The sequence below is a fragment of the Thiocystis violacea genome (assembly GCF_016583575.1).
Lineage (GTDB): Bacteria > Pseudomonadota > Gammaproteobacteria > Chromatiales > Chromatiaceae > Thiocystis > Thiocystis violacea.
On sequence record NZ_NRRG01000029.1, the window covers coordinates 1 to 56,557 of the forward strand.

General features: G+C 62.7%; 54 protein-coding genes, 1 tRNA gene, 1 other RNA gene and 2 pseudogenes (1 of these 58 cut by a window edge). 46 read left to right on the plus strand and 12 right to left on the minus strand.

Annotation, left to right across the window (positions count from 1 at the left end; genetic code table 11):
• Positions 1–70: 70 nt before the first annotated feature.
• Positions 71–427, minus strand: coding sequence for a transposase (locus tag CKO27_RS14090; protein ID WP_242470919.1), 357 nt, complete (start codon positions 425–427; stop codon positions 71–73).
• A 100-nt stretch (positions 428–527) separates the two neighbouring features.
• Positions 528–962: an IS200/IS605 family transposase gene (tnpA, locus tag CKO27_RS14095; RefSeq protein WP_200375543.1), complete on the minus strand. Its 435-nt coding sequence runs from the start codon at positions 960–962 to the stop codon at positions 528–530.
• Between the two features lie 61 nt (positions 963–1,023).
• Between tnpA and CKO27_RS25305 the strand changes: the two are divergent.
• Together CKO27_RS25305 and CKO27_RS14105 are read left to right on the plus strand one after the other, a co-directional pair.
• Positions 1,024–1,217 (plus strand): annotated as a pseudogene (locus tag CKO27_RS25305) (IS1 family transposase); the annotation flags it as partial.
• A gap of 147 nt (positions 1,218–1,364) precedes the next feature.
• A pseudogene (locus CKO27_RS14105) lies at positions 1,365–1,505 on the plus strand (IS1 family transposase); the annotation flags it as partial.
• Positions 1,506–1,514: 9 nt separating this feature from the next.
• Here the strand turns inward: CKO27_RS14105 and CKO27_RS14110 are convergent.
• Positions 1,515–3,143 carry a methyl-accepting chemotaxis protein gene (locus tag CKO27_RS14110; protein WP_200375544.1) on the minus strand — a complete coding sequence of 543 codons (1,629 nt, stop codon included), beginning with the start codon at positions 3,141–3,143 and terminating at the stop codon, positions 1,515–1,517.
• A 195-nt stretch (positions 3,144–3,338) separates the two neighbouring features.
• Between CKO27_RS14110 and CKO27_RS14115 the strand changes: the two genes are divergently transcribed.
• Both CKO27_RS14115 and CKO27_RS14120 read left to right on the plus strand, forming a co-directional pair.
• Positions 3,339–4,355 carry an OmpA family protein gene (locus CKO27_RS14115; RefSeq protein ID WP_200375545.1) on the plus strand — a complete coding sequence of 339 codons (1,017 nt, stop codon included), beginning with the start codon at positions 3,339–3,341 and terminating at the stop codon, positions 4,353–4,355.
• 45 nt (positions 4,356–4,400) lie between these two features.
• The gene (locus tag CKO27_RS14120) at positions 4,401–4,979 is read left to right on the plus strand and encodes a hypothetical protein (RefSeq protein ID WP_200375546.1); all 579 of its coding nucleotides are present in this window, start codon (positions 4,401–4,403) and stop codon (positions 4,977–4,979) included.
• A gap of 18 nt (positions 4,980–4,997) precedes the next feature.
• On the opposite strand, the gene CKO27_RS14125 is transcribed toward CKO27_RS14120, so the two are convergent.
• Both CKO27_RS14125 and CKO27_RS14130 read right to left on the minus strand, forming a co-directional pair.
• Positions 4,998–5,810 carry an RMD1 family protein gene (locus CKO27_RS14125; RefSeq protein WP_200375547.1) on the minus strand — a complete coding sequence of 271 codons (813 nt, stop codon included), beginning with the start codon at positions 5,808–5,810 and terminating at the stop codon, positions 4,998–5,000.
• A 72-nt stretch (positions 5,811–5,882) separates the two neighbouring features.
• A complete protein-coding gene (locus CKO27_RS14130) occupies positions 5,883–6,638 on the minus strand; it encodes a TSUP family transporter (protein WP_338116045.1) in 756 nt (251 codons plus the stop codon).
• 290 nt (positions 6,639–6,928) lie between these two features.
• Between CKO27_RS14130 and CKO27_RS14135 the strand changes: the two genes are divergently transcribed.
• Positions 6,929–8,272, plus strand: coding sequence for an outer membrane protein transport protein (locus tag CKO27_RS14135; protein ID WP_200375548.1), 1,344 nt, complete (start codon positions 6,929–6,931; stop codon positions 8,270–8,272).
• Positions 8,273–8,408: 136 nt separating this feature from the next.
• Here CKO27_RS14135 and CKO27_RS14140 read toward each other — a convergent pair whose 3' ends face one another.
• On the minus strand, positions 8,409–8,876 hold the full coding sequence (locus CKO27_RS14140; RefSeq protein ID WP_200375549.1) for a hypothetical protein: 468 nt from the start codon (positions 8,874–8,876) through the stop codon (positions 8,409–8,411).
• Between the two features lie 431 nt (positions 8,877–9,307).
• Here CKO27_RS14140 and CKO27_RS14145 point away from each other — a divergent pair, with 431 nt between their 5' ends.
• From CKO27_RS14145 to CKO27_RS14170, 6 genes are all read left to right on the plus strand, one after another.
• Positions 9,308–9,886 carry an LEA/WHy family protein gene (locus tag CKO27_RS14145; RefSeq protein ID WP_200375550.1) on the plus strand — a complete coding sequence of 193 codons (579 nt, stop codon included), beginning with the start codon at positions 9,308–9,310 and terminating at the stop codon, positions 9,884–9,886.
• Between the two features lie 41 nt (positions 9,887–9,927).
• The gene (locus CKO27_RS14150; protein ID WP_200375551.1) at positions 9,928–10,866 is read left to right on the plus strand and encodes an ABC transporter ATP-binding protein; all 939 of its coding nucleotides are present in this window, start codon (positions 9,928–9,930) and stop codon (positions 10,864–10,866) included.
• A gap of 8 nt (positions 10,867–10,874) precedes the next feature.
• Entirely contained in the window at positions 10,875–11,651 is a 777-nt protein-coding gene (locus CKO27_RS14155; protein ID WP_200375552.1) for an ABC transporter permease, read from the plus strand.
• A 220-nt stretch (positions 11,652–11,871) separates the two neighbouring features.
• Positions 11,872–14,295 carry a penicillin-binding protein 1B gene (mrcB, locus tag CKO27_RS14160; RefSeq protein WP_200375553.1) on the plus strand — a complete coding sequence of 808 codons (2,424 nt, stop codon included), beginning with the start codon at positions 11,872–11,874 and terminating at the stop codon, positions 14,293–14,295.
• Positions 14,296–14,343: 48 nt separating this feature from the next.
• The gene (locus CKO27_RS14165) at positions 14,344–15,222 is read left to right on the plus strand and encodes a tetratricopeptide repeat protein (RefSeq protein WP_200375554.1); all 879 of its coding nucleotides are present in this window, start codon (positions 14,344–14,346) and stop codon (positions 15,220–15,222) included.
• Positions 15,223–15,315: 93 nt separating this feature from the next.
• Positions 15,316–17,259, plus strand: a complete 1,944-nt coding sequence (locus CKO27_RS14170; protein WP_200375555.1) for a DNA repair helicase YoaA — start codon at positions 15,316–15,318, stop codon at positions 17,257–17,259.
• 34 nt (positions 17,260–17,293) lie between these two features.
• On the opposite strand, the gene CKO27_RS14175 is transcribed toward CKO27_RS14170, so the two are convergent.
• Together CKO27_RS14175 and CKO27_RS14180 are read right to left on the minus strand one after the other, a co-directional pair.
• The gene (locus tag CKO27_RS14175) at positions 17,294–17,767 is read right to left on the minus strand and encodes a MerR family transcriptional regulator (protein ID WP_200375556.1); all 474 of its coding nucleotides are present in this window, start codon (positions 17,765–17,767) and stop codon (positions 17,294–17,296) included.
• Positions 17,768–17,773: 6 nt separating this feature from the next.
• The gene (locus CKO27_RS14180; RefSeq protein WP_200375557.1) at positions 17,774–17,995 is read right to left on the minus strand and encodes an ATP-binding protein; all 222 of its coding nucleotides are present in this window, start codon (positions 17,993–17,995) and stop codon (positions 17,774–17,776) included.
• Between the two features lie 145 nt (positions 17,996–18,140).
• Between CKO27_RS14180 and CKO27_RS14185 the strand changes: the two genes are divergently transcribed.
• The 16 genes from CKO27_RS14185 (at position 18,141) to CKO27_RS14260 (ending at position 34,889) form a co-directional block, all read left to right on the plus strand.
• Complete coding sequence (locus CKO27_RS14185) at positions 18,141–18,860, plus strand: VWA domain-containing protein (protein ID WP_200375603.1); 720 nt, start codon at positions 18,141–18,143, stop codon at positions 18,858–18,860.
• A 4-nt stretch (positions 18,861–18,864) separates the two neighbouring features.
• The gene (locus CKO27_RS14190; RefSeq protein ID WP_207280822.1) at positions 18,865–19,623 is read left to right on the plus strand and encodes a J domain-containing protein; all 759 of its coding nucleotides are present in this window, start codon (positions 18,865–18,867) and stop codon (positions 19,621–19,623) included.
• Positions 19,624–19,629: 6 nt separating this feature from the next.
• Positions 19,630–20,088, plus strand: a complete 459-nt coding sequence (locus CKO27_RS14195) for an SRPBCC family protein (RefSeq protein ID WP_200375558.1) — start codon at positions 19,630–19,632, stop codon at positions 20,086–20,088.
• 20 nt (positions 20,089–20,108) lie between these two features.
• Entirely contained in the window at positions 20,109–21,479 is a 1,371-nt protein-coding gene (gene radA / locus CKO27_RS14200) for a DNA repair protein RadA (RefSeq protein WP_200375559.1), read from the plus strand.
• Positions 21,480–21,630: 151 nt separating this feature from the next.
• A complete protein-coding gene (locus CKO27_RS14205) occupies positions 21,631–24,753 on the plus strand; it encodes an anti-phage-associated DUF499 domain-containing protein (RefSeq protein ID WP_338116046.1) in 3,123 nt (1,040 codons plus the stop codon).
• Between the two features lie 23 nt (positions 24,754–24,776).
• Positions 24,777–25,373: an anti-phage-associated DUF3780 domain-containing protein gene (locus CKO27_RS14210; RefSeq protein ID WP_200375561.1), complete on the plus strand. Its 597-nt coding sequence runs from the start codon at positions 24,777–24,779 to the stop codon at positions 25,371–25,373.
• Between the two features lie 98 nt (positions 25,374–25,471).
• Complete coding sequence (locus CKO27_RS14215) at positions 25,472–25,756, plus strand: FitA-like ribbon-helix-helix domain-containing protein (RefSeq protein WP_200375562.1); 285 nt, start codon at positions 25,472–25,474, stop codon at positions 25,754–25,756.
• Positions 25,753–26,178 carry a PIN domain-containing protein gene (locus CKO27_RS14220; protein WP_200375563.1) on the plus strand — a complete coding sequence of 142 codons (426 nt, stop codon included), beginning with the start codon at positions 25,753–25,755 and terminating at the stop codon, positions 26,176–26,178. Before CKO27_RS14215 ends, CKO27_RS14220 begins: the two co-directional genes overlap by 4 nt.
• Positions 26,179–26,208: 30 nt before the next feature.
• Complete coding sequence (locus tag CKO27_RS14225; protein ID WP_200375564.1) at positions 26,209–27,360, plus strand: AAA family ATPase; 1,152 nt, start codon at positions 26,209–26,211, stop codon at positions 27,358–27,360.
• Complete coding sequence (locus CKO27_RS14230; RefSeq protein WP_200375565.1) at positions 27,360–27,968, plus strand: hypothetical protein; 609 nt, start codon at positions 27,360–27,362, stop codon at positions 27,966–27,968. Before CKO27_RS14225 ends, CKO27_RS14230 begins: the two co-directional genes overlap by 1 nt.
• Positions 27,969–28,026: 58 nt before the next feature.
• Entirely contained in the window at positions 28,027–31,056 is a 3,030-nt protein-coding gene (locus tag CKO27_RS14235; protein ID WP_200375566.1) for an anti-phage-associated DUF1156 domain-containing protein, read from the plus strand.
• 46 nt (positions 31,057–31,102) lie between these two features.
• Complete coding sequence (locus CKO27_RS14240; protein WP_200375567.1) at positions 31,103–31,354, plus strand: UPF0175 family protein; 252 nt, start codon at positions 31,103–31,105, stop codon at positions 31,352–31,354.
• Positions 31,355–31,457: 103 nt separating this feature from the next.
• Entirely contained in the window at positions 31,458–31,673 is a 216-nt protein-coding gene (locus CKO27_RS14245) for a hypothetical protein (protein ID WP_200375568.1), read from the plus strand.
• Positions 31,670–31,942 (plus strand): DUF4258 domain-containing protein, encoded by a 273-nt coding sequence (locus CKO27_RS14250; RefSeq protein WP_200375569.1) that lies wholly within the window; start codon positions 31,670–31,672, stop codon positions 31,940–31,942. Before CKO27_RS14245 ends, CKO27_RS14250 begins: the two co-directional genes overlap by 4 nt.
• On the plus strand, positions 31,939–32,139 hold the full coding sequence (locus CKO27_RS14255; RefSeq protein ID WP_200375570.1) for a DUF2283 domain-containing protein: 201 nt from the start codon (positions 31,939–31,941) through the stop codon (positions 32,137–32,139). The genes CKO27_RS14250 and CKO27_RS14255 overlap by 4 nt, the downstream gene beginning before the upstream one ends.
• Before the next feature lie 14 nt (positions 32,140–32,153).
• Complete coding sequence (locus CKO27_RS14260; protein WP_200375571.1) at positions 32,154–34,889, plus strand: phospholipase D-like domain-containing anti-phage protein; 2,736 nt, start codon at positions 32,154–32,156, stop codon at positions 34,887–34,889.
• A 352-nt stretch (positions 34,890–35,241) separates the two neighbouring features.
• Here CKO27_RS14260 and ssrA read toward each other — a convergent pair.
• Together ssrA and smpB are read right to left on the minus strand one after the other, a co-directional pair.
• Positions 35,242–35,597: a transfer-messenger RNA gene (gene ssrA, locus CKO27_RS14265) on the minus strand.
• A gap of 46 nt (positions 35,598–35,643) precedes the next feature.
• The gene (gene smpB, locus CKO27_RS14270) at positions 35,644–36,123 is read right to left on the minus strand and encodes an SsrA-binding protein SmpB (RefSeq protein WP_200375572.1); all 480 of its coding nucleotides are present in this window, start codon (positions 36,121–36,123) and stop codon (positions 35,644–35,646) included.
• Between the two features lie 145 nt (positions 36,124–36,268).
• Here smpB and tpiA point away from each other — a divergent pair, with 145 nt between their 5' ends.
• The 19 genes from tpiA (at position 36,269) to bamC (ending at position 55,114) form a co-directional block, all read left to right on the plus strand.
• Positions 36,269–37,033 carry a triose-phosphate isomerase gene (gene tpiA / locus CKO27_RS14275; RefSeq protein ID WP_200375573.1) on the plus strand — a complete coding sequence of 255 codons (765 nt, stop codon included), beginning with the start codon at positions 36,269–36,271 and terminating at the stop codon, positions 37,031–37,033.
• A 21-nt stretch (positions 37,034–37,054) separates the two neighbouring features.
• On the plus strand, positions 37,055–37,552 hold the full coding sequence (secG, locus tag CKO27_RS14280) for a preprotein translocase subunit SecG (RefSeq protein ID WP_200375574.1): 498 nt from the start codon (positions 37,055–37,057) through the stop codon (positions 37,550–37,552).
• A 20-nt stretch (positions 37,553–37,572) separates the two neighbouring features.
• Positions 37,573–37,657 (plus strand) — tRNA-Leu (locus tag CKO27_RS14285).
• A gap of 172 nt (positions 37,658–37,829) precedes the next feature.
• Positions 37,830–38,186, plus strand: a complete 357-nt coding sequence (locus CKO27_RS14290; RefSeq protein ID WP_200375575.1) for an NADH-quinone oxidoreductase subunit A — start codon at positions 37,830–37,832, stop codon at positions 38,184–38,186.
• On the plus strand, positions 38,177–38,653 hold the full coding sequence (locus CKO27_RS14295) for a NuoB/complex I 20 kDa subunit family protein (RefSeq protein ID WP_200375576.1): 477 nt from the start codon (positions 38,177–38,179) through the stop codon (positions 38,651–38,653). The genes CKO27_RS14290 and CKO27_RS14295 overlap by 10 nt, the downstream gene beginning before the upstream one ends.
• Positions 38,654–38,670: 17 nt before the next feature.
• Complete coding sequence (locus CKO27_RS14300) at positions 38,671–39,384, plus strand: NADH-quinone oxidoreductase subunit C (RefSeq protein WP_200375577.1); 714 nt, start codon at positions 38,671–38,673, stop codon at positions 39,382–39,384.
• A complete protein-coding gene (locus tag CKO27_RS14305; protein ID WP_200375578.1) occupies positions 39,377–40,633 on the plus strand; it encodes an NADH-quinone oxidoreductase subunit D in 1,257 nt (418 codons plus the stop codon). The genes CKO27_RS14300 and CKO27_RS14305 overlap by 8 nt, the downstream gene beginning before the upstream one ends.
• Entirely contained in the window at positions 40,633–41,160 is a 528-nt protein-coding gene (gene nuoE, locus CKO27_RS14310; RefSeq protein WP_200375579.1) for an NADH-quinone oxidoreductase subunit NuoE, read from the plus strand. The genes CKO27_RS14305 and nuoE overlap by 1 nt, the downstream gene beginning before the upstream one ends.
• A gap of 40 nt (positions 41,161–41,200) precedes the next feature.
• Entirely contained in the window at positions 41,201–42,448 is a 1,248-nt protein-coding gene (nuoF, locus tag CKO27_RS14315; protein WP_200375605.1) for an NADH-quinone oxidoreductase subunit NuoF, read from the plus strand.
• Positions 42,449–42,627: 179 nt separating this feature from the next.
• Entirely contained in the window at positions 42,628–45,030 is a 2,403-nt protein-coding gene (gene nuoG / locus CKO27_RS14320) for an NADH-quinone oxidoreductase subunit NuoG (RefSeq protein ID WP_200375580.1), read from the plus strand.
• Positions 45,031–45,040: 10 nt separating this feature from the next.
• Positions 45,041–46,075 carry an NADH-quinone oxidoreductase subunit NuoH gene (gene nuoH, locus CKO27_RS14325; RefSeq protein WP_200375606.1) on the plus strand — a complete coding sequence of 345 codons (1,035 nt, stop codon included), beginning with the start codon at positions 45,041–45,043 and terminating at the stop codon, positions 46,073–46,075.
• Between the two features lie 14 nt (positions 46,076–46,089).
• Entirely contained in the window at positions 46,090–46,581 is a 492-nt protein-coding gene (gene nuoI, locus CKO27_RS14330) for an NADH-quinone oxidoreductase subunit NuoI (protein WP_200375581.1), read from the plus strand.
• Positions 46,582–46,593: 12 nt separating this feature from the next.
• On the plus strand, positions 46,594–47,247 hold the full coding sequence (locus tag CKO27_RS14335) for an NADH-quinone oxidoreductase subunit J (protein WP_200375582.1): 654 nt from the start codon (positions 46,594–46,596) through the stop codon (positions 47,245–47,247).
• Positions 47,244–47,549, plus strand: a complete 306-nt coding sequence (nuoK, locus tag CKO27_RS14340) for an NADH-quinone oxidoreductase subunit NuoK (protein WP_200375583.1) — start codon at positions 47,244–47,246, stop codon at positions 47,547–47,549. Before CKO27_RS14335 ends, nuoK begins: the two co-directional genes overlap by 4 nt.
• A gap of 138 nt (positions 47,550–47,687) precedes the next feature.
• Positions 47,688–49,694 carry an NADH-quinone oxidoreductase subunit L gene (nuoL, locus tag CKO27_RS14345; protein ID WP_200375584.1) on the plus strand — a complete coding sequence of 669 codons (2,007 nt, stop codon included), beginning with the start codon at positions 47,688–47,690 and terminating at the stop codon, positions 49,692–49,694.
• Between the two features lie 23 nt (positions 49,695–49,717).
• Complete coding sequence (locus CKO27_RS14350) at positions 49,718–51,289, plus strand: NADH-quinone oxidoreductase subunit M (RefSeq protein ID WP_200375585.1); 1,572 nt, start codon at positions 49,718–49,720, stop codon at positions 51,287–51,289.
• A 25-nt stretch (positions 51,290–51,314) separates the two neighbouring features.
• On the plus strand, positions 51,315–52,754 hold the full coding sequence (gene nuoN / locus CKO27_RS14355) for an NADH-quinone oxidoreductase subunit NuoN (RefSeq protein ID WP_200375586.1): 1,440 nt from the start codon (positions 51,315–51,317) through the stop codon (positions 52,752–52,754).
• 236 nt (positions 52,755–52,990) lie between these two features.
• Positions 52,991–53,866, plus strand: coding sequence for a 4-hydroxy-tetrahydrodipicolinate synthase (gene dapA, locus CKO27_RS14360; RefSeq protein ID WP_200375587.1), 876 nt, complete (start codon positions 52,991–52,993; stop codon positions 53,864–53,866).
• A 27-nt stretch (positions 53,867–53,893) separates the two neighbouring features.
• Positions 53,894–55,114, plus strand: a complete 1,221-nt coding sequence (gene bamC, locus CKO27_RS14365; protein ID WP_200375588.1) for an outer membrane protein assembly factor BamC — start codon at positions 53,894–53,896, stop codon at positions 55,112–55,114.
• Here bamC and CKO27_RS14370 read toward each other — a convergent pair.
• On the minus strand, positions 55,111–55,806 hold the full coding sequence (locus tag CKO27_RS14370) for a LutC/YkgG family protein (RefSeq protein WP_200375589.1): 696 nt from the start codon (positions 55,804–55,806) through the stop codon (positions 55,111–55,113). The two genes, bamC and CKO27_RS14370, sit on opposite strands and share 4 nt — an antisense overlap.
• Positions 55,799–56,557: the 3' portion of a LutB/LldF family L-lactate oxidation iron-sulfur protein gene (locus CKO27_RS14375; protein ID WP_200375590.1), read on the minus strand. Its footprint extends 639 nt past the window's final position; only the last 759 of its 1,398 coding nucleotides appear in the window; the start codon falls outside the window, past its right edge; the stop codon is at positions 55,799–55,801. Before CKO27_RS14375 ends, CKO27_RS14370 begins: the two co-directional genes overlap by 8 nt.

Here is a 56,557-nt window from a genome sequence, read left to right on the forward strand (position 1 = left end):
TGGCGTTTTCGGCCCTTGACGAGTTACCCCCCGTCGAACCCCGACTCCTCCGAGGACTCTTGGGTACCCTTCACGCTTTGACTATCAATGATGGCTCCCGTCGGGTTTGGCGCGCGGTCTTTTTTTTGCGCAAACGCTGACGAAGCGCGGCGTTGACTTGTTCAAGCATCCAATTGTCAGTCCACTTGTTATAATAATAATTAACGATATGATAAGAAAGAAAGTCTTTCGGTAGATAGCGCCAGGAACAACCGGTTTTATTGAGATAGAAAATCGCATTGAGAATTTCGCGAAGGTCATATGTTCGCGGGCGCCCAGTCTTATAAGGTTCAAGTTCGTCAAAGATTGGCCGAAGGACTTCCCATTCTTTATCGGAAAGGTCGCTCGGATATCTCAAAGGCCATTTTTCCAGGTCTGAAGTCATCATAATCCGCGAATTAGAATCCGCATTTCGTATAGATTTGGCGGATTTTATGGCGCCAGGCTATTTGAAATCAACAGTTTAGTTTTTAGACAGCCTCTGAAAGTCATTCCACCACGAACTCGTCGTCATTGTGATTCGGGTGTTGACCATGATTTTCCAAATACTCCTGTATCATCTCATCCGTCACATGACCCGAACTAAAAGAGGCATACCCAATCCCCCAGAAATGTTTGCCCCAATAGATTTTCCCAAGCTGCGGAAATTCTTTTTGTATTTTCCTTGATGATCGACCCTTACATAATCGAACAATATCGCTTACCGACAGTTTTGGAGGATAGGATATGTATAAGTAGACATGATCTTTACTGACTCGGCCTTTGATAATTTGAATATCGTTTTGGTCGCAGACTTGACGAATCAGATCCCGAATACGCAAACCAATATCTTTCGTCAATACTTTGTATCGGTATTTTGTAATCCAAATCAGGTGGACTTTCAAGTCATGAACAGCGTGCGATGCTTTTCTGTAAGACCTCATAAATGAGAGTATACTAAAAGTCTTGCACTAAAGTGCATAGTTTTTACTAACGAATTGATGCAATAAAAAGCATCCACGCTGGTTATGGTATGCGATTGATCACCAGACGGGTACTGTCCTGGCCTATGTGTTCGGTCAGCGCAAAGATGCGGTGTTCCTCTCACTGAAGGCGCTTCTTGAGCCATTTAAGCCATTTGGCCATTTGGTATTACACGGTTTTATACGGACGCTTGGGGCGCTTATCAGCGCCATTTATAGTCATCTTGTTGATTATGCGCACATGATCAATTACTAAAAAATAAAAATTACAAATAAAAACAAATACTTGCGCATTAATAATTATTTCGGTGTCTGCGTATCATATTAGTTGGCTATACCAGCGCAACAACAAGTCGTTGGTAAATCGAACGCCAACATCTCACTCTGCGGACGCGGATCAAACGACTGGCACGGAAGATTATTTGTTTCTCTAAGCTCGAAACGAGGCACGATATTGTCATCGGATTGTTTATCAATCGATATGATTTTGGGCGCTCCGTGTAGGCGCCATGTCTAGAGCGCTACCCCGGCATCGAACCGATACGAGGCCATCTCCTCATTGAATGCCGCGACTAGGGTGATGAGTTCGGCGCAGGCTTGATTGGTTTGCGAGACGCCGCTGGCTGTTTCATCGACGGATCGCCGGATCGCGCTGGCGCCGCGGTCGATGTCGCGGGAGACCTGGCTCTGTTGCTCGGCGGCGGTCGCGATCTGAATCATGAGGTCGCTGATGGTCACCACCGCGTGGCCGATCGCCTTGAGCGCGGCGTCCACCTGGCCGATCTGGTCCAGCGTGAGCGTGGCTTGATCGCGATCGGTCCGCATCGTTTCCGTGACCGCCTGCGAGCCGCTCTGGATCCGTTCGATCATGTCCTGGATTTCCTGGGTCGACTGCTGGGTTCGCGAGGCCAGCGTCCGGACCTCGGCGGCGACCACGGCGAAGCCGCGACCCTGCTCGCCGGCCCTGGCCGCCTCGATGGCGGCATTGAGCGCGAGCAGGTTGGTCTGATCGGCGATGCCGCGGATCACTCCGACCACGGAGCCGATCCGCTCGATGTCCGAGTCGAGACGGACCATGGCCTCGGCGCCCTGCACGACTCCGTCGGCCAGACGATGGATGGATTCGATGGCGGTACGCATCACCGTCGCGCTCTGGTTGACGTCGAGCTTGGCGTCGGAGGCGGCATCCGAAACGGTGGCGCTGTTACGGGCGATGTCCTGCACCGTCGAGGCCATCTGGGTGATGGCGGTCACCACCTGGGCGATCTCATGCTGCTCCCTGGTGATGCTTTCGAGACTCTCGGAGGCGACCGAGCGCAAACGTTCCGCGATCCCGTGGATCTGGCGCGCGTCGCCGACCGTGCGGCCGAAGGTCTTCGACAGACTGCCTTGCAGGCGGATGAAGGCTCGGCTGAGTCTGGCGATCTCCGTATCGCCGCGCACGATCAGGGCCTCACCGCGAAAATCGTTGTTGGCCATGCGGTTCGACAGGGTTTCGACCGCGCCGATGGGCTTGAGCAGGCGTTGCAGGGCGAACTGGCCGCCGATCAGGCCGAGCGCCACCAGCAGGGTGGCGGTCAGGCTCGCATAGATGGCCCAATCCAGGCGCGCTTCCAGTTGCCCCTGGGCCTCGTCCTTCGCGGTTCGCGCCTGATCGAGCAGCGCCATCACGCTGTCGCCGATCGTTTCCGCCGTGGTGTCGAAGACGCCCATCAAGTCATTGCCCTGCTCTGGCCCCTGCTCGACGTACAGCCGTGCCATGCGGTTGCCGGTATCGTAATAATCCTTCAGTGCTCGGCGCAGATCCTCGGGCGCGAGGGCGAGATCATCCCTTTGCTCGGCCAACTGATCGATGTTGGCTTGCGCCCGTTCGTAATAGGCCCGAGCCTTGTCGAAACCGTCATCCAGTCCGTCCAGGCCGCGGGTCGCGCTGATATCGGTCAGCCATTGCTGGATCTGGATGACATTGATCTTGAAATCCAGGGCGGTCTGGCGCGCGCGATCCTGGTGCACGACGATGTCCTCGACCGCTCCCTTGATCCGCTCCGCCACCACGACCGCGCCGACGCTGGTCAGGATGGCGAGGCCGCCGACGAGTGCGAAAAGAAGGCGAGTTCTCGCCAGGATGCCGAGCTTGACCATGGATCAATACCGAAATAGTGAGTGTGGCGCGGACGCGCGGGGTGCCTGTCGACCGCGAGCAAGCCTAGTCGATCCTGGTCGCCTCTGTCCGAATCTCGCGCGAAGCTGTGATCGATCCGGCAAAATGGCGCCGGATCGGCGCGGTTCGGTGTCGATCATCGTCAGCGCACGCCAAACTCACCAGGGAGACGCCTCATGCCGACTCGACGCCAGCTTTTCTTTTTTCATCCGGCCTGGATCCTCGTGGTCTTCATGGGGGGCGTCCAGGCACGCGATCTCGGGCGCGACCTGGAGGGCGCGGCCGATATTCCCGGCATCCCCCGGTTCGAGGCGTCCGTCATCATCGGCTATCGGGCGAGTCAGTTCGACGAAACCCTGATCCCGACCGGACCTTGGGACGCTGGTTCCGGCGCCTGGAAGGATTCGCTCAAGGTGGCCGGTCGGCGTACCCGTCTGATGTATCTGGCGCCCCGTGACGCCAGCTCACTTGAGGTGATCCGTAACTACCAGCAGGCGTTGGAGGGCCAGGGGTACCAGGCGCTCTATCAGTGCTCGGGGTTCGATGAGTGCGGGGCGAAGGTCGATCGCTTCTACGGCGATGAATCCCACGAGAAACAGTTCACCGATAGTCATCTGCTCAAGTACGTCTTCTCGGATACCTCGGTGCGGGAACCACGTCTCCACAGCGCGCGTCGCAAGACGGCCGAGGGTGATTCGCACGTCTTCGTTTTCGCCGCCCAGCAGGACAATTTCGCCGATTCCGAGGCCGGCGACCGGGTCGCCATCTTCGTCGAGGAGGTGCTCTCTAAGCCGATGGCGGACCGCATGGTGCTGGTGGCGGCCAAGGAGATGACGCAAAGCCTCGCGGAAACCGGTCGGGTCGCGATCCACGGCATTCTTTTCGATTTCGACCAGGCGACCATCAAGCCGGAATCCCGGCCTCAGCTCGATGAGATGGCCCGGATGCTCGGCGAGCAGCCGGAGCTGGCGCTCTACATCGTCGGCCATACCGACAACCAGGGAGATCTCGACTACAACATGGATCTCTCGCGGCGGCGCGCCGGGGAGGTCGTCCAGACCCTGATCCAGAGCTACGGGATTCTCGGGGAGCGCCTCACGCCCATGGGGGTCGGGAGTCTCGCGCCCATGGCGACTAACGCGACGGAGGACGGGCGCGCGCTGAACCGTCGGGTCGAGATGGTCGCCAAGTGATCTGGGTCGACAAACGAGAAACGAGGCCGAGGATGGAATGCCGCGATGAACACCGATCTCAAGCTTCCAAAGACCTATAAGAGCCTGTTGATGCTGGCTTTGGTGGTCGGCCCCTTCGTCTGGCTGGCCTTTGCCGAGGATGGTCAGCGGCGCACCGACCTGGCCCTGATGTTCGTTCTCGGCAAGCCGGAGTTCAACGCGGCACTGGACGCCTTTGACAGCGAACTGACCGAGTCGAGGCTGCGCGAGACCTTCCCGAAGCTGAGTTTCCAGTGCGTGGCGGGCGAGAATCCGTTCGGCAACCGTCTCTGCGGGGCGGAAATCGGAACCTTCAATCAGATCCCCGCGTCCTCTGTAACCCTGTTCCTGCTCGATGACCGGCTGCGCGCCGCCAAGGTCGTCTACAAGCGCGCCTATCACGAGACGCTTCGGGATTGGCTCGATCAGCGCCTGGCCGCCCGCAAGCCGAATGCCATCGCCGCGCCCATGCCGGACGCGCGGGCCGGAGTCCTCGCCCGGCCGGTCCAGGACGGGGTGCTCCTGATGCGCGAGGGCGAACTGTCGAGGGAGGACGAGCCGGCCCTGCTCTGGCTCTCCCAGGCCGCCATCAACGCGCGGCGCTGAACCGGCCGGGCAGGGCGCTCAATGTCCCCCGGCGCGGAAGAACAGCTCGTAGAGCGTGAGCACGATCTCGACCACGATCAGGATCACGATGTACCACTCTACCCGCAGGCTGCGCTTGCTCCGTAGCAGATCCAGGAGGGTTCCGGCGGTGTCGTTGATCAGGGTCAGCTTGCGCTCCAGGGCGAGCTGACGCTCGCGGATCTCGTACTCGGCCTCCAGGTTGAGGAAGAGCCGTTCCAGATCGGGGCGTTCCCAGATCACCTCCGGTTTGTCGCCGATCTCGCCGCGTCCCACCATGTCCCGCTGAATCGCCAGGGCCTCGCCGATGTGGCGGATGAGGGCGCCGGCGTTGCTGACCCCGCGTCCGTGGCGTTGCAGCCGGTCGGCCAGGGGCTCGATGCGATCGAAAGCGCGCGCGACGCGCGATTCCTGCTCGGCAAGCAGGACGCTTTTGCCCAGGATGTCCGCGACGACTTGCAGGCGCGCCAGATCGGTATCCATCAGGACCAGACGATCGCGCTCCACGCCCTCGGTATGTCCGGGGTCGATGACCAGACGCAGATCCTCGCGCTCCGAGCGCTTCATCCCGTCCTTCACTAGAGGTTGCAGTTGCCTGATGAAGGTCGACTCGGCCGCCGGGTCGACTTCGAAGAAGACGACCGCCCCGGAACGAAACAGCACCGCGCGCCCACCCTCGGGCACGGCGACGACGAGTGGATTGGTGGCGAGCGGCTCGAATTGGTCGAGTCGACGCAGATCCAGATAGCGCCCGAGCAGAAGGGCGCGGGCAATGAGCGAATCAGTTCCAGGGGAGGGCGTCACGGCGGACACGGGGATGGCTCCTGAGAGAGGCGGTTCCTGGATTATCGCCGATCGGTGGTCTGTTCAGGCGTGACGGTTTGGTTACGTTCCCCAGAGGAGCTTTCCCGAGATGAGGAGGCAGGCGACCACCAGCACCGGCCGCACCAGGGCCGCGCCGTGGCGCAGCACCAGATGCGAGCCGATCCAGGCGCCGATCATCTGGCCGACGGCCATGGCGAGCGCGAGCGGCCAGAGGATGTGCCCGCCCTGGAGGAACAACAGCAGGGCCGCTAGGTTGCTAGTAAAGTTGAGCGCTTTGCTATGGGCGGTCGCGCGACGCAGGTTATGGCCGAGTAGGGCGATATAGCCCATGGCGAGGAAGGTTCCGGTCCCGGGGCCGAAGAAGCCGTCGTAGAAACCGACGCCGAATCCGATCGACAGGGCAAAGGCGACATCGCCGATGCGCCGGTGCGAGTCCAGATCCGAGACCCGAGGCGAGAGCCAGAAATAGAGGGCGAAGGCGATCAGCAGGATCGGGATCAGACGTTCGAGAAGGGCGCTGTCGATCCGTTGCACCAGCACCGCGCCGAGCGCGGAGCCGACGAAGGCGCAGAGCAGGGTCAAGGCGATCGCGCGAAGATCCACCAGGCCCTTGCGGACGAACTGAAACGTGGCCATGCCGCTGCCGAAGACCGCCTGCGCCTTGTTGGTCGCCAGGGTTTCCAGCGGCGTCAATCCGGCCCAGAGCAGCGCCGGGATGGAGAGCAGTCCGCCTCCGCCCGCGATGGCGTCGACGCCTCCGGCCACCAAGGCGACGGCGGACAGCCGCAAGGCAAGCTCGATGAATTCCATGGCCATCCAGTGTCGTTCATTAGCGGCTGGCGCGAGCCAGCTATCCGGGCGCGATCTTGACCGGGATCCGCGGGCTGTCAAGCCTGGTGTCCGCGCTCACGCCCCGAGCATCGGCTGACGCCGGCTTCGTGATGAAGTTCACGGATTTCTAATATTCTGCGCGTGCTGGCTTGGAGCTACAATGCATGGCCCCTCGGGCGGGGGGCGGTCAGCCGTTTCTCATGGCATCCAGGATTCGCTTGTGTGTCATTCGGAAATCTTGAAACGAATGGCCTAATCATTCGAGGTTCATATTAATGAAAGCCAGCGTTTTTTCCTCCGTTTTATGTGTCGGAAGCTTGGCGATAATTGTCACGGGATCCGCTCAGGCCACTAATGGCATGGCACTTCCGGGTTACGGCGCGACCGCCGACGGGCTGGGAGGCGCCTCCCAGGCTTACGACAGTGGTAATTATGGCGCGATTAACAATGTCGCCACGCTCGCCCTGATGCCGGAAGGCGGTCGGCTTGACGTCGGTGCCGCGCTCATGCATATCAGCGCGGAGACATGGACCAATGGGGTTTCCCGTGTCGAGTCCGACGCGGATTGGTTTCTGATGCCCAACATGAGTTACATGATCAAGAGGGATCGATTCTCTTATGGAGTCGGCGTCTTCAGCCAGGGAGGCATGGGCGCGGATTATGGGAAGACCAGCTTCTTATCCGTCGATCCCAATTCCGGCATGCTGACGGGTCTGCGTGATGAAAGCCAGGTGATGATTGGTCGGCTGATTCTTCCGCTCGCCTTTCAAGCGACCGACCAGTTGAGTATTGGCGCGAGCGTCGATCTTGTCTATGGCCGGATGACCATGCAGCAGGCCATGCCGCGACAGGCGCTCATGGACATGATGACACCTGGACAGCAGACGCTTGGGACCGCCCAGGCGGATCCGAATACCGCCATTGGTCTCGGGGGCGCGAACTACGCGCATTTCGATTTCACGAATCTGGATAATTGGGGCTTCGGCGCCCAAGTGGGCATGACCTTCAAGGCGACCGACGCGCTCACGCTTGGTGCCAGTTATCAATTCGAGACCTACATGGGTGACCTGGAGGGGGACGGTAGCATCCAGGCGGGCGTTGGCAACGTTTATCAGACCATGAACGGCAAGGCCAAGATCGTCGATTTCCAATGGCCGGCAACCTTTAAGCTCGGCCTCGCGTTTCAGGCGAACGAGGCCCTATTGCTGGTCGCGGACGTCAAACACTATGACTGGTCGAGCGTGATGGACGCGCTCGAAATCCGCTTCAAATCCGACGCGGGCGGCTATGTGAATGTCGAGATGTATCAGGAATGGGACGATCAGTTGGTTCTGTCCGTCGGCGCCGAATATCGGCTCAATCCCGCCGTCAAACTACGCGCGGGCTTCAATTACGCGGCCGATCCCGTGCCGGAGCAGTATTTGCAGCACTTGGGCGAGGCGATCACCGAGACTCATCTCTCGCTCGGATTGGGTTATAGCATCGACGAGCGCAGCCAAGTGGATGTCGCTTACGTCCATGCCTTCGAGAATTCGGAAACCAACAGCAATGAGCTGGTTGGTCTGAGCAGCTCGCTCGCGCAGGATTCGTTCAGCGTTAGCTATAATTATCGCTTTTAGACCGGCGGCCAATGGAATTGGGCTGGAAGCCGGAGCGTTGACAGGAAGCGCTTCGGCGACCAGCCCTTGGCGAAACCGCGCGTAGAGACAGGCCGCGCGATTCGGACGGGATTCCGATATCGAGCTGGAGGTGCGCTCAACGCATCATGTTTTGCATGAAGTCCATCGGGTTCGTGAAGGAGTTGATTCCCCGGTTCATGTCGCCCCCCATACGCGACATGATGGGTCCCATGATCGCAACCGATGGAGCCATGATCGAGACCGATTTGGCGAGTGTATCCAGATCCTCGGCCATCAAGGAATACATCCCGGACATATGCTCATCGATCTCGGTGATCTCTTTCGTGATCGTGCCCATTGAGGAAATGTTGTCTCCCATTCGCGTCATGCTTCCGTCCATGTGAGCGATATCCACCCGCATTCCCTTCATGTCGCCTGACATGGCGACCATGCTTCCGCGCATGGTCGATATGGATTGATTCATTTCCACCATGGCCCCACGCATGGCACGCATGGATAGCATCATGTCATACATGATGCCCATCATCATGCCACCCCCGAGGATGCCGGCAACGATCAATAAGGGTTTGGCAAGTCGACTCATGGCTCTATTTCTCTATATTTGGTGGACGCTCGCTTAGGCGCCGGGATCCTGTGCTTCCACGGGCAATGGCGCGTTTCATTCGATGCGCGCGCCTGGGCCGATTCATGCCCAGGAAAGGATGGTGGATGATTCCGCCGGCAGTGTAAACGGCCACGGTGGACTCTTGGTGTGAAGCTGGCTCCAGGATGAGCGACGGCCTTTCCGGTCAATCTGGTCGCTTTGAGAACGGCAGGGCGTCCGGATTGCTGTTAAAGTTAAGCGCTTTGATTTTGGCTCTGGCAGGGCGCGGATCAGGCCTGCGAGGATCCACCCAATCACATAGAGGGCGTATCCGCACCCCCGCCATGGCGCCGACGTCCTGTGACTGGTTGATTCGTCGGGGTCTTGGTGGGCTCCGGTCGGATAAACGGGGGGTGGATGCGCTGGCGTCGATGCATCCGACCACCAAGACGGCCGCCGACAACAGGAGCGCAAGCGCGATCAATCCCAAGGCAACGAATCCTGTTTCAACTTGGCTGGTGGTTCGGATGATCATGCTGGCGCTCGCCGTCTCTCTCGGCGGGTGCGCCGGGCTTTCCGAGTCCTGGCGAACGCCCGAGGTGGAACTGGTCGGAATCCAGCCCAAGGAGATCAGCTTCACGCGACAACTGTTCGTGGTCACGCTGGCGGTCGGGAATCCGAACGAACGGGCGCTGCCGATCCAGGCCATGACCTACAGCCTGGCCCTGGAGGGCCAGGAGGTCGCCCAGGGCGCTAGTCGGCTGGAGCGTCTGATTCCGGCCCATGGAGAAGAGACCGTCGAAGTCGAGGTGGTTGGCGATCTGCTCGATCTGGTGTCGCGGCTGCCCATGCTGACACACATGAACCGCCCGCTCGAATGGATGCTCTCCGGATCCCTGACCCTGTCCGGCGGACTGGTCCGCCTGCCCTATCGCTATTCGGGCAAACTGGATGCGCGACAATGGATCAATGGCCAGAACCAGGGACGCGGCCACCGCGCTCACCCCTGACAACCGACAACTGAAAACCGACAACTTCCCCCCGGACCCGCATGTTCGCACTCGACGCTCAACAACTCACCAAGGTCTACAAAGGCGGGCTCCAGGCCCTCAAGGGCGTGGATCTCCAGGTCGAGGAGGGTGATTTCTTCGCGCTGCTCGGACCCAACGGGGCCGGCAAGTCGACCTTCATCGGGATCATCTCCTCGCTGGTGAACAAGACCTCCGGGCGGGTCGAGGTGTTCGGGCGCGATCTGGATCGCGACCCGCAAGGCGTCAAGTCCTGCATCGGCCTGGTGCCCCAGGAGTTCAACTTCAATCTCTTTCTCCCGGTGTTCGAGGTCGTCATCAATCAGGCGGGTTATTACGGCATCCCGCGCCGTGAGGCCAAGGCGCGCGCCGAGCGCTACCTGCGTCAACTGGATCTCTGGGACCGGCGCGAGACCGAGATGCGCCGTCTCTCCGGCGGGCTCAAGCGGCGGCTCATGATCGCCCGCGCCCTGGTCCATGAGCCCCGGCTGCTGATCCTCGATGAGCCCACGGCCGGGGTCGACATCGAGATCCGCCGCTCCATGTGGTCCTTTCTGCGCGAGCTGAACGCCGGGGGCACGACCATCATCCTCACCACGCACTATCTGCTGGAGGAGGCCGAAAGCCTCTGTCGCAACATCGCCATCATCAACCGGGGCGAGATCGCCGAGCGCACCAGCGTCACGGCCCTGCTCAACAAGCTCAGCACCGAGACCTTCGTGCTCAATCTCCGGGGACGGCTCTCCGAGCTGCCGGAGCTGGGCGGCTTCGTGCTCCAGGCGCTGGACGATTGCACCCTGGAGGTCGAGATGAATCGGGATCACACCATCAACGGTCTCTTCGACGCCCTGTCGCGCAACGGGATCGAGGTGATCAGTCTGCGCAACAAACAGAATCGGCTGGAGCGACTCTTCCTGGAGATGGTCGACCGGCGCGCGGCGGCCTCGGAGGTGGGCGCGTGAGAGCACGGATGAGCGATTGGCAACGCTACTGGGTCACCTTCGAGACCATCCTGACCAAGGAGATCCTGCGTTTCGCGCGCATCTGGGTGCAGACCATCCTGCCCTCGGTCATCACCACCACGCTCTATTTCGTCATCTTCGGTCGACTGATCGGCGATCGCATCGGGACCATGGGCGGGTTCGATTATCTGGATTTCATCGTCCCCGGCCTGGTGCTCATGGGGGTGATCACCAACTCCTATTCCAATGTGGTCTCGTCCTTCTACAGCAGCAAATTCTCGCGCTATATCGAGGAACTGCTCATCTCGCCCGCGCCCAACTGGGTGATCCTCGCCGGCTATGTCGCGGGGGGGGCGGCGCGCGGCCTAGTGGTCGGCGCGGCGGTCATGGCGGTCGCTCTGCTGTTCACCGAGATCCAGGTGCACAGCCCGGCCGTGATGTTGTTGATCTGTCTGATGACCGCCGTGCTCTTCTCGCTCGGCGGCTTCATCAACGCTATCTATGCCAACAGCTTCGACGATATCTCGATCGTCCCGACCTTCGTGCTGACACCGCTGACCTATCTGGGCGGGGTCTTCTATTCGATCGAGCTGCTGCCCGGTTTCTGGCAGGGGCTCTCGCTGGCCAATCCGGTGCTCTACATGGTGAACGCCTTCCGCTACGGCCTGCTCGGGGTCAGCGACATCCCACTGGGGGTCGCCTTCGGCATGACCCTCATCTTCATCGTCGGGCTGACCGTCTATAGCTTGAGCCTGCTGCGCCGGGGCGTGGGGATCAAGACCTGACCGAAACGGATGCGCCGACCGGTATCCGCAATCAGGGATCAATCGTGCAACGATGCGCGCGCGTGTGGCACGGGTTGTAACCCGCTGTGGCACATGGGAACATAAGCGACTGAAACGACGCTGAAAGACCGTCCGCCCGTCTCGATGTGCGATAATCGCCACCCCGCTTCACGCTTAACCGAGGGTCTGCCGCGCCAAGTCGCGGAGGCAGTAATCATCCGTGGCTTCAAATACCCGTCGAACCGCCTCATCGAGTCGGAGTCGTCCGTCCCGGCGTAGGCGTTTTCGCCTCGGCCGCTTTCTGTTGGGCTGGGCCTTGGTCCTGGGGATCGGGGCCGCGCTGGCCGTTGGCTTCTACGGCGTTCATCTCGACCGGGTGGTGCGCGGCAAGTTCGAGGGTCAGCGCTGGGCCTTGCCGGCGCGGGTCTTCGCGCGTCCGCTCGAGCTCTACACCGGCAAGCGACTGACCCCGGATCAGTTCGAGGCCGAACTCACGCGTCTCAATTACCACGCCGCCGCCCAGCCGGCGAGTCCAGGCTATTACCAGCGCGAGGCCGACCGCTTCCTGGTCTGGACCCGCGCCTTCCGGTTCTGGGATGGCCAGGAGTCCGCCCGGCATCTGGGTGTCCAGTTCGCCGACGGCCAGGTTTCGGCCCTGACGGACGCGGACGGTGGCCAGGATCCGGCCCTGGTGCGTCTGGACGCCATGCTGATCGCCAGCATCTACCCGACTCACAACGAGGATCGGGTACTGTTGCGCCGCAAGGAGATTCCGGAGCTGTTCGTCAAGACCCTGATGGCGGTGGAGGATCGTAACTACTATCGCCATTTCGGCATCGATCCCAAGGGCATCCTGCGCGCGGCGGTGAGCAACTTCCAGGCGGGCGCGGTGGTCGAGGGGGCCAGTACCCTGACCCAGCAACTGGTCAAGAATTTCTATTTGAACGCCGACCGCACCTTCGAGCGCAAGATCAAGGAAGCCTACATGGCCTTCCTGCTCGAACGCCGCTACGACAAGGACGAAATCCTGGAAGCCTACGCCAACGAGATCTATCTCGGTCAGGATGGCAGCCGGGCCATCCATGGCTTCGGTCTGGCGAGCCAGTTCTATTTCAACCTGCCGCTCGGTGAACTCGATGCCGCCAGGACGGCCCTGCTGGTCGGCCTCGTGCAGGCGCCCTCCAGCCTGGATCCGCGGCGCAAGCCCGAGGTGGCCGAGAAGCGCCGGAATCTGGTCCTGGATCTCATGGTCCGCGATGGCGTCATCACTCCCGAGGTCGCCGAGCAGGCCAAGAAGGCGCCGCTCGGCATCCAGGAGGGCGGCGGGCGTCCGGTCGGGAAGTACCCGGATTTCATCACCCTGGTGCGGCGCCAACTGCAACGCGACTATCGCGACGAGGATCTGCGCTCCGAGGGACTGAATATCTTCACCACTCTCGATCCCATGGCGCAGGCCGCGGTCGAAAAGTCCCTGCCCGCGCGTCTGGCCGAGTTGGAGAAACAGCGCCGGATGAAGCCTGGAACCCTGGAAACCGCCGCCGTGGTGACCTCGGTCGCGCAGGGCGAGGTTCTGGCGATCGCCGGAGGGCGCGAGGCCGGATACGCCGGTTTCAATCGCGCGCTGGATTCGGTCCGCTCGATCGGCTCGCTGGTCAAGCCGGCGGTCTATCTGACCGCCCTGTCCAATCCCGAGCGCTATACCCTGACCACCAGCATTTCGGATCGCCCCGTCAGTCTGCCCGACGGCGCCAAGCGCTGGGAGCCGAAGAACTACGACCACAGCGTCAACGGTTCGGTGCAACTGTATAGCGCGCTCGCCCGCTCGCTCAATCTGGCGACCGTCAATCTGGGTCTGAGCGTCGGCGTCAAGAAGGTCGCGGACACCCTTTACAGCCTGGGCGTGCAGCGGCGCATCCGGGTCGTGCCCTCGCTGCTGTTGGGCTCGGTCTCCATGTCGCCGCTGGAGGTGGCCCAGATGTACCAGACCATCGGGGCGGGCGGCTATCGCGCGCCCCTGCGGGCGATCCGCGAGGTGGTGGATGCCCAAGGCCGGCCGCTCAACCGCTATCCGCTGGCGGTCGAGGCGGTGGTCGATCCCAAGGCGGCCTATCTCACGACCTGGGCGATGGAGCGGGTGGTTACCCAGGGCACGGCCAAATGGCTCGGCGATAAGCTGCCGAAGGGCTTGACCATGGCCGGCAAGACCGGCACCACCGACGACATGCGCGACAGTTGGTTCGCCGGCTTTTCGGGCGATAAGGTCGCCGTGGTCTGGGTCGGTCGCGACGACTACCAACCCATGGGGCTCGCCGGTGGAACCGGCGCGCTGCGGGTCTGGGGCGATTTCATGCTGGCCATGGACAATGAGCCCCTATCCGAATTTCCGCCCGAGGGCGTGGTGCTGGCGAATGCCTGCGGTCGCTCGAACGTGCCCTATATCGGTAGCAGCGCCAAGGGGGGCGCGAGCTGCGGTGGCGAGGGCGGTAGCACCAAAAAGGTCGCGAAATCGTCCGGAGCGGAGAAGCCGGTGGCTCAGGCGTCCAAGGCCGATCCGGCCGAGGCGCCCGAGGAGCGGCCAGCCCCCAAGCCGAAGCCACCCGCTAAGGCCGAAAATCCGTTCATGAGTGATTTTTATAATCGATGATCCCGCGAGCCCGACCGGGCTCGCCTTCCGCGCCGACCGAGCAGACACATGGAACGATCGATCAAATTTCTGACTACCCTGGTGACCCTGACTGGTTTGAGCGCCTGCGCCATGGGGCCACGCGAGGGACCACCGGCGCCCATCGTCCAGGTGACCCCGCGCGAGGCGCCGCCCACGTCCGCGCCCGCGCCCGTCCGCGCGCCGGAGAGCGTTCCCGAGAAAAAACCCGCCAAGCCGGTGAAGCGGGGGACCAAGGTCTACGCTTACCAGGATCCCAACGCCCCGCCGGAGCCCAAGCCCGTCGCGCCCTCGGTACCGGAGCCGGTCGCGCCAGCGCCGCCTGGGCAGGCATCGCCGTCCGAAACGGCCCAGCAAACGCCGGCGCGCCCGCCGGTCGCGACGCCAGGAGGAACCCCCGGACCGCAAGAGCCGCGAACCCCGCCGCAACGCCCTGACGGACAGCAAGTGGCCAAGGCCGACCCTAAGGTTCAATTGCCCGCGACCGCGCCGCCCAAGACCGGATCCCCGGCGCCGCCGCCGGCGCCTCCGGCGCCTCCCCCCGCTCCGGTCGCGCCGCTACCGCCATCCAGGGTGGCCGCTCCCAACCTGCCGCCGGCCGCCGATTCGCTCGCCACCCAGGCCGAGCAACAGCGCCAGAGCGGAGATTTCACCGGAGCGGCGGCCTCGCTCGAACGGTCCTTGCGGATCGCCCCGCGCGAGTCCTATCTCTGGAATCGGCTCGCGCGCGTGCGCATGGAGCAGGGGCAATCGGCCCAGGCCGGCAACCTGGCCGCGCGCTCGAACGACCTGGCGGGAGACAAGGCCGACCTCAAGAAGGACAACTGGCGCATCATCGCCGAGTCCAAGCGTCGTGCCGGCGATGTCGCGGGCGCGGGCGAGGCCGACAAGCGCGCCGGTAGCGATTGAGCGGGGTTCGCTTGTTTTGCGCGAGAAGGCGTCAGCGCCGATGAGCCTGAAGGACAAGTCCGCCAGGATCCATGCGCGGGCGGCTCCGCCCACGTGAGCGATCTCTCCCACGTCCTGGGCCCCGAGGGCCTGCTCGCCGGCAAGATTCCGGGCTTTTCCTACCGTGCCCAGCAGCAGGCCATGGCCGAGCGCATCGCCTCCATCATGGCGGCCGGTGGGGTGCTCATCTGCGAGGCCGGCACCGGCACCGGCAAGACCTTCGCCTATCTGGTTCCGGCGCTGCTCTCGGGGCGCAAGGTCATCGTCTCGACCGGCACCCGCAATCTCCAGGATCAGCTCTTCCATCGCGATCTGCCGCTGATCCGCCAGGCGCTCGGCGCGCCCGTGAGCGCCGCGCTCCTCAAGGGTCGGGCCAACTATCTCTGCCTCCATCGCCTCAAGCTGGCCCTGGAGGATCCGGCCTACCTGGATGCCGAACAGCGCGGCCATCTCAAGCGAATCCGGGACTGGTCCAAGGGCACGCGACGGGGCGATATCGCCGAGCTGCCGATCCCCGAGGATGCCTCGGTCTGGCCGCTGGTGACCTCCACCACCGATAACTGTCTCGGCCAGGACTGTCCGGATTGGCAGGACTGTCATCTGGTCGCCGCGCGTCGGGAGGCCCAGTCGGCCGATCTGGTGGTCGTCAATCACCATCTCTTCTGCGCCGATCTGGCGCTCAAGGACGAGGGTTTCGGCGAGATCCTGCCCGGCGCCGATTGCTTCGTCCTCGACGAGGCGCATCAGCTTCCGGAGACCGCCTCCAATTTTTTCGGCATCGGCGTCAGCAGCCGCCAACTCTCCGACCTGGCGCGGGACACGGAGCTGGAGGCGGGACGCGAGGCCAAGGATGTTCCAGAGTTGCCCGAGCGCGCCGCGCGGCTGCGACGCGCCTATCAGGATCTGCGTCTGACGCTCGGTGAGTCGGAGCGGCGCGGACCCTGGCGCGAACTGGACGCCGACGAGGCGTTTCAGCGGGCGCTTGAGGTTCTGGCGCGTCGTCTCGAATCGCTCGCCGAGGCCCTGGCTACCCAGACCGGACGCGGTAAGGGACTGGACGCCTGTCTGGAGCGCTCGGAGGATCTGCTGGAGCGGCTGGGTCTGCTCACCGCGCCCGAATCCTCCGACGCCGTGCGCTGGTTCGAGACCCTGGGGCGCGGCTTCCGCTTTCATCAGACCCCGCTGGAGGTCGCCGATCTCTTCCGCGCGCAGGTCGGGCGCGCGGGCAGCGCCTGGATTCTGACCTCCGCGACCCTCGCGGTCGCCGACGGCTTCGACCATTTCGCCCGCCAGCTCGGGATCGACGCCGCCGAGACGGCGCGCTGGGACAGCCCCTTCGACTATGCCCGTCAGGCGCTCTGGTTCGTGCCGCGCGGGCTGCCTCAGCCCTCGGATCCCGATTACAACCGCCAGGTGCTGGAACTGGCGCGCGAGGTGATCGGCCATACCCGAGGCCGCGCCTTCCTGCTCTTCACCAGCCACCGCGCGCTGCGTGAAACCGCCGCCGGTCTGGAGGGTCGGATCCCCTATCCGCTGCTGGTCCAGGGCACGGCCCCGCGCGCCGAGCTGGTCGAGCGTTTTCGCCAGCTCGGCAACGCCGTCCTGCTCGGCACCTCCAGCTTCTGGGAGGGTGTCGACGTGCGCGGCGAGGCCCTGTCCTGCGTGCTGATCGACCGGCTGCCCTTCGCCTCGCCGGGCGATCCGGTACTCGCCGCGCGGATCGACGCCCTGCGCAAGGCCGGCGGCAATCCCTTCCGGGATCATCAGTTGCCGCGCGCCGTGATCGCGCTCAAGCAGGGCGCCGGGCGGCTGATTCGCGGCGCGGAGGACCGGGGGGTGCTGGTGGTCTGCGATCCCAGGCTGTTATCGCGCTCCTATGGCTATACTTTTCTGGATAGCCTGCCGCCCATGGCCCGGACCCGGAATATCGAGGAGGTAAGGAGCTTTTTCGGGACGGATTCAGGCTCATCCGACGGGGCCGACAGCCATCCGGGATGACCGCCGGTCGGCTGGGCTAGAGCGGTGGTCGGATTCAGGAGGCGACATCCCACACCAGGTTGAGCAAGCGGATCTCACTCAGCTTGCCGATGACCTGACAGTTCGGGCAGCCCGGGGTGCTTGGGTGATTCCCGCAGTCGCCACAGGTGGCGATCACGCTCTTAGCGGACAGTATTTCATCGCGCAACTGTTCAAGCGCCTGGATGTGTGCGTCGAGGTCGGAAACCCGGTCCTGGAGCAGGGCTGAGAGACGCTGGCTGCTTTCCCGCCCGGTCAGGCACTGTCCGCGCAAACGACTGATCTGACGAATGGTTTCGATCGAGAAGCCGTTACGCGCCAGTTCCAGGATAGCGCTTAGTCTCCGGATGTGCGCCTCTGCGTACCAACGGGTGCCGCCCTCGGTGCGCAGCGGTCTGATCAGGCTTTCCTCCTCGTAGTAGCGGATCGTTCTGACGGAGGTGGCAAGCCGGCTTGCCACCTCTCCGATCTTGTAGCCTTTGACCTCCATGGAAGCTCAGAGCCCGACCAGGTTGGCCCGGTATCCCTTGGCGCGCACCAAGCCAAGCAGGGCGGCGGCCGTTGTTCGATCCGGATCATAGGCCACGAGACACAACCGGGGTTTGTTGAAACGTGGCGCGATCACCCCATCCAGCGCCCTGACCTCGCTTTCGATTGCCCGCCGCTGGTCTGGCTCCAGTGGATCCTGGAAATGCATCATGATGTCCGAGACGTGCATGGATGACTCCTGATCTTACGTTAACGGAAGAAATAGAATCTTCCGTTAACGTAAGGCTGTCAAGCGCGAGCGGATTACCCTTGGCCCTATGCCAATCGCTCAACATCGGTTGATCCATCCGCCCAACCCAAATACCCTGACGACCATGAGCGCCGAACGTAAAGATCTGGACCAACCCTCCAGCCAGACCGCCGTAAACGCCTTTCTCCATCGGGTCGCCGCCACGCCCCGTCGCGCCTCGGGCGAGTCGGGCGGGCGTCTGATCTTCGCGATGGACGCCACCGCCAGTCGCGAGCCGACCTGGGACCGTGCCGCCGAGATCCAGTCCAGCATGTTCCTGGAAACCCGCGACCTGGGCGGACTGGCCGTTCAGCTCTGCCATTACGGTGGCTTTCATGCGTTCGAGGCGTCCGCCTGGCTCCAGGATTCCGAATCCCTGCTGAAGTGCATGAATCGCGTGCATTGCGAGGCCGGCTTGACCCAGATCGGTCGACTGCTCCAGCACGCCATCGACGAGAGCGCGCGGGGACGGGTCAATGCCCTGGTCTTCGTCGGCGACTGCATGGAGGAAGACCGCGACCGCCTGGCCGGGCTGGCGGGTCGGCTCGGATTGCTCGGCGTCCCGGTCTTCGTCTTCCAGGAGGGGCGCGATCCCGCGGCAGAGCCCGCCCTGCGCGACATCGCGCGACTGAGCGGCGGCGCCTGGTGTCCCTTCGACATGAACAGCCCGCGCCTGCTGCGCGATCTGCTGAGCGCGGTGGCCGTCTATGCCGCCGGCGGGCGCCAGGCGCTTGAGCGCTATGGTCGCGAGCGCGGCGGGGCCATTCTGCAACTGACTCACCAGATCGTCGGCAAGGGACGCTAAGCGCATGATCGTCCGTGTTGTTCTTCTGATCGCCCTAGTGGCGGCGGTCCTCTGGCTGCTCCACTGGTTTCGCTCGACGCCACCGGAGCGGGTCAGCCGCGTCCTGCGCAAGACGGCCTTCTGGGGTTTGATCGGCGTGCTGGCGATCGCGGTGCTCACCGGGCGGCTGAATCCGATTCTGGCCGCCATGGGCGCGGCGATTCCGCTGGTCTTGCGTGCCGCTCAACTGCTACGCCTCTTCCCTGTGCTGCGACAACTGCTGCGCTCGCTTGGTTTGGATGATGTCATCGGCTCGGCCAAGGCCGGACAACCCGGTCAGGCCTCGGCCATTCGTACCCGCTACCTGGCCATGCGGCTCGACCACGTCACCGGCGCGCTGGGCGGTACCGTGCTGGACGGCCCCTTCAAGGGCCGCGAACTGAGTACGCTCAAGCTCGATGAGCTGCTGCGCCTGCACGAGTTCTATCGCGACAGCGAGGCCCAATCGCTCGCCCTGCTGGAGGCCTATCTCGACCGCGAGCACGGCGAGGAATGGCGGGAGGGGGTCGACCCCAAGGCCAACGCCGGTCATGCCTCACCGAAGTCGGCCGGTCTCGACGAGACCGAGGCCCGGTCGATCCTTGGGGTTGGAGCGGAGGCCGACGCCGAGGCCATCCGCGCCGCGCATCGGCGGCTCATGCAACGGCTGCACCCGGACCGGGGTGGCTCCGATTATCTGGCGGCCAAGATCAACGAGGCCAAGCGCCGACTTTTGGGAGACTGATGAACGATGGTGACAGCCGAGGCGCGGACCCTGATCGCGCGTCCAACAGAGCAAGTCTTCGTCTTCGTGGCGGTGGACTTCGTCCGCAACTACCCGCGCTGGTCGCGCGAGGTGGAGCGCATGGAGGCCCTCAGTCAGGGGCCGCTCCAGGTCGGCTGGATGGGACGTCAGGTGCGCGTCGATAAGGGTCGTCGCACCCAGAGCACCTTTCGCGTCGTCACCTTCGACAGCGGACGCCAGTTGACCTTTCATGGAACCGACGACCCCTTCAAGATCGACTACCGTTTCGATGCGCTCGGAGACCGGACGCACCTCAGCTTCAACTTCGAGCTGGGCTACCTGAATCCCGGCCTGCGCCCCTTCGTCGGCCTGGTGCGCCGGGTGATCCAGGAAAGCGCCGACCGCATGATGCTTGAGCTCAAAGCACTCATCGAGCACGAGATCGCGCCGACAACCGATAACTGACAGCTGACAACCGAGAAATCATGGCGGCCAACAAAGCGCGCACGGTCTATATCTGCAACGCCTGTGGAGGTCGGTTCCCGAAATGGGCCGGTCAGTGCAGCGACTGCGGGGCCTGGAACAGCCTCTCGGAAGTCGCTGAACCCCGCCAGCGTCCGCAAGAGCGGGGCGTCGGCTATGCCGGCATCGCGGACCCGACCAAGGTCGAGACCCTGGCCGAGGTCAGCGCCGAGGAACGACGCCGCATCCAAAGCGGCATCGGTGAGCTGGATCGGGTGCTCGGCGGGGGGCTGGTCACCGGCTCGGTGGTGCTGATCGGCGGCGATCCGGGCATCGGCAAATCGACCCTGCTGCTCCAGGCCTGCGCCGCCCTGGCGACTTCCCAGCCGGTGCTCTATGTCAGCGGCGAGGAGTCGCCCCAGCAGATCGGTCTGCGCGCCCATCGACTGGGGCTGTCCGGCGGCGGCATCCGGCTGCTCGCCGAGACCTGCGTCGAACTCATCCTGGCGCACGCCGCCCAGGAGCGGCCTCGGATCATGGTGATCGACTCCATTCAGACCCTCTTCACCGAGACCCTGCAATCCGCCCCCGGCTCGGTCTCCCAGGTGCGCGACGCCGCCGCGCAACTGGTCCGCTTCGCCAAGCAGCAGGATACGGTCGTCTTTCTGGTCGGTCACGTCACCAAGGACGGCTCGCTCGCCGGCCCGCGCGTGCTGGAGCACATGGTCGACACCGTGCTTTATTTCGAGGGCGAGCACGGCGGACCCTTCCGTATCGTGCGCTCCATCAAGAACCGCTTCGGCGCGGTCAACGAGCTGGGCGTTTTCGCCATGGGCGACCACGGCCTGCGCGAGGTCAAGAACCCCTCCGCCATCTTTCTCTCGCGCCACGACGAGCCGGTGTCCGGCAGTCTGGTGATGGTCACCCGCGAGGGCACCCGGCCCCTCTTGGTCGAGGTTCAAGCCTTGGTCGACGAGAGCCCGCTCGCCAACCCGCGCCGGGTCGCCCTGGGGCTGGACCAGAACCGGCTGTCCATGCTGCTGGCCGTCCTGCATCGTCACGGCGGGGTCGGCATGTTCAACCAGGACGTCTTCGTCAACGTCGTCGGCGGCGTGCGCATCGCCGAGACCGCCGCCGACCTGCCGGTCATCATGGCCGTGCTCTCAAGCTACCGCGACCGCCCCTTGCCGCTCGACCTCGCCGTCTTCGGCGAGGTCGGCCTGTCCGGCGAGGTCCGCCCGGTCCCCAACGGTCCGGACCGGCTGCGCGAAGCCGCCAAGCACGGCATCCATCGCGCCATCGTCCCCAAGGGAAACGCGCCCAAGGAAGGGGTGGAGGGCTTGGAGATCACAGCCGTGCGGACCCTGGCGGAGGCGCTGGAGGCGGCGTCCTGAGGGTGCCGGCCTGGTTCAGGTGGCAGCGGTTGTCGCCAAGCCGGGGACTTGCCGAGAGAGACGTGCGAGGCGGTGCCATCCGAACGATCGGAGATACCCGAAGTCTTGGCATCACGGCATGGTGATATGACTGGAACTCAAGGAGGTCGATGTGCTTGGAACCGTTCGTGACGCTTGCAGGATTCATCCGATGGTCCACGACTACCGGATGACAGAGGCGATCGAGAATCTCTCGGACCTGATCAACGGCGAAGGCGATGGCCGGGAGTTTTTCGCCCGCAACTACATCACGCAGGGCATGGACGTCCTGTTTCGCGAGGGTTTGCTGCGACTGGCGGGGTTTTCCGACCAGGCCGCCTTCGAGCTGGCCCAGGCCATGGGCGGCGGGAAAACCCATCTGATGGTGGCCCTTGGTCTTCTCGCGAAACATCCTCGCCTGCGTTCCAGCGTGCTGCCCGCTGACCTGGCCGAGCGTCTGGACTTCGGCCCCGCACGCATCGCCGCCTTCAACGGCCGCAACGATCCAGAACACTATATCTGGGGCGAGATCGGCGAACAGTTGGGCAAGGCCGACCTGGTGCGATCCCACTGGATCGACGGCCCCAAACCCATCGACGAGAAAAAATGGGTGGAGATCATCGGCGACGAGCCGACGCTCATTCTGCTCGACGAGTTACCGCCCTATCTGCTCAATGCCAACGCCCGCCCCATCGGCAACGGGACGCTGGCGGACCTGGTGACCTACAGCATCGGCAACCTCCTTACGGCGGCGATGAAACTGCCCCGTTGCTGCGTGGTCATCGCCAACCTGTCGGGGAGCTACGAGGCCCAGACCAGGGATCTGGCGCGGGTCATGTCCAACCTTCAGCAGGAATCCCGACGCCAGGCGGAGACCATCACCCCGGTACAGCTTGCCGGCAACGAAATCTACGAGATCCTGAAAAAACGCCTGTTCATCGAGTTACCCGGAGACGCGCTGATCGACTCCGTGGCGGAAGCCTTCGCCGAGCAGGTCAAGGCGGCCGAGGACGGTGGTTACATCACCGCCAGGACCATGGAACAGGTCGCCGAGGAAGTGCGGACGACCTATCCCTTTCACCCCTCGTTCAAGAACCTGGTGGCCCTGTTCAAGGAGAACGAGGGCTTTCGTCAGACGCGCGGCCTCATGCAGTTCACGGCCCGCTTGCTGCGCAGCGTCTGGAACCGCGAGACCAATGATGTCTTCCTGATCGGCACCCAACATCTGGACCTCAACGACCCGGCGGTGCGTGACGAGGTCCAGCGCGTGAACCCAGCGCTACACCCGGCAGTGGTCAACGACATCGCCGACGATGGCAACGCCCGCGCCGAGAAGATCGACGACACACTGGGTCACGATGCCGCCACCCAGGTGGCCAGGCTCCTGCTCTCCGCGTCGCTGTCCCGCGCCGTGGGCGCCCACACCGGTCTGACCCAGGCCGAACTCATCGAATACCTCACCGCTCCCTATCGCAAGGCCGATGAATTTCTGGTCGCCCTGGAAGAGTTGCGCAAGGGCGCCCACAAAGCCTGGTATCTGCATCATGAAGGGGATGCCTTCTACTTCAAGGAGACCGAGAACCTGGGGCGGCGCATCGAGCATGATGCCAGACAGATCCCCGCGCCCAAGCTGGAGCAGGCCCTGATCAACCGTTTGACCGGGCTGTTCCAGGTCCAGAGCAAAACCAGGGCGGCGTATCAGGAAGTCCAGATCATGCCGCGTCTGGACGATGTGCGGCTGTCCGGTGCCCGCATCCTCTTGGTGGTGCAGCCGGATGGGCGCACCCCACCGGAGGCCATTCGTGATTTCTTCGTGTTCCAGCAGGAGAAGAACAATCTCCTGGTCCTGTCGGGGCACGACAGCCATTTCGCCAACGAGGTCGAGGCACGGCTGCGGGAGCTGTACGCGGTCGAGAAAATCCAGGCCAAGCTCAACTCGGGCGACACCCTCTACGACGAGGCCCGCGACAAGCTCGAAGAGTTGTCCGAACGCTTCACCAAGGCGGTCTCGGGCGCCTACAACCGGCTGTTTTTTCCCGGCGGCGATGGCGAACTGGTCATGGCCACCATCGATAACGGTCTGAGCTTTGGCGCGGGCGAACATTCCGCCGAGTCACAGATCGAGAAACTTCTGGCCAGTGCCCGCTGCGACAACAAGCTCGCCCTGGACATGCTCGACGAACTGCCGAACTACTGGGCGATGGCCGAGACCTACCTCTGGCCGGGTAAGGACCGCCGTGTCCCCTGGCGGGATCTGGTCATGCGCGCCAAGACCGACCCCACCTGGCCCTGGATGCCCGGCGCACGGGGCCTGGAGCTGCTGCGCGACGAGGCGCTCAAGCAAGGCCGTTGGCGCCAGACGCCGGAGGGGCACATCGAGAAGGGGCCTTTCCCCGTCGAAAAGACCTCGGTGAACGTCACGCCGCTTGGAACGAACCGCGAGTCTGGCGAGACCAGCCTGTCGCTCACCCCACGCAACGCCGGCGACAGCCCTCGAATCCATGTCGCCCGGACCGCCGCAGTATCGGATCGGGACCAGCAGATCCAGGATCTGGAAGACTATCGCACCACAGAGGCGACCCTGTATTTTCTCGCGGTCGACCCCACCGGCAAGTACCAGATCGGAGAGCCGACCCGCTGGACGGCGGACCTCACCGTCCGCCATGAGATCCACCGGATCGCCGACAGCCGCAAGGTGGAACTGCGCTGCACCCCCGCCGCCGAACTGCGCTACACCCTCGACGGCACCAACGCCAGGGAGGGGACACGCTACAGCCAACCCTTTGCGGTCCCGGCCAAGGGCTGTACGATCTTGATCGCGGCGCAGGCCGGGGAGGTGGAAAAAAGCGCCAGGATCCAGATCCCGTCGGACGGTGATGACCGCGTCATCATCGACCCGCGCAAGCCGGCGCGGCTCGCGGAGAGCAAGCGGATCTCGATTGACACCACGGACAAGGCGTTCAGCTTCATTCAACGCTTCAAGGATCGCCCCGATACCCTGCTGCGCGGGGTTCAGATTCTGCTGGGCGAGGGCGAAAACGCCGTTCAGATCCGTTTCAACGAGCGTGCCTTGACCGCCGCCGCCATCGAGATGGCCATCATCGGTATCCGTCAGGCCCTCGGCGAGGAACAGGCCGCAGTCCAGGTGCTGATCAGGGGCGGTATCAGCTTCGGCGATGGCTTCGCGCTCCAGGAGTTTTCCGAGCTGGCCGGCGTCGAACTCCTGTCTGGCGACGTGATTCAGGAAACCGATTAGCTGGCCACGGCCAGACTCATGCCATGTCCAAAACCAAGCCGAGACAGACCGCTTACGCCCATCGCACCCTGGGCTTCGGCGTCCCCGCGACCTCCGATCCGCATCATTTCGTGGTGCGGATTCCGCGCGGCAACGCCTCGGCGGTGCTGATCCTTGAGCATCTCGGTATGGGCTCCGAGAGCGCCCGCGAGCAGGTCATCGACCGTATGTTGTTGGAGCGTCACCGCTGGACCGCGATCCGCGCGGAGGTACAGCGCGCCTTCAATGCCCGGCTCAAGGAGCACAACCTGGCGACCGGCACCTGGAAGGTCGGCGATACACCGCTGGATCGCCTGCTGGGCAAGGAGTTATGCGTGCTGGCCTGGGCCATCGAGCATCTCGAACCAGACAAGATCGGCGTGGCCGTGCGCAGCTGGCTCGCGCTGCGCCCGGAGGAACGCTGGTGGCTGTTTGGCATGACTGCCATCGCCACCGGTGGTATTCAGGATGGCGACAAGGGCTGGCGGGTCGCGCTGCGTTATGCGCTCGGCGACGTGGCCCAGAACGCCTTGCTGAAGACTCGGAGTCTCCCGGACATGGGCGCACCATGGGGCCAGACGCTGCCTTTATTCAAGGAGTGAATGGGGGAGCGGTCTTCCAGGGGCACGGAACAGAATTGACTTGTTTCCCGACCGCAACCAAAATGGTTGCACATCCGTGCATCCACCAGAGCCGCCCGATGCCATCACTCACCTTGAAGGATATCCCGCCCCCTTTGATGGAGCGGTTGCGCACCCGTGCTGCCCAGGACCAGCGCAGCCTGAACCGGGAGGCGATCTGGTTACTGGAACAGGCACTGGAATCCTTCAGTGATCCCGCGACCCAGCTCAGGCAGGAGACCGCCGCCCAGCTTGGTGCCTGGCAAGCGCTGGCTGGACGCTGGCAGGGGAGCGATCAGGAGACGGATGACTTGGTGGCGGACATCTACCAATCCCGCACCCAGGGACGGGAATTCTCGCTGTGAAGCTCTTGGATACGGATGTCTGTATCGAGATCCTGCGCGGCAATCCGCGGGTGCTGGAACAGCGCCGAGCCACCCTGGACCACGTCGTCACAACCTGGATCACCGCCTGCGAGCTGGCTTACGGCGCCGCCAACTCACGCGCGCCGGAACAGAACCAGATCCTGGTGACCGAGTTCCTCTCCACCTTGCCGATCCTTGATTTCAATCTCCCCAGTGCCCTGCTGTTCGGGCGCCATAAGGCGCGGCTGCGGGGGTTGGGCAAGACGGTCGCCGACGCCGACCTGATGATCGCGGCGATGGCGCTTGCACAAGGGGCAACCCTGGTGACAGGCAACACCCGGCACTATGAGCGGTTCGACGATCTGCGGCTGGAAGATTGGATACGCCAGTCCGACGCCAGCAACCCTGGCATCGCGGGATGAACGGATCTTTGTGGGGGCGATAACAACACCATGAGAATCGATCATATCCGCCTCAAGAACTGGCTCAATTTCCGCAAAGTCGATGCGACGCTTTCCGAAACCACCTATTTGATCGGCCCCAATGCCTCGGGTAAGTCAAACCTGTTGGATGTCTTCCGCTTCCTGCGCACCTTAGCGGATACCGCCGGCGGCGGCTTGCAGAAGGCCGTCGCGGAACGGGGCGGAATCAAGAAGCTGCGGTGTCTCCAGGCCCGGCAGGACAATGAGGTACGGATCGAGGTTCAGTTGTCCGAGGGGGTGGGGGAAGATCGCGACGAGTGGCGCTATGTAATAGGTTTCAAGAGCGAGGGGACGGGTCTTCAGCGGCCCGTGGTGCATGAGGAAAGGGTCGAGCACAATGGCTCCTGCCTCTTGAGTCGCCCCGACGCGGCTGATATCGGAGACAAGGAGCGCCTGACCCAGAGCCATCTTGAGCAAGTCAATGCGAATCTCGAATTTCGGGTGCTCGCCAACTTTTTTCGCGCCACCACCTATCTGCATCTCGTCCCGCAACTCCTCAAATTCGCCGATCGCCTCGGCAGCAATCGATTGGAAGAGGATCCCTTCGGCCAAGGCTTTCTCGACGGACTGGCGCGTACCCTCAAGACCACACGGGATGCCCGACTGCGCAAGATCCAGCAGGTCTTGACCAAGGCGGTGCCCCAGTTCAAGGAGCTGCGCTTCGTTCGAGACGAGATCACTGGCCTTCCGCATCTGGAGGCGCGTTACGCCCATTGGCGCCCGCAAGGGGCCTGGCACCGGGAGGATCAGCTCTCCGACGGCACCCTGCGACTCATCGCGCTCCTCTGGTCGCTGTTGGACGGAGACTCCTTGCTCTTACTGGAAGAACCGGAACTGTCGTTGAACGATGAGATCGTAAGACAGATTCCGCTCATGATCGACCGGATCAAACGTCAGGCGAAATACCGGCGACAGATCTTGATCACGACCCACAGCGAGGCGATGCTCAACAACCCCATTGATGGGCGCGCCATCCTGTTGGTGATACCCACCGACGACGGATCCGAGATTCGCGGCGCCACCGAGGACGAACTGTCTCTGCTGGCGAATGGGATTTCACCTGCCGAGGTTCTTCTGCCCAAGGCGCGTCCTCAGGGCGCGGAGCAGCTTGGACTCTTCTGATGATCCGATTCGCGGTCGCCACGGAAGACGCACTCAGCGAAGCCGTAGCCGAAACCCTGCTGCGGCAAGTCGGAGATCATTCCGTCGACATGCGACTGCGCAAGGACGGTTTTGGATACCTGAAGGGACGGATTCGCGATTTCAACCGCATCGCCATGAACGTCATGCCCGTCTTGCTCTTGACCGACCTGGACCGAATGCGCTGTGCGCCCGAGCTACGCGCCGCCTGGCTGCTTGACGGCCCGCACCCACGCCTCCTGTTTCGAGTCGCTGTCCGGGAGACGGAGTCTTGGTTGCTTGCGGACCGTTTAGCCTTCGCCGAATTTCTTGGCATCGCGATCGCCAGGATCCCTGATCGGCCGGACGATCTAACCGACCCCAAGGCCGCTTTGCTCAACCTGGTCCGTCGGTCCAGGCGCAGAAACCTGAAACAAGAGATCCTCCCGGCACCAGGTGTCTCCTTCCCGGTCGGGCTCGGATACGACGAGCAGTTGAGCGGTTTCGTGCGTGACCAGTGGGACTGTCGCCGAGCCGCCAAGACATCCCCTTCGCTCGCCCGTGCAGTGGCTTGCGTCGAGCGATGCCATCCCATCATGGCCGAGTCATGAGACATTCTGTCTCGACGACGACAATTTGAACGGCAGATCGACGAGGGTTGAAGCATCCATGGAAACGAGAGACGGGCAAACGCGGCTCCAACCCTTCGCCTTGCGCGATGCCCCGGCGCTGATCGAAGCGGTGTTTCCGGCGCAGAAGGTTTCCTTCGAGGCGCAGCGCGAGCGCAAGGCCGGGGCAGGGCAGACGCTGACGGCCCTGGGTTCCTACTGGAAGGGTCGCAAGCCGCTGATCCTGGTACGGGCGATCATCTTGGGCAGCCTGCTGCCGCAGACCGATGATTCCGAGCAGGATCTGGAGATCTTTGAGAGGCTGATGGCCTTCGACACGGACAGTCTGGCGCGGCGAGCACTTGAGAACAACGCCTTCAAGCCAAGCCAGATTGCCCGAACCCTTGAGCTGCAAGATCCGTGGCGGTACTTCACCTACAAGGTCAAGGCCATGGGGCTGACGGCTGGAGAGGCGAGCCATTGGACTTTTCCGCTCGATTCCGATCAGGAAGGCATAGGGATCAAGTGGCGCAAGACGACCACGGACGACATGAAGCTGGAACTCTACGCCAAGATGCTTGAGCGTCTGGGTTCCTACGAGGAACGCGCCGGTCTGTGCAAGCGTCCGGAGGAAATGGATCCCGTCGCCCTCTACGCCCCGATTTGGCCCGCCGTGAATGACCATCTGAGCCAGTTCGGCATCGCGGCGTACTCCCATCAGGAACTGGTCGAGCAACTCGGCATCCTGCGCTTCGGCCATCGTCCCAAGGTTGGCGACACCTTTTGCGGCGGCGGATCCATCCCCTTCGAGGCGGCGCGGTTGGGCTGCGATGTCTATGCCTCGGACCTCAACCCCATCGCCTGCATGCTGACCTGGGGGGCGCTCAACATCATCGCTGCCGCGCCCGAGCAGCGTGCCGAGATCGAGCGGACGCAACGTGCGGTAGCCGAAACGGTGGATCGCATCATCACGAAACTTGGCATCGAGCACGACAGTCAGGGCAACCGGGCCAAGGTGTATCTCTATTGTCTGGAGACCCGCTGTCCGGAGACTGGCTGGATGGTGCCGATGGCGCCGAGTTGGGTCATCTCGAAGAAACATCGCGTCGTCGCCAAACTGATCCCCGATTATGTGAGCAAGCGCTTCGATATCCGAATCGTCACGGCTGCGTCGACCGCCGATATGAAGGAAGCCGAGAAGGGCACCGTGCGTGACGGCAACTTGGCCTACGAACTAGATGGAAAGACACACCTCACCCCAATCAAAACGCTGCGAGGGGATTATCGTGACGCGGGCAGTAACACGGCCAACAAGCTCAGATGTTGGGAGAAACAGGACTTCAAGCCGCGTCCCGATGACATCTTTCAGGAGCGTTTGTACTGTATCCAGTGGGTCACCCGTGCATCACTTATTCAGTCCAGAAAGGGAACCTTCTTTACTACAGTGACCGAGGACGATCTTGAGCGCGAGCGCCAGGTCGAAACTATCGTTGCCGAGAACCTAGGTCATTGGCAGCGTGCGGGAATAATTCCTGACATGGCGATCGAGCCTGGTGAAAAGACCGATGAGCTGATTCGCACACGCGGCTGGATGTATTGGCACCAATTGTTTAGTCCGAGGGAACTTCACTATCTGGGTTTGGTGAACGAAAAGATCAGCGTGGAGAATCGGGTCTTGTTCCCGAAGTCTTTGGACTTTTGTTCCAAGCTGGTTCAGTGGATTATGCGAAGCCCAGAATCTGTTGGAGGAACCGATTTCCTTGGGCACGTTTTTTATAACCAGGCATTTAATACCTTTTATAATTGGGGACACCATTCTTTCGCTGATTTAGATATCGAGTTTTCGACAAAAGCTATCGAGATGGAAGAAACAAGGAAAACCATTCTGTGCTTGTCTGGAAACGAGTGTGTAGAGCAGAACGATCTCTGGATCACCGACCCACCTTACGCCGACGCGGTGATGTATCACGAAATCACAGAATACTTTATCGCCTGGCTACGCAAGAATCCGCCGCCGCCCTTCGACCAATGGACCTGGGACTCCCGTCGCGACCTCGCCATCAAGGGCTCCGGTGACGACTTCCGACGCGGCATGGTCGACGCTTATAAAGCCATGACCGACCACATGCCCGACAACGGCATGCAGTGCGTGATGTTCACCCATCAGGACACCGGCGTCTGGTCCGACATGGTGGCGATCTTCTGGGCCGCTGGTCTACAAGTGGTCGGGGCCTGGTACATCGCCACCGAGACGACCTCGGAACTCAAGAAGGGCGGCTATGTGCAGGGCACAGTGATCCTGATGCTGCGCAAGCGTGAGGCCGGAGAGCGCCCCGGCTTCAAACAGCGCCTCCTCCCTGAAGTCAAACGCGAGGTGGATGCCCAGATCAAGCAGATGCTGCATCTGAACACCGAGACCGAGGCCCGCATGGGTGCGCCGGTCTTCAACGACTCGGACTTGCAGATGGCCGGCTACGCGGCGGCGCTCAAGGTGCTGACCGGCTATACCAGCATCGGCGGTGAGGACGTGACCGCCTTTGCCCTGCGCCCGCGCCGCAAGGGCGAGACCACCGTGGTCGACGAGATCGTCGAACAGGCCGCGGAGACCGCCAACAGCCTGCTGGTCCCCGCTGGACTCGACCGTGAGACCTGGGCGGCCCTCTCCGGCATCCAGCGCTTCTATCTGCGCATGCTGGACATGGAGACGACCGGTGCGTCCAAGCTCGACCACTACCAAAACTTCGCCAAGGCGTTCCGGGTGGCCGACTATGCCGCCGTGATGGCGGACATCAAGCCCAACGCCGCGCGCCTGAAGTCCGTCACCGAATTCCAGCCGCGCGATCTCACCGACCGCACCGAGATCGGCCCGACCGCGCTCGGGGCGCTGATCGTCGCCATCCAGGCATTCCTGGCCGAGCAGGAGCCCGGCATGGTCATGGCGAACCTGCAAGAGGCCGTGCCGGATTATCTGCACCGCCGCCCGCTGCTGGTCGACATGACCGACTTCATTGCCGCCAAGGCCCATCATCCAGACATCCGCCGCGCGGCCGAGGCCATCGCCAGTCGGATGCGTAATCAGCGGTTGCAGTAATCACGGGTTCTCCAGTCACACTATAAGCATCGTCATGGAGTAAGGCATGAGGCAACTGGTCATCGAATACCCGGATGCACTTCCGGATGTACTGAGGGTGAGCCGCAACGAGTTCGAGCAGGATGCCCGAATGGCGATGGCGGTCAAACTCTTCGAGTTAGGTCGCCTGACCAGCGGTCAGGCGGCACACTTGGCAGATGTACCCCTTGTGTCATTTCTGCTTGATTTGCATCGGTACGGCGTCTCGCCGATCCAGCTCACACCGGATGAGCTGACGGAAGACTTGTCCAATGCCTGAAGCGGATCGTCGGATCATGTTGGATACCTCGCCACTGCTTGCCTTATGCGCAGCCTGCGGCGGTAGCAGTTGAAGCCGCCCACCACCAACCCGGAGGACTCGCATGCGAGCCATCGAACTTGAAGCCACGGTCGAGCACCACACCATCCGTTTGCTGGAGACAATCCCGGACGGAACCCATCTTCGTGTTCTGTTGTTGATGGATGATCTACCCAGGTCTGCCAACAATGGCGGGGATCTGAAGGGTCTGTTGGCGGGGTTGACGGAGGGCCTCACAGCCGAGGATCTGGACCGTTCAAAGGACTTTTCGCTGCGATGAGCGATGTCTTCGAGAGTGCGCGGTTTGGCAAGAAAGTCTGGTTGACCAATCATGCCATCGAGTCGATGGCGAAGCGAAATGTGACGCTGCCAGAAGTCAAACGACTGATCGAGGAAGGGAGCTACCGAGCACAACATGAACCCCATGGCTGGATCTTCCACCACTTCGAGTCGCGTTCGGACAATCTCGTTTGCGCGGCCGTGTCGACGGAGCAAGCGATCATCGTGAAGACGGTCATGGTCAACTGGCAACAGCGGGAGGAATCATGAGAATTGTCTATTACGAAGAGGATGACATCCTGTTCATCGAGATTTCCAAGGGCGCCATCCTGCGCGATGAGTCGGTGAGCTGGAATGTGAACATTGGTTACACTGCCGATGGCATCGGTGAAATGACGATCCTTGATGCGCAGAAAAGCGGGATTTACCCACTACAAATCGAACGGGTCGTCTCCGAGGCCGCCTGACGGCCTCCTGTGCGATGGCGATTCGTCGGTTTTCATCTCGCGTTCAACGTCTGGATCAAAGCTTCCTCGCCGAACAGCTCCAAGGCGCACGCAGCTACCGGCGGATCGCCGGCTACTTCACCAGCTCGCTGTTCGAGATTGCGCATGAGTGGCTGGAGTCGATTCCCGACGTGCGCATCGTCTGCAACGTGGATCTGTCGCCCGAGGATCTGAAGGTCGCCCAACTCCGCGAGGCACGGATGCTCGGGCGTTGGAATGAGCGCTCCATCGAGGCCGAGTCCCTACTCAACCGCGAGCGCTATCAGCGCCTGGATGCCTTCCTCGCCCAGCGCGGCCAGGTGATCCGGGTGGCGCCGGACAGCCTCTGCGGTTTCCTGCACGGCAAGGCTGGCGTGATCGAGCGGAGCGACGGGCGCAAGCTCGGTTTCATTGGCTCCATGAACGAGACCCGCCACGGCTGGCAGCGCCACTACGAGATTCTGTGGGAGGACGACTCGCCCGAAGGGGTGGCCTGGATCGAGGCCGAATTCGCGTTCCTATGGAACGCGGCCAAACCCCTGCCGGAGGCGGTCTGCCGCGAGGTGCGGCGTCGTGGTCGGCGCTTCGAGGTGGTGCTGCCAGACATCGCGGACGAGGAGACGCTGGCACCGGCCGCCCTGATCGAGTCTCCGCTGTACCGCGAGGGCATGGCGCTGCAACCTTGGCAGCAGGGATTCGTGGCGGAATGTCTGCGCCATTACAACGATCATGGACAGGTGCGTCTGTTGCTGGCCGATGAGGTGGGCCTGGGCAAAACCCTGTCGTTGGGCACCGCGGCCCTGACCCTGTGCCTCTTGTCCGAGAAGACCCGCCGCCGGCGCAAGCCCATCGTCATCTTCGCCCCGGCGACGCTCTGCGAACAGTGGCAGACCGAGATGATCGACAAACTCGGCATCCCCTGTGCGCGCTGGCATTCCAACCGCAAGGTCTGGCTCGATCCGGAGGAACGGGCGATTTCGCCCAGTGGGCCGGAACAGATCGCACGCTGTCCGCTGCGCATCGGCATCGTTTCCACTGGACTGATGGTGCGCAAATCGACGGAGAAAGAATGCCTGATCAGCCTGAGCTTCGATCTGGTCATCCTGGACGAGGCTCATAAAGCGCGATCCAGCCAGGGCTATGGCCAGACGGCCGGTGAGCCAAACGAGTTGCTGGCCTTCATGCTGACCGTCGCCAATCGTGCCGACCATGTCTTGCTGGGCACCGCCACGCCGATCCAGACCCAGCAGGAAGACCTGTGGGATCTGATGCGCGTGCTGCATCGTGGCAGCAGCGGTTTCGTGCTGGGCAACGAGTTGGCCACCTGGCATAAGCCAGCGTCTGTCCTGCCCATCCTGACCGGAGAGGAGCGGATTCTGGATCTCAACGACGGCTGGCGGTTATTGCGCTCGCCGCTGCCGACGATGGAATCCACGAACGAACCCAATGCACGGCGGCTGTTCCGCAATCTGCGCGAGGATCTTGGGTTGAGTCGCACCGAGCATCTGGCCGGCGCCCTCGCGTTACTCTCGTCCGATCTGCGCGCCGATCTGGAGACCGAATTGGAGCGGGTCATCGACGGGGCCTCCTTCTTCCAACGCGAGAATCCCTTCGTGCGCCATGTCATCCTGCGCAAGCGCGCCACCTTGGAGACCCGTGGTCTGCTCGACAGGATCGCCGTCAATGTCCATCCCGAGGAAGGTCTGGTCAAGGACCCGCACCGCTTCAATGCCCTGTTCCAAGAGAGCGCCTTGCGCACCACATCGGATTTCGATCGGGCCTATGCGGAAGCCCGCGCGTTTGGCAGGATGCTCGCCAAACGCGGGAAGGGTGGTGGCTTCATGAAAAATCTAATGGAGCAACGTGTCTGTTCCAGCGTGGTGGCCGGCCTCAACACCGCCACGACACTGCTCGCGGGGCATCGGATTCAGGAGGACTCCGAGGATGACGAAGTCGAGTTGGAGGTCCGGACGGACGCGGAGCGAGCCGCGCTCGAGCGTCTGATCGCCGCCTTGGAAGGCATGCGCGACGACCCAAAGCTCCAGGCGATCCGCTACTACCTGCAAGACGAGGGCTGGCTGGAACTTGGCTGCATCATCTTCAGCCAGTACCACGACACCGCCCGCTGGGTGGCCGATTCCCTGGCGGCGGAGTTGTCGGGCGAGGTCATTGGACTCTATGCCGGCGCGGATCGCAGTCGCCTGTATCGCGATAGTCAGGCGGTGGGCATTGCCCGCGAATCACTCAAGCGCATGGTCGCGGATCATGACATCCGGATCATGGTCGCGACTGACGCGGCGTGCGAGGGCCTGAATCTGCAAACCCTGGGCACCCTGATCAACGTCGATCTGCCCTGGAATCCGACCCGCCTGGAGCAGCGCATCGGACGCATCAAACGCTTTGGTCAGGCCCGGTCGGCGGTGGATATGCTGAACCTGGTGCATCAAGGGACCGTGGATGAAAAGGTTTACGCGCGTCTCTCCGAGCGAATGCGCAACCGCTACGATCTGTTTGGTGGTCTCCCGGATACCATCAAGGACGACTGGATCGACGAGATCGAGACCCTGGGCGAAAAAATGGACCAATACATCGAAACGCGCCGTCAGGCCACCGGTTTCGATCTACGCTACAACGACAGCATCAAGCCCAGTGAGGGCGCCTGGCGGGATTGCGCGACCGTGCTCGCGCGGCGGGATCTCGACAATCTGATGCGCCGGGGGTGGGGAGGATGAGCGCCGCTGATTCCGTCAGTACTGGGAGAGGTCAAGGGTGGCGAAAAACTTAGGAGATTCCTTGGTGTGCGTCGGGATGGACTAGCAGACCCGCCACACCTTTACGACGATGTGGCGTAGGCTGGATCCAAATCCGTTCGGGGTGTCCCCGCGGCTCGGATACTTCGCGCTCAAGAACGCGTTAGCGTTAGAGGTCTATGCGAAGAGTTGGAGCGGGGATACATGGGCCAGGAGGTGGGCGAATCGCAAGCCCTGATCGAGACGACGAATCCGCTCGGGCATCGGATGGATTCGCTGGAATGATCCAAAAATGCCGAGCGGTGAGTTCTAGTGTTTTGTTTTATAAATTAATTGGTGGAGGCGGCGGGAATCGAACCCGCGTCCGCAAGCCCTCTGCCATTGGCCCTACATGCTTAGCCCGTTCTATTGTTTTAGCCTTCCACCGCCCGAAGGGCAGGGCGATCAGTCGGCGATTCCGTTAGGTTTTAGCGGATCAGGTCCGGACGCCCGTCTCCACGATCCCATGTGATTTTACCCCTGGAACCCGTCGCCCATAGGCAAGTGACGGTCAGAGGCCCGCTGGGTTAAGCAGCGAGAGCGTAGTTGTCGTCGTTGGCAACTATAAGTTTGCGGTTGGATTTACGAGGTAACCCGCACCTCGGCATGCACCTCAGGTTTTGCGACCCACGTCGAAGCCATGTCGCCCCCAGGTAATCGTTGGTCACTATAGGCGCGCTTTGGTTCCGCGACAAGTTCAACCGACCTTGAAGAGCCGTTCTTTGTCGCGCTGCCAGTCGCGGTCTTTCTCGGTCGCGCGTTTGTCGTGCTGCTTCTTGCCCTTGGCGAGTCCGATCTCGAGCTTGGCTCGGCCGCGCTTCCAGTACAGCGCGGTCGGGATCAGGGTGTAGCCGGCGCGCTCGGTGAGGCCGATCAGGCGGTTGAGCTCGGGGCGCTTGAGCAACAGCTTGCGGGATCGGGTCGGATCGGGATTGACGTGGGTCGAGGCGCTCTGCAGGGCCGAGATGTGGCAGCCGATCAGAAAGGCCTCGGCGTGCAGGATCTTGACGTAGCTCTCCTTGAGCTGGACGCGCCCGGCCCGCAGGCTCTTGACCTCCCAGCCTTCGAGCACCAGCCCGGCCTCGATCCTCTGCTCGATGAAATAGTCGTGCCCCGACTTTTTGTTGAGCGCGATGGTCGAGCCGGCGTTGGACTTGTTCTTGCTGCTTTTAGCCATTGCGGCAGTGTAACGGAAAGAGGCGTCGGGATTAAACGCCTTGCTTCGGCTCGCGGCGGCCCCTGTTCCCGATCGGATTCATACCCGCGCTTGAAATCTGGAAAAAAATGGTTAAGATTGCCGGCTCGCTTCACGGAGTATCTCCATGCGCCAGCCTCTCATCGCAGGAAACTGGAAGTTGAACGGCACTAAGGTCAGCGCCAAGGCGTTGATGACCGCTGTGCTCGAAGGTGCGAAAGAGATCGGAAAGGCTGAAATCGCCGTCTGTCCTCCATTCGCGTTCTTGGATCTCGGCGAGCGTCTGCTGTCGGGCGGCCGGGTTCGGCTCGGTGCGCAGAACGTTTGCACCGAAGCGGGCGGCGCCTACACGGGTGAGGTCTCCGCAGCCATGCTGGCCGAGTTTGGGTGTCGCTATGTTATTTGCGGTCACTCGGAGCGTCGCGAATATTATGGCGAGACCGATGCGATCGTCGCGAGGAAGCTGGCTGTCGTCGTGTCGAACAGAATGACGCCGATCCTCTGTGTTGGCGAAACGCTCGAACAGCGCGAGCAGGGTCGCATGCAAGAGGTGATCGCTTCGCAGATCGATGCGATCATCGAGCATAATGGGATCGCCTCCTTCGGTCAGCTTGAGATCGCCTACGAGCCGGTCTGGGCGATCGGAACCGGAAAGACGGCATCACCCGAGCAGGCGCAGGAAGTGCATGATTTCATTCGGCATCGGATCGCCGGTCATGACGCGACCATCGCGGCGAAGGTCCGGATTCTTTACGGTGGCAGCATGAAACCCGGGAATGCTGGCGAGCTCATGTCCCAGGCGGATATCGACGGCGGCCTGATCGGTGGTGCCGCGCTGGTTGCCGAGGATTTTCTGGCGATCTGTCGGGCCGGAGACGCTGCGGCGTCCTGAATGCCCTTCTGTGAGTAACGCATGCAAACGATTTTGACGGTTCTCCAAGTCTTCTTGTCGCTCGGCCTGATCGGGCTGGTGCTGATTCAGCATGGCAAGGGCGCGGATGCCGGCGCGGCCTTCGGTAGCGGCGCCTCGGCAACGGTATTTGGCGCGCAAGGCTCGGGCTCGTTTTTGACGCGTTTCACTGCTATCATGGCGGGGTTGTTTTTCCTGACGAGCATCGCCCTGGCTTATTTCGCTACCCAGGGTAGCGAGCCTGCCGGCTTGATGGATGGCGTCGGAGACACGGCGGTCATTCCGGCCATGCCGCGCGAAGGGGCGCCCAGACCGGCGGTGACCTCGGACATCCCGGCCATACCCGGCGCGGCGCCCGGGATCGATGGCGGTTCATCCGACGTGCCAGCGCCTCCAGCCGAGAGCGCGCCGGAAGCGGTCCTGGAGCCTGGGGTTGGCTCCGAGGAAAAATCGAGTTCAGAGGTGAAGGCGTCGGAAGCGGCTCCCGAGCCCGCCGAGTAAGTTTTGGAAGTATGGTTTTAGCCGACGTGGTGAAATTGGTAGACACGCTATCTTGAGGGGGTAGTGGCGCAAGCCGTGCCAGTTCGAGTCTGGCCGTCGGCACCAATAGCAAACGGCATGCCGCTTTAATGGCATGCCGTTTTTTTTTGTCGGATCGTTATTTAAGGGCTTGAAAAATCAAATAATTTGGATTGATGTTTGAGTTGACACCGCCGCGATGGCTGCACTAGACTCGTGCTCCGGTTGCTAATATTAGAAAAAGATAGAGAGGGGACCAGTGCTCGACAACTATCTGCCAATCCTGATTTTTATCATTGTCGGGATCCTGGTCGGGGTTGGCCCGCTCGTGCTTGGCTACCTGCTCGGTCCGCGTCGGCCAGACAGCGAGAAGGATTCGCCCTACGAATGCGGCTTCGAGGCGTTCGAGACCGCCCGTCTGAAATTCGACGTTCGGTATTACCTCGTCGCGATTCTGTTCATCATCTTCGACCTGGAGATCGCCTTTCTCTTTCCCTGGGCCGTCGCGCTCAAGGAACTCGGGATCTTCGCCTTCTGGGCCATGGTCGTGTTTCTCGGGATTCTGGTCGTCGGGTTTGTCTACGAGTGGAAGAAGGGGGCTTTGGAATGGGAATAGAAGGCCTCCTTGAGGAAGGCGTCGTCACCACGACGGCCGACAAACTCATCAACTGGGCGCGCACGGGTTCGCTCTGGCCGATGACCTTCGGTCTCGCCTGCTGCGCCATCGAGATGATGCATGCCGGCGCCGCGCGCTACGACCTGGATCGCTTCGGCATCATCTTTCGTCCAAGCCCGCGCCAATCCGACGTGATGATCGTCGCCGGAACCCTGGTCAATAAGATGGCTCCGGCGCTGCGCAAGGTCTATGACCAGATGGCCGAGCCGAGATGGGTCATTTCCATGGGTTCCTGCGCCAATGGTGGCGGCTATTATCACTACTCCTACGCGGTTGTCAGGGGCTGTGATCGCATCGTGCCGGTGGACGTCTACGTCCCCGGTTGTCCACCGACGGCGGAGGCGCTGCTCTACGGCATCTTGCAGCTCCAGAATAAAATCCGCCGAACCAATACCATCGCCCGCTGAGTCGTATTTCAGAGAACATGGTGAAACATATCCTGACCCGCAACGCCAGGGTGGACGCGCTCGCCGCCGCGATCGGCGGACACTTCGCCGAACCTGGGTACGAGCTGATCGACGCCTTCGATGAGTTGACCCTGGTCGCGCCGGCCGAGCGTTTGCTCGATGTGGCCTCGACGCTGCGCGATCACGCGGATTTCCGCTTCGAGCAGTTGATCGATCTGTGCGGCGTGGATTACGCGGCCTACGGGCAATCCGAATGGGAGACCGAGGAGGCGTCCTTCACCGGCTTCGGGCGCGGCGTGGATCGTGACCTCAAGGTCGCGGTCGAGGATCCCAGGCGGTTCGCCGTGGTCGTGCATTTGCTGTCGCTGGCGCACAACCGGCGGTTGAGGGTGCGCGTGCATGTCGGCGCCAGTCAACCGATGGTCGACTCGCTGATTCCCGTTTGGGCCGCCGCGAACTGGTTCGAGCGCGAGGCCTTCGATCTCTATGGCATCCTCTTTCGCGGACACCCGGATCTGCGCCGGATCCTGACCGACTACGGTTTCGTGGGACATCCCTTCCGCAAGGATTTCCCGCTCAGCGGTCAGGTCGAGATGCGTTATGACCCGGAGCAGGGGCGCGTCGTTTACGAGCCGGTCTCCATCGAGCCCCGCGTGCTGGTGCCCAGGGTGATCCGCGAGGACAGCCGTTACCTCGGAACCGGTAAGGGTACGGAGACGACCGATGCCTGAAATCCGCAATTACACCCTGAATTTCGGGCCTCAGCATCCCTCCGCGCATGGCGTGCTGCGCCTGGTACTGGAGATGGATGGCGAGGTGATCGAACGGGCCGATCCGCATATCGGACTGCTGCATCGGGGAACCGAAAAGCTCGCCGAGTATAAACCGTACAACCAGAGCATCGGTTACATGGACCGCTTGGACTATGTGTCCATGATGTGCAACGAGCACGGCTATGTAAGGTCCATCGAGAAACTGCTCGGGGTCGAGGCGCCTGAGCGCGCCCAGTACATTCGCACCATGTTCGACGAGATCACGCGGATCCTGAACCATCTGATGTGGCTCGGCGCGCACGCGCTCGATATCGGCGCCATGAGCGTCTTCCTCTATTGCTTCCGCGAGCGCGAGGATCTGCTCGACTGCTACGAGGCGGTCTCGGGCGCCCGCATGCATGCCACCTATTATCGACCGGGTGGCGTCCATCGCGATCTGCCGGACCGCATGCCCAGATACGAGGGAAGTTCCAAGTGGCACAGCGAGCGTTCGATCGCGAAACGTAATCAGGCGCGAGACGGCTCATTGCTGGATTTCATCGAGGACTTCACCGACCGCTTCCCCGGTCATGTCGACGAATACGAAACGCTGCTGACGGACAACCGCATTTGGAAACAGCGCACGGTCGATATCGGCGTGGTCACTCCGGAACGCGCCAGGCAGCTTGGATTCACTGGACCCATGCTGCGCGGTTCCGGAATCGAGTGGGATCTGCGTAAGAAGCAGCCCTATGCCGCCTATCACAGGGTCGATTTCGATATCCCGGTGGGCGTGAACGGCGATTGCTACGACCGTTATCTGGTGCGCATGGAGGAGATGCGTCAATCCAATCGGATCATCCGCCAGTGCGTCCAATGGTTGCGAACCAATCCCGGCCCCGTTTCAATCGAGGACCACAAGGTCGTTCCGCCCAAGCGCGAGACGATGAAGGGCGACATGGAAGCCCTGATCCATCATTTCAAACTCTTTACCGAGGGTTATTGCCCCCCGCCGGGCGAGGTCTACGCGGCGGTCGAGGCGCCGAAGGGCGAATTCGGCTGTTACATCGTTTCCGATGGCGCCAACAAACCCTATCGTCTGAAGGTTCGCGCGCCCGGTTTCCCGCATCTGGCCGCGCTGGACGAGATGTCGCGTGGACATATGCTGGCCGATGTCGTGTCGATCATCGGTACCCTTGATGTCGTGTTCGGGGAGATCGACCGCTGATGAGCTTTCGCAACCTACCCCTGGCCGAGATTCAGGAACCGGACAAGTCGAACCTCTTCACGCCCGAGATTCGGGAGTCCATCGAGGCATCGATCGCCAAGTATCCACCCGAGTGGAGGCAGTCGGCGGTCATGCCCGCGCTCTCCATCGTCCAGGACGCCAATGGCGGCTGGCTCACGCGCGAGTTGATGAACGAGGTCGCCGCCTATCTGGACATGCCGGCCATGTCCGTCTATGAGGTGGCGACCTTCTATGGCATGTACGACCTGGAGCCTCAGGGTCGGCACAAGGTCTGTGTCTGCAACAGCATTTCCTGTCTTCTGAACGGCTCCGAGGCGCTGATCGAGCACATCGAACATAAGTATCAGGTGAAGCCGGGCGAGACGACGCGGGATGGTCGCTTTACCTTCAAGGAGGTCGAGTGCCTCGGTGCCTGCCGACATGCGCCGGCCGTGCTCCTGGACAAGGTGTATCACGAAAACCTGTCCCCGGAGTCGCTGGACAAGCTGATCGACGACTTGGAGTGAGAGCGTGGTCCAGAATCAGAACAGCGTATGCTTCCGCACGATGGCTCTCGACGAGTCCGTCCGTCACACCCTGGACGCCTATCGGAGTCTCGGCGGCTATGCCCAGTGGGAACGCATCCTGCGCGACAGGCCAGACCCCAAGGATGTGATCGAGGAGGTCAAGATCTCCAGTCTGCGCGGTCGCGGCGGCGCCGGCTTTCCGACCGGTCTCAAGTGGAGTTTCATGCCGCGCACGGCGCCTGGTCAGAAATACATCGTCTGCAACTCGGACGAGGGCGAACCCGGAACCTGCAAGGACCGGGATATCCTGCTCTACAACCCGCATCAGTTGATCGAGGGCATGGCCATCGCCGGTTACTGCATCGGCGCCACCGTCGGTTACAACTACATCCGCGGCGAGTTCTTCGAGCCCATCGCGCGCTTCGAAGGGGCCTTGAAGGAGGCTTACGCGGCCGGGTGGATCGGCAAGGATATTCAGGGCTCAGGGATCGATTTCGATCTTCATACTCACATGGGCGCCGGAGCCTATATCTGCGGCGAGGAAACCGCCCTGCTGGAATCCATCGAGGGCAAGAAGGGCCAGCCGCGTTTCAAGCCGCCGTTTCCCGCGCAGTATGGGCTCTACGGCCGACCGACGACGATCAACAACACCGAATCGCTGGCCTCGGTGCCGGTGATCCTGGAGAAGGGCGGCAAATGGTTCCTGGAGCAGGGGCGACCCAATAACGGCGGCCCCAAGCTCTTTTCGGTCTCAGGTCATGTGAAGGCGCCGAACAATTTCGAGGTGCCCCTGGGCACCCCGTTCAAGGATCTACTGGAAATGGCCGGGGGCGTCAAGGACGGTCGGGCGCTCAAGGCGGTGATCCCCGGCGGTTCCTCGGTGCCGGTCGTGCCGGGCGACATCATGATGGGCGTCGACATGGATTACGACTCCATCGCCAAGGCCGGCTCCATGTTGGGCTCTGGGGCCGTGATCGTGATCGCCGAGGGAACCTGCATGGTCAAGGTGCTGCATAACCTGTCGCACTTCTACATGCATGAATCCTGCGGTCAATGCACACCCTGTCGCGAGGGGACCGGCTGGCTGGCCCGCGTTCTGGGCCGCATCCTCGACGGTCAGGGGCGCCCCGAGGATCTGGATTTGCTCGAAAGCGTGGCGGGTCGTATCGGGGGCCGCACCATCTGCGCCCTGGGCGACGCGGCGGCGATGCCGGTGCAGAGTTTTCTCAAGCACTATCGGCATGAGTTCGCTTACATGATCGAGCATGGCCGCGCGCTCGCGGCCTGATCCAGGTTCGATCGTTCATCCGAGGCGTGGCGCGTGATGGCATGGCGTCCGCTGAATACATGTTTAATCAGGCAGAGTTCGCCACGGCGGGTGCCGGGTGCGCGGTGCGCGGGAGTCGCGGCGGCTCCATTGGTCGTACCCCGAAGGTCTGTGCTACTGGTGCCGATCGAGAGACCTAAATGACGGACAAGATCAACATCGAGATCGATGGCCACGTCTGCGAGGCGGCGCCGGGAGAAATGATCATCGCGGTCGCCGATCGCGCGGGCATCACCATTCCCCGGTTCTGCTATCACAAGAAGCTGTCCATCGCGGCGAACTGTCGGATGTGCCTGGTCGAGGCCGAGCAGGGTGGCCGGCCATTCCCCAAGCCGGTGCCGGCCTGCGCGACCCCGGTCGGCGAGGGTCTGAAAGTCTGGACCCGTTCGCCCAAGGCGATCGAGGCCCAGCGGGGCACCATGGAGTTCCTGCTGATCAATCATCCGCTCGACTGCCCCATTTGCGATCAGGGCGGTGAGTGCGAGTTGCAGGATGTCGCCATGGGCTACGGTGGTGACGTTTCGCGTTTCGCCGAGCGCAAGCGCGTGGTGATGGACGAAGACCTGGGTCCGCTGATCGCGACCGACATGACGCGCTGCATCCATTGCACCCGTTGCGTGCGTTTCGGCGCCGAGATCGCCGGTGTGCGTGAGATGGGCGCCACGGGGCGTGGCGAGGACATGCGGATCGGCACCTTTGTCGCCCATACTGTCAGCCACGAACTCTCGGGCAACGTCATCGACCTCTGTCCGGTGGGTGCCCTGACCTCCAAGCCCTATCGCTTTTCCGCGCGTCCCTGGGAGTTGATCGGACGCGACGGAATCGCGCCTCATGACGGGCTTGGCTCCAACCTTCGTCTGCATGTGCGCGGCAACCGCATCATGCGCGTCCATCCGAACGACAACGAGGCGGTGAACGAGACCTGGATCTCGGACCGCGACCGCTTCAGCTACGCCGGGCTATACGGTGACGATCGTCTGACCGCGCCCATGGTCAAGCAGGATGGCGCCTGGCGCGCCGTCGAATGGACCGAGGCCCTGACCCTGGTCGCGGAACGGCTCAAGGCCGCCGACGCGGAGGACATGGGTTGGCTGATGGCGCCCAACGCCACGCTGGAGGAACTCTACCTGGCCCAGCGGATCGCCCGCGCGCTGGGTTGCCCGAACATCGATCATCGTCTTCGCCAGCAGGATTTCAGCGGCGACGCGGTCGATCCGATCCTGCCCTGGCTTGGCGTGCCGGTCGGCGAGTTGGAACTTCAGCGGGGTCTGCTGCTGGTCGGGTCCGATATCCGTCAGGAACAGCCGCTGCTGGCCCACCGCATCCGCAAGGCGGCCCTGGCTGGCGCTCGGGTGTTCAGCGTCAATCCGCTGACACTGGATCTCAATCACGAGGCGACTCAGTTCGTCGGAACGCCCGCGCGGATGCTCGACGACCTGGCCGCGATCGCCAAGGCCCTGGGTGTCGGCGGTTCCTCCGCGATCCGGGCACGCATCGCCGCCAGCGAGCCGAATGAGGCGCACAGCGCCGCTGCGGCGAGCCTGGCCGAGGCCGGGGGGCTGGGGGCCGCTCTGATTCTGCTCGGCGCGTTGGCCGCCGCCCACCCGGATTACACCGCTCTCAAGGCCCTGGCCCAGGCGATCGCCGAGGCGACTCGCGGCCGCCTGGGTTATCTGCCATCGGCCGCGAACAGCGTCGGCGCCTATCTGGCCGGTGCCCATCCAGGCGTGCGGTCCGGCGCCAAGCCGGCCGAACGCCTGGGGCTGTCGACCGCCGCCATGCTGGACCAGTCGCGCAAGACGCTGGTGCTTTGGGGGCTTGAGCCGGATCTGGATCTGATGGATCCGACCCGCGCCATGGCGGCCTGCTCCAACGCGGATTTCGTCGTCGCCTGCTCGGCTTTCCAGAGTCCGGCACTGCAAGCGGCGGCCGATGTGCTGCTGCCGATCGGCGCCTTCGCCGAGACCTCGGGAACCTTCGTCAACGCCAGCGGTACCTGGCAGTCCTTCCAGGGCGCCGTGCCTCCGCCGGGCGAGGCGCGTCCGGGCTGGAAGGTGCTGCGGGTTCTCGGCAATCTGCTGGATCTGCCGGGTTTCGAGTACCGCGACGGGGCGGAGATTCGCGATGAGCTGGCCGCCCTCTGCGCCGACGCCTCCTTCGATAACAGCCCGCGTGGTGACTTCATGCCCGCCGGCCAGGCGATCGATTCCGGTTTGACGCGGATCGGCACGGTTCCGATCCAGGCCCTGGATGGTCTGGTACGCCGGGCGCCCGCGCTGCGCGGGGTACGGATGCCGGGCTCCGAATTCGCCGTCTATCTGCATCCGGATCAGGCCCAGGCGGAAGGTATTGGACTGGGTGATCGGGTTCTGGTGCGCCAGGAAGGCGGAAGCACGGAAGCGACGGTGATGCTGGATGCGCGCCTGCCCATGGGCTGCGCGCGGATCCCAGCCGGCGTTCCCGGCAGCGAGGGCCTGGGGAGTCTGATCGGTCCGGTCGGCCTCGAGCGCCTGACCGATAGCGCGGCCACTGGCGAGAAGTGACGAGGCCATGATGATCGAACTTTGGAACGCACTGCCGCTGGTGATCCAGATCCTGTTCAAGATCGCCGCCATCGTCCTGCCGCTGCTGGGCCTCGTGGCCTACTACACCTACGCCGAGCGCAAGGTCATCGGCTATATGCAGGTTCGCATCGGCCCCAATCGCGTAGGCTGGCGCGGTCTGCTGCAGCCCATCGCCGACGCGCTCAAGCTGATGATGAAAGAGATCATCATCCCGACCAAGGCGGACAAGACGCTTTTTCTGCTGGCGCCCATGCTCACGATCGCCCCGGCCCTGGCGGCCTGGGCGGTCTTCCCCTTCGACGAGGGGCTGGTGCTGGCGGACATTAACGCCGGGCTGCTCTATATCCTGGCGCTCAGTTCGCTCGGGGTTTACGGCATCATCATCGCCGGCTGGGCCTCCAACTCGCGCTACGCCCTCTTGGGCGCGATGCGCTCGGCGGCCCAGATGGTCGCCTACGAGATCGCCATGGGCTTCGCCCTGGTCGGCGTGCTGGTCGCGGCGGGTAGCCTTAACCTTGGGGCGATCGTGGCCGCGCAGGAAGGCCATCTGCTGACCTGGTTCTGGCTGCCGCTGCTGCCGCTGTTCGGCGTCTATCTGATCTCGGGCGTCGCCGAGACTAACCGGGCGCCCTTCGACGTGGCCGAGGGCGAATCCGAGATCGTCGCGGGTTTCCATGTGGAATATTCCGGAATGGCCTTCGCGGTCTTCTTCCTGGCCGAGTACGCCAACATGGTCCTGATCGCCGCGCTCTCCGCGCTGCTTTTCATGGGCGGCTGGCTCTCGCCGCTACCTCAGTCCTGGGTAGAGGGCAACTGGCTGCTGAACGACGGCTTCCACTGGCTGTTGCTCAAAACCTTCTTCTTCATGTTCCTCTTTCTCTGGTTGCGGGCGACCTTTCCCCGCTACCGCTATGACCAGATCATGCGCCTGGGCTGGAAGGTTTTCATTCCGATCACGATCGTCTGGATCCTGGTCGTGGCGCTCGCGGTGGTCTATCGACTGCCGCCCTGGTGGTCGGCTTGATCCGGAGACGAACGATGCTGAAAACCGCGCGCGATTATCTCCAGAGTCTGCTGCTGGTCGAACTGTTCAAGGGTCTGTCCCTGACTGGCGGCTACCTCTTCAAGCGTAAGTTCACCGTCCAGTACCCCGAGGAGAAGGCGCCCATCTCGCCGCGCTTCCGGGGTCTGCACGCCCTGCGCCGCTATCCGAATGGTGAAGAGCGCTGCATCGCCTGCAAGCTCTGCGAGGCGGTCTGCCCGGCGCTGGCGATCACGATCGAGGCCGAGCCGCGCGAGGATGGGTCACGGCGCACGACGCGCTATGAGATCGACCTCTTCAAGTGCATCTACTGCGGCTTTTGCGAGGAGTCCTGCCCGGTCGATTCCATCGTCGAGACCGGGATCTATGAATATCACTTCGAGAATCGCGGCGAGCACATCATGACCAAGGAAATGCTGCTCGCGATCGGGGACAAGTACGAGGCCGAGATCGCCGCCGCCCGCGCGGCCGATGCGCCCTATCGCTAATCGGGATCAATCATGGGCTTTGAAAAATTCCTCTTCTATGTCTTGTCGCTGATCACGGTCTGGTCCTCGGTGATGGTCATCACCCGGAAAAACCCGGTGCATTCCGTGCTGTTCCTGGTCCTGGCCTTCGTGGCGAGCGCGGCGCTCTGGGTACTGCTGGAGGCCGAGTTCCTGGGCATCGTGTTGATCCTGGTCTATGTCGGGGCGGTGATGGTGCTCTTCCTCTTCGTGGTCATGATGCTCGACGTCGACATCGCGACCCTGAGGGCCGGCTTCATTGGCTATCTGCCGCTCGGTCTGCTGATCGCGGCGGTGATGGCGGTCGAGATCTTCCTGATCGTCGGCCCGGCGAACTTCGGTCTAGCGGCCTTTCCGTCGCCCGAGCCAGCCGGCGTCGACGCGAGCAATACGCGCGATCTCGGATTGCTGCTCTACACGGTTTACGTGTACCCGGTCGAGATCGCGGCCGTGATCCTGCTGGTGGCCATCGTCGCCGCCATCCGGCTCACCCTGCGCCGTCGCCCGGATAACAAATACGTGGATCCGGCGCGTCAGGTCCGCGTCAGGAAAGGGCCGGATCGGGTTCGGTTGGTCAGCATGGCCACGGAGGATCTGGCGCCCGCTCCGGCTGGCGCCACCATCGCGGACAAGGGGGAGTCTCAATGATCGCGCTCTCGGATTACCTGATTCTGGGCGGAATGCTGTTCTCGATCGCCGTCGCCGGGATCTTCCTCAATCGCAAGAACGTCATCCTGCTCCTCATGTGCATCGAGCTGATGTTGCTGGCGGTGAACATGAATTTCGTCGCCTTCTCGCATTTCCTTGGCGACATGGCTGGGCAGGTCTTCGTCTTCTTCATCCTCACCGTCGCCGCCGCCGAGGCAGCCATCGGCCTGGCCATCCTGGTCGTGCTCTTCCGTAACCGCCAGAGCATCAATGTCGAGGATCTGGATGCGCTGAAGGGCTGAGCCTTGGGTTTCGGTCCTGGAGCGTCCCTCGGTTAGCTACCCTGAATTCGCGCCGATCCACCGGGATCCGGCGCGGAGTACGAGAATCAGTCATCCGCCGACGGTTGCGGCGAACATAGCGAAAGAGCCAACGAAAAGATGGAAAACCTCTACCTGACCATTGTGCTCGCGCCGCTGATCGGCGCCATCGTCGCCGGTTTCCTCGGCGGGCGGATCGGTCGTCGCGGTGCGCATTCGGTGACCATCGCCGGCGTGGGCCTCTCGGCCCTCCTCTCGCTGTGGGTGCTGACGGCCTTCATCTGGGGCGATCTGCCGGTCTTCAACGAGACGATTTATAACTGGATGGTCTCGGACGGGATCAGCTTCGAGGTCGGTTTCCTGGTCGACAAGCTGACCGCTGTCATGATGGCGACCGTGACCTTTGTCTCCCTGATGGTGCATATCTACACCATCGGTTACATGGCGGGCGACGAGCACAACTGGCCGCACGGGGCGCTTTCGGGCAAGAACAGCTATCAGCGCTTCTTCAGCTATATCTCGCTCTTCACCTTCTCCATGCTGATGCTGGTCATGTCGAACAACTTCATGCAGTTGTTCTTCGGCTGGGAGGCGGTCGGCCTGGTGTCCTATCTGCTGATCGGTTTCTGGTCGACCCGCGAGAGTGCCATCTTCGCCAATCTCAAGGCGTTTCTGGTCAACCGGGTGGGCGACTTCGGCTTCATCCTGGGTATCGCCGCGATCGCCATGTACTTCGGATCCATGGACTATGCCGAGGTGTTCGCGATGGCGCCCGAGCATGCCGAGATCCAGGTGGCTCTCTTCGGCGGGGTCTCGCTCATGACGCTCATCTGCGTGCTGCTCTTTATCGGCGCCATGGGCAAGTCGGCGCAGGTTCCGCTGCATGTCTGGCTGCCCGATTCGATGGAAGGCCCGACCCCGATCTCGGCCCTGATCCATGCCGCGACCATGGTCACCGCCGGTGTCTTCATGGTGGCGCGCATGTCGCCGCTCTACGAACTCTCCGAGGCGGCGCTGAGCTTCGTGCTCATCATCGGCGCGACCACCGCCTTCTTCATGGGTCTCATCGGTCTGGTGCAGAACGACATCAAGCGGGTGGTGGCCTATTCGACCCTCTCGCAACTCGGCTACATGGTGACGGCGCTGGGGGCCTCGGCCTACGCGGCGGGCATCTTCCATCTCATGACCCATGCCTTCTTCAAGGCGCTGCTGTTCCTGGCGGCGGGCTCGGTCATCATCGCCATGCACCATAAGCAGGACATCAGCCACATGGGAGGACTGCGCAAGTACATGCCCATCACCTGGATCACGGCGCTGCTGGGGTCGCTGGCCCTGATCGGCTTTCCCGGCTTCTCGGGCTTCTTTTCCAAGGACGCCATCATCGAGGCGGTCGGTCATTCCAGCCTCTTCGGCTCGGGTTATGCCACGGTTCTGCTCACGATCGGCGTCTTCGTCACGGCCCTCTACAGCTTCCGCATGTACTTCCTGGTGTTCCATGGCAAGGAGCGGATGGACGAGCACACCAAGCATCATCTGCACGAAACGCCCTGGGTGGTGACGGTCCCGCTGATTCTGCTGGCGATCCCCTCGGTCTTCATCGGTTGGTACGCGATCGAGCCCATGCTGATCAGCGACTGGTTCGCCTCCGGCGACTGGAATCCCATCATGGTGGCTCCGGAACACGACACCCTTCTGCCCCTGCGCGAGCACTGGCACGGTCAGGTCGCCTTCATCCAGCACGGCATGACCGCCTGGCCTTTCTATCTGGCCATGTCCGGTCTGGGCCTGGCGGCCTTCGTCTGGTGGCTGGTCTTCGCCCGCAATCCTCGCATCGACGAGCAGTTGCAGGCGCTGGGCGGCCCGGTCACGCGCCTGCTCCAGGACAAATACGGCTTCGATGACTTCAATCAACGGGTCTTCGCCGGAGGTGGCCGCGACCTTGGGCGCGCGCTCTGGATGAATGGCGACCGCGCCCTGATCGACGGGGCCATCGTCAATGGATCCGCGCGCACGGTCGCCCGTATGGCCCAGCGGGTCCGACATCTGCAGACCGGCTATCTCTACCATTACGCTATCGCGATGATCGTCGGGCTGGTCGGCCTGCTGACGCTCTTCGTGACGCTCTGACGCCGAAAGGGAGACGACCCAGCATGAACGAGTTCCCCCTGCTGACGCTGACCATCTGGCTGCCGATCATCGGTGGTCTGGTGGTTCTGGCGAGTGGCGATCAGGAGAAAAGCCTGGCCAAGTGGACGGCGCTGGCCTTCGCGATTCTGACCTTCCTGGTCAGTCTCGGACTTTGGATCGGCTTCGATTCGAGCACCGCCGAGATGCAGTTCGTCGAACGCTCGGCCTGGATCCCGACCTTCAACGTCGAATATTTCCTCGGCGTCGACGGCATCTCCATGCCGCTCATCGTGCTGACGACCTTCATCACCATCTTCGTCGTCATCGCCGGCTGGGAGGTCATCACCTACAAGCCGAGCCAGTACCTGGCCGCTTTCCTCATCATGGAAGGCGTCATGGTCGGCGTCTTCTCGGCCCTGGACGCCATTCTCTTCTACGTCTTCTGGGAGGCGATGCTGATCCCGATGTTCCTCATCATCGGGGTCTGGGGCGGACCGAACCGGGTCTACGCGACCATCAAATTCTTTCTCTATACCTTCTTCGGCTCGGTGTTCATGCTGGTCGCGCTGATATACATGTATTTCCAGTCCGGCAGTTTCAGCATCCTGGATTTCCACTCGCTGCAACTGGGCATGACGGCGCAGACGCTGATCTTCATCGCCTTCCTGCTCGCCTTCGCGGTCAAGGTGCCGATGTTTCCGGTCCATACCTGGCTGCCGGACGCCCATGTCGAGGCGCCCACGGGCGGTTCGGTGATCCTGGCGGCCATCATGCTGAAGATCGGTGGCTATGGCTTCCTGCGCTTCTCCATGCCGATCACGCCGGACGCTAGCGCCTCGCTGGCCTGGTTGATCATCGCCCTGTCCCTGATCGCCATCGTCTACATCGGCTTCGTGGCCCTGGTGCAGCAGGACATGAAGAAGCTCATCGCCTATTCCTCCATCGCCCACATGGGCTTCGTGACGCTCGGCTTCTTCATCGTCTTCACCATCGTTCTCAATCCGAACCTGTCCTCCGGTGCGATCATGGGCATCGAGGGCGGCATGGTGCAGATGATCTCGCATGGCTTCATCTCGGGCGCGCTCTTCCTCTGCGTCGGGGTGCTCTACGACCGGATCCACTCGCGCGAGATCGCCGACTACGGCGGTGTCATCAACACCATGCCCTGGTTCGGCGCCTTCATGGTCTTTTTCGCCATGTCCAACGCGGGACTGCCGGGTACCTCCGGGTTCGTCGGTGAATTCATGGTCATCCTCGCGACCTTCCGCGCGGATTTCTGGTGGGCGGTGCTCGCCGCGACGACCCTGATCCTGGCCGCGGCCTTCACGCTCTGGATGGTCAAGCGGGTCGTCTTCGGCGAGGTCAAGAACGACAAGGTGGCGGCGCTGAGCGATCTGGATCTTCGCGAACGGATCAATCTGGGCGTACTGGCGGCGGCCGTGCTGGCGCTTGGTCTCTGGCCCGCGCCGCTCATGAACGTCATGCACGCGACGGTCGAGAACCTGGTCACCCAGGTCAGCGCCTGCAAGCTGCCCGCCGCCGAACGCGCGGAGTGCGAGCTGGCCCGGCCCGAGACGGTCGCCACGCTCAACTGACGCCTATTCTGACCGGGACATTTTCATGCCATTCGACGCCGCCCAACTGTTGCCCATCCTGCCGGAGATCACCATCCTCGTGACCGCGAGCCTGGTGCTGCTGGTCGATCTCTATCTCGACGACCAGCAAAAGGATCTCAATCACAGCCTGACCCTCGTCGGCATTCTGATCGCGATCGCCCTCACCGGGGCGGTCGGCGGCGGCGAGGCGCGGGTCTTCTTCGACGGCAATCTGGTCCGCGACGCGCTCAGTGATCTGCTGAAGGGCTCGATCCTGGTGGTCAGCCTGCTGGCCTTCGTCTATGCGCGCCCCTGGCTTCGGGATCGCGGGATGCTGGTCGGTGAGTTCTATGTGCTGGGACTCTTCGCGGTGCTCGGGATGTTGATCATGGTTTCGGCCAACAGCTTCCTGACGCTCTATCTGGGGCTCGAGCTCCAGGCGCTGACGCTGTACGCCTTGGTCGCCTTCGACCGCGACTCGCGCAAGGGCGCCGAGGCCGGTATGAAGTATTTCGTCCTGGGCGCGCTGGGTTCCGGGATGCTGCTGTACGGCATTTCCATGATCTATGGGGCCACCGGTTCCATCGAGTTCGGGCCGGTCGCGGCGGCCGTGGCCGAGCAGGAAATCTCGAACAAGGTGCTGGTGTTCGGCATCGTCTTCCTGGTGATCGGCATTGGCTTCAAGTTCGGCGCCGTGCCCTTCCACATGTGGGTACCGGACATCTACGAAGGCGCGCCCACGCCAGCGGTTCTGATCCTCGGCAGCGCGCCCAAGATCGCGGCCTTCGCCCTGGCGATCCGGATGCTGGTCGACGGTCTCGAAAGCCTGCACACGGACTGGCAGGGCATGCTGGTGATCCTGGCCGTGCTGTCCATGGGTCTCGGCAACCTGGTTGCCATCGCCCAGTCCAACATCAAGCGGATGTTGGCCTATTCCACCATCTCGCATGTCGGTTTCATCTTCCTCGGGTTGCTTTCGGGCTCGCAGCAGGGCTACGCCTCGGCGATGTTCTATACCATCGTCTACGCGGTCATGTCCGCCGGCGCCTTCGGTATTCTCCTGATCCTCGGTCGCAAGGGCTTCGACGCCGAGCGGCTGGAGGATCTCAAGGGACTCAACGACCGCGATTCCTGGTACGCGGCCATGATGGCGCTCATCATGTTCTCCATGGCCGGTGTTCCTCCCACGGTCGGCTTCATGGCCAAGCTGCTGGTTCTGGAGTCGGTGATCCGCATCGACATGGTCTGGCTGGCCCTGGTGGCCGTGTTCTTCTCCATCATCGGCGCCTTCTATTATCTTCGGGTGGTCAAATTCATCTACTTCGACAAACCCGCCGAGGATGCTCCGGCCCTGCTCACGACCGGCGGCGTGCGGTTCGCCATGTCGGTCAATGGCCTCGCGCTGCTGGTGCTTGGCCTCTTTCCGGCGGCACTGCTGTCGCTGTGCCAGGCGGCTTTCGCTTGAGGCGGGCCTAGCCGCCGGCTCCCGCCCCGCGTCGGCTTAACTCGATCCGACGCGCGCGGCGGTGGACGTGGTCGGGGTTCCTTTTCCTCTCGTCCGGTCGTTTCCGGACGGGCTTCATGTTTCCATCCCATCCGACGGCTTGGGTCTGGCGGCCGTCCATCGGTTGTAAGCGCATGGTCGCGCAAGCTACCATGCGAGTCTTGATTTCATGGCTTTGAGTAGAGTGGGGTTGGAGCATGTTTCGCGGCAGCATCGTTGCGCTCATTACGCCCATGCACGCCGACGGCGAGATCGATGACGCGAGTCTGCAACGCCTCGTCGATTTTCACGTCGCGGAAGGCACGACGGCTATCGTTTCGGTCGGCACGACCGGAGAGTCGGCGACCCTCGACGAGGACGAGCATTGTGACGTCATCCGTCGCACGGTGGAGTTTGCCGCCGGGCGCATCCCGGTGATCGCCGGAACGGGCGCGAACTCGACCCGCGAGGCCATCAGCCTTACGCGTCGCGCGCGCGAGGCCGGAGCCGTGGCTGCCCTGCTGGTGACGCCCTATTACAACAAGCCGACTCAGGAAGGGCTCTATCTGCATTACAAGGCCGTGGCGGAGGCCGTCGACATCCCCCAGATTCTCTACAACGTACCCAGTCGTACCGCCTGCGACATGCTGCCCGAGACCGTCGCTCGGCTGGCCGGGATCGATAACATCATCGGCCTCAAGGAGGCGACCGGCGATCTGTCCCGCGTCACCCGTCTGCGCGCGGATTGCGGTCCGGGCTTCGCGCTCTACAGCGGTGACGACGCCACGGCCCGCGAATTCATGCGGCTCGGCGGTGATGGCGTCATCTCCGTCACCTCCAATCTGGCGCCGCGTTCGATGCAAGCCATGTGCGAAGCCGCGCTCGCGGGTGATCGCGAGCGCGCGGAGTCGATCGACGCGACGCTCGAAGGGCTCCACCGCGACCTCTTCGTGCAATCCAATCCTATCCCGGTCAAATGGGGCGTCGCCGAATTGGGGCTATGCTCGCGCGGCATTCGCCTGCCCCTCACCTGGCTGACCCAGGAACATCAGGCGTGCGTGCGCCAGGCGATGAGCCAGGCCGGCCTGCTTTAAGGCATCCGGCGCCAGGAGGCTACCAGGATGACTACTTCCACCCAGAGGTTCTTGATTTTGAGACCAGGTTTCAAGCTTGTCTTGGCGCTCGCCGTCATCATGCTGTCCTCGACCTTGATGGGCTGTGGCTCCACTAAGCTCAAGGAGACGCTTCCAGATCAGCGACTTGTCTACAAAAAGCAGCGCGAGGCGGGCGAGAACCTCGAAATCCCACCGGATTTGGCCGGCGGTACCTTCGACGACGCCCTCGATATCCCCGATGGGGGAGACCGGTCAGCGACCTTTTCGGAATATTCGGGTGGGCGTGAACAGCGTCAGCGGATCGCCAGCCAGGGAGATGTGCTCCCGACGGTCCAAAACGTGGAACTCAAACGGCGTGGCGACGAGCGCTGGCTAGAGGTTCAGGCCTCTCCCCAGGCGGTTTGGCCCAGGCTGGTCGCGTTCTGGCGTGAGCAGGGCATCATGCTCGTCGACCAGAATCCGACGGTTGGTCTGATGCGGACTGACTGGCTGGACAACCGCGCGGAGATCCGCAAGGATTTCGTGACCCGGATGGTGAGCAAGGTCGCCGAGGGCGTCTATTCGACCTCGACCAGGGATCAGTACAGCCTGCGTATCGAGGATGGTCTGAAAACCGGCACGACCGATATCCGCATGACCCATCGCGGGATGTCCGAGCGACTGGTCACCGACGGTATCGGCGACGGCAGTCGCACCATTTGGGAGCCGAGCGGAACCGATACCGAGAAGGAGGCCGAGATGCTGCGGCGTCTCATGGTGTATCTGGGAGCCTCCTCTCAGCGCAGTATCGCCGGCGTGGCCGATACAGGGGCTGGCACGGCATCCTCGGCTCCGAGGGCGCGTCTGGTCACCGAGGGTGGTGTAGAGTCCATTCTGATCCCCGAGGAATTCCGCGCGGCCTGGCGATTGACCGGAACGGCGCTGGATCGCGCGGGATTCGCCGTTGAGGATCGCGATCAGACCCAAGGTGTCTACTACGTCCGCTATGCCGGCCGCGGTGGTCCGGGTTCCGATGGTGGACCGCCAGGGGACGACAATAAGCCGGGGCTGATGTCGCGCATGGCCTTCTGGCGCAAGGACGACGTCGACAAGGTCAAGCAGTATCGGATCAAGGTGTCGGGCGGCGCGACGGAATCGCGCGTCATCGTGCTCGACGCCGATGGCCGCCTGGATCAGACCCCGAACGCGCAACGCATTCTGGGACTGATGCGCGAGCACATGCGTTAATCGATGGCCTCCGGCTGGCCGGCGAACCGATCGCCGGTCGGTCGATCCTCTCCCCGTATCAATACGATCAGCTTCTCTGGACCATGAACCCCATAGGCCAGGGTTTGCTCGATATCGGCCGACTTGGAGGGGCCGGAGATCAGGAGCGCGTTGGTCGGCATGGATTCGCTCCAGCGCTGTTCGCTCATCATCGCGTGCAACGTCGGGACGATCCGATCCGCCTCGATCAGTACGACATGCACCGGCGGAACCAGGGATAGGAGACGCGGTTCGGCCCGGCTCGGCCAGAGCACCAGCGATCCGGTCTCGGCGATTCCGCCGAGGCAACTGGTGAAGCCGGCGTCGGTGTTGGTGAAGAGCGCCTCCCGGCAGGCTTCGATGGGTTGATCGTGCGCGATCAACTCGGGACCATCGGTTGGCCAGCCCGCCCGCAATTCCTCTCCCAGCGGTCCGTCCGGTCCATAGCGGAGATTCTTGACCTTCGACTCTCGCAGCCGGGTCGCGAGCATCCGAGGCCAGTCGTCGTCGACCCGATGGACCTGGGCGCGCACCGACTCCAATCCGATTCGGAACCGCTCGACGGTCTCCCGCCGACTCCAGGAAAACCGCCGGACGGGCACTGATGGCTCGGGCCGGCTGTCGACTCGAGCCGCCCGCAGCCGGGCGAGGATGGAATCGCGTGCATCAGTCATCTCGGAAACCCTCTCGCTGGGCCAATACGTGGAGCGATCTGGCGGCGATCCGAGGCGCGGCGCGCGTGCGGGTCCAGGGACCAAGCCGGATCCGTGCCAGGATCCGCAAGCGCGTGACGAATCCGCTGATCCGACGGTAAGACGCGGGGCTCGCGTGGATGAGCGACCAGAGCCGCCAGAGGAAGCGCTCGCGGCCCGAGCGCCGCCCGTGACGGAGTGCCCGGCCTTGCGCCTGCTCGAACCGCAAGCGGTTGAGCAGGTCTGGGATGGGGATGCGCACCGGACAGACCTCTCCGCAGGCTCCGCAGAGCGTCGAGGCCTGGGCCAACTCGCCCTGGCGTTCGAGCCCCTGGAGTTGCGGTTCGAGAATGGCTCCAATGGGGCCTGGATAGACGGTCCCGTAACCATGTCCGCCGATGCGGTGATAAACGGGGCAGTGATTCATGCAGGCGCCGCAGCGGATGCAGCGCAAGGTCGCCCGCAGCTCGGGGTCGGCATGGATGCGCGAGCGCCCGTTGTCGAGCAGGATCAGATGAACCTCGTGGGGGCCGTCCAGCTCGTTCGGCTTGCGCGGTCCACTGATGAGGTTGACATAGGTCGTGATGGGCTGGCCGGTAGCGCTCCTGGTCAATAGGGTCAGCAGCGGGGCCAGATCCTCCAGCCGGGCGATGACCTTCTCGATCCCGGTGATGGCGATGTGCACGTCCGGGGCCGTGGTGCTCAGGCGGCCGTTGCCCTCGTTCTCGACCAG

Bases quoted from the DNA above. Each gene is read 5' to 3' on its own strand.
- CKO27_RS14090 (WP_242470919.1), bottom strand. From the start codon at position 427: ATGATGACTTCAGACCTGGAAAAATGGCCTTTGAGATATCCGAGCGAC.
- tnpA (WP_200375543.1), bottom strand. From the start codon at position 962: ATGAGGTCTTACAGAAAAGCATCGCACGCTGTTCATGACTTGAAAGTC.
- CKO27_RS14110 (WP_200375544.1), bottom strand. From the start codon at position 3,143: ATGGTCAAGCTCGGCATCCTGGCGAGAACTCGCCTTCTTTTCGCACTC.
- CKO27_RS14115 (WP_200375545.1), top strand. From the start codon at position 3,339: ATGCCGACTCGACGCCAGCTTTTCTTTTTTCATCCGGCCTGGATCCTC.
- CKO27_RS14120 (WP_200375546.1), top strand. From the start codon at position 4,401: ATGAACACCGATCTCAAGCTTCCAAAGACCTATAAGAGCCTGTTGATG.
- CKO27_RS14130 (WP_338116045.1), bottom strand. From the start codon at position 6,638: ATGGCCATGGAATTCATCGAGCTTGCCTTGCGGCTGTCCGCCGTCGCC.
- CKO27_RS14135 (WP_200375548.1), top strand. From the start codon at position 6,929: ATGAAAGCCAGCGTTTTTTCCTCCGTTTTATGTGTCGGAAGCTTGGCG.
- CKO27_RS14140 (WP_200375549.1), bottom strand. From the start codon at position 8,876: ATGAGTCGACTTGCCAAACCCTTATTGATCGTTGCCGGCATCCTCGGG.
- CKO27_RS14145 (WP_200375550.1), top strand. From the start codon at position 9,308: ATGCATCCGACCACCAAGACGGCCGCCGACAACAGGAGCGCAAGCGCG.
- CKO27_RS14150 (WP_200375551.1), top strand. From the start codon at position 9,928: ATGTTCGCACTCGACGCTCAACAACTCACCAAGGTCTACAAAGGCGGG.
- CKO27_RS14155 (WP_200375552.1), top strand. From the start codon at position 10,875: ATGAGCGATTGGCAACGCTACTGGGTCACCTTCGAGACCATCCTGACC.
- CKO27_RS14165 (WP_200375554.1), top strand. From the start codon at position 14,344: ATGGAACGATCGATCAAATTTCTGACTACCCTGGTGACCCTGACTGGT.
- CKO27_RS14175 (WP_200375556.1), bottom strand. From the start codon at position 17,767: ATGGAGGTCAAAGGCTACAAGATCGGAGAGGTGGCAAGCCGGCTTGCC.
- CKO27_RS14180 (WP_200375557.1), bottom strand. From the start codon at position 17,995: ATGCACGTCTCGGACATCATGATGCATTTCCAGGATCCACTGGAGCCA.
- CKO27_RS14185 (WP_200375603.1), top strand. From the start codon at position 18,141: ATGAGCGCCGAACGTAAAGATCTGGACCAACCCTCCAGCCAGACCGCC.
- CKO27_RS14190 (WP_207280822.1), top strand. From the start codon at position 18,865: ATGATCGTCCGTGTTGTTCTTCTGATCGCCCTAGTGGCGGCGGTCCTC.
- CKO27_RS14195 (WP_200375558.1), top strand. From the start codon at position 19,630: ATGGTGACAGCCGAGGCGCGGACCCTGATCGCGCGTCCAACAGAGCAA.
- radA (WP_200375559.1), top strand. From the start codon at position 20,109: ATGGCGGCCAACAAAGCGCGCACGGTCTATATCTGCAACGCCTGTGGA.
- CKO27_RS14210 (WP_200375561.1), top strand. From the start codon at position 24,777: ATGTCCAAAACCAAGCCGAGACAGACCGCTTACGCCCATCGCACCCTG.
- CKO27_RS14215 (WP_200375562.1), top strand. From the start codon at position 25,472: ATGCCATCACTCACCTTGAAGGATATCCCGCCCCCTTTGATGGAGCGG.
- CKO27_RS14225 (WP_200375564.1), top strand. From the start codon at position 26,209: ATGAGAATCGATCATATCCGCCTCAAGAACTGGCTCAATTTCCGCAAA.
- CKO27_RS14230 (WP_200375565.1), top strand. From the start codon at position 27,360: ATGATCCGATTCGCGGTCGCCACGGAAGACGCACTCAGCGAAGCCGTA.
- CKO27_RS14235 (WP_200375566.1), top strand. From the start codon at position 28,027: ATGGAAACGAGAGACGGGCAAACGCGGCTCCAACCCTTCGCCTTGCGC.
- CKO27_RS14240 (WP_200375567.1), top strand. From the start codon at position 31,103: ATGAGGCAACTGGTCATCGAATACCCGGATGCACTTCCGGATGTACTG.
- CKO27_RS14245 (WP_200375568.1), top strand. From the start codon at position 31,458: ATGCGAGCCATCGAACTTGAAGCCACGGTCGAGCACCACACCATCCGT.
- CKO27_RS14250 (WP_200375569.1), top strand. From the start codon at position 31,670: ATGAGCGATGTCTTCGAGAGTGCGCGGTTTGGCAAGAAAGTCTGGTTG.
- CKO27_RS14255 (WP_200375570.1), top strand. From the start codon at position 31,939: ATGAGAATTGTCTATTACGAAGAGGATGACATCCTGTTCATCGAGATT.
- CKO27_RS14260 (WP_200375571.1), top strand. From the start codon at position 32,154: ATGGCGATTCGTCGGTTTTCATCTCGCGTTCAACGTCTGGATCAAAGC.
- smpB (WP_200375572.1), bottom strand. From the start codon at position 36,123: ATGGCTAAAAGCAGCAAGAACAAGTCCAACGCCGGCTCGACCATCGCG.
- tpiA (WP_200375573.1), top strand. From the start codon at position 36,269: ATGCGCCAGCCTCTCATCGCAGGAAACTGGAAGTTGAACGGCACTAAG.
- secG (WP_200375574.1), top strand. From the start codon at position 37,055: ATGCAAACGATTTTGACGGTTCTCCAAGTCTTCTTGTCGCTCGGCCTG.
- CKO27_RS14295 (WP_200375576.1), top strand. From the start codon at position 38,177: ATGGGAATAGAAGGCCTCCTTGAGGAAGGCGTCGTCACCACGACGGCC.
- CKO27_RS14300 (WP_200375577.1), top strand. From the start codon at position 38,671: ATGGTGAAACATATCCTGACCCGCAACGCCAGGGTGGACGCGCTCGCC.
- CKO27_RS14305 (WP_200375578.1), top strand. From the start codon at position 39,377: ATGCCTGAAATCCGCAATTACACCCTGAATTTCGGGCCTCAGCATCCC.
- nuoE (WP_200375579.1), top strand. From the start codon at position 40,633: ATGAGCTTTCGCAACCTACCCCTGGCCGAGATTCAGGAACCGGACAAG.
- nuoF (WP_200375605.1), top strand. From the start codon at position 41,201: ATGGCTCTCGACGAGTCCGTCCGTCACACCCTGGACGCCTATCGGAGT.
- nuoG (WP_200375580.1), top strand. From the start codon at position 42,628: ATGACGGACAAGATCAACATCGAGATCGATGGCCACGTCTGCGAGGCG.
- nuoH (WP_200375606.1), top strand. From the start codon at position 45,041: ATGATCGAACTTTGGAACGCACTGCCGCTGGTGATCCAGATCCTGTTC.
- nuoI (WP_200375581.1), top strand. From the start codon at position 46,090: ATGCTGAAAACCGCGCGCGATTATCTCCAGAGTCTGCTGCTGGTCGAA.
- CKO27_RS14335 (WP_200375582.1), top strand. From the start codon at position 46,594: ATGGGCTTTGAAAAATTCCTCTTCTATGTCTTGTCGCTGATCACGGTC.
- nuoK (WP_200375583.1), top strand. From the start codon at position 47,244: ATGATCGCGCTCTCGGATTACCTGATTCTGGGCGGAATGCTGTTCTCG.
- nuoL (WP_200375584.1), top strand. From the start codon at position 47,688: ATGGAAAACCTCTACCTGACCATTGTGCTCGCGCCGCTGATCGGCGCC.
- CKO27_RS14350 (WP_200375585.1), top strand. From the start codon at position 49,718: ATGAACGAGTTCCCCCTGCTGACGCTGACCATCTGGCTGCCGATCATC.
- nuoN (WP_200375586.1), top strand. From the start codon at position 51,315: ATGCCATTCGACGCCGCCCAACTGTTGCCCATCCTGCCGGAGATCACC.
- dapA (WP_200375587.1), top strand. From the start codon at position 52,991: ATGTTTCGCGGCAGCATCGTTGCGCTCATTACGCCCATGCACGCCGAC.
- bamC (WP_200375588.1), top strand. From the start codon at position 53,894: ATGACTACTTCCACCCAGAGGTTCTTGATTTTGAGACCAGGTTTCAAG.
- CKO27_RS14370 (WP_200375589.1), bottom strand. From the start codon at position 55,806: ATGACTGATGCACGCGATTCCATCCTCGCCCGGCTGCGGGCGGCTCGA.